43 protein-coding genes and 2 pseudogenes are annotated in these 57,671 nt (G+C 67.3%); 20 read left to right on the forward strand and 25 right to left on the reverse strand.

The genetic code is table 11. The features are described 5' to 3' along the window. The first annotated feature begins 435 nt into the window (after positions 1 to 435). A complete protein-coding gene (gene ppc / locus ACV959_RS03225; RefSeq protein WP_475739578.1) occupies positions 436 to 3,237 on the forward strand; it encodes a phosphoenolpyruvate carboxylase in 2,802 nt (933 codons plus the stop codon). 73 nt (positions 3,238 to 3,310) lie between these two features. Here the strand turns inward: ppc and ACV959_RS03230 are convergent, their stop codons facing one another. Next, positions 3,311 to 5,140, reverse strand: a complete 1,830-nt coding sequence (locus ACV959_RS03230; RefSeq protein WP_475738487.1) for a putative bifunctional diguanylate cyclase/phosphodiesterase — start codon at positions 5,138 to 5,140, stop codon at positions 3,311 to 3,313. Positions 5,141 to 5,374: 234 nt separating this feature from the next. Between ACV959_RS03230 and ACV959_RS03235 the strand changes: the two genes are divergently transcribed. Continuing rightward, a complete protein-coding gene (locus ACV959_RS03235; RefSeq protein ID WP_475738488.1) occupies positions 5,375 to 5,713 on the forward strand; it encodes a rhodanese-like domain-containing protein in 339 nt (112 codons plus the stop codon). Positions 5,714 to 5,725: 12 nt separating this feature from the next. On the opposite strand, the gene dgcA is transcribed toward ACV959_RS03235, so the two are convergent. Then, positions 5,726 to 6,709, reverse strand: coding sequence for an N-acetyl-D-Glu racemase DgcA (gene dgcA / locus ACV959_RS03240; protein WP_475738489.1), 984 nt, complete (start codon positions 6,707 to 6,709; stop codon positions 5,726 to 5,728). A gap of 122 nt (positions 6,710 to 6,831) precedes the next feature. Between dgcA and ACV959_RS03245 the strand changes: the two genes are divergently transcribed. From ACV959_RS03245 to ACV959_RS03260, 4 genes are all read left to right on the forward strand, one after another. Continuing rightward, positions 6,832 to 7,974, forward strand: coding sequence for an MlaE family ABC transporter permease (locus tag ACV959_RS03245; RefSeq protein ID WP_475738490.1), 1,143 nt, complete (start codon positions 6,832 to 6,834; stop codon positions 7,972 to 7,974). 8 nt (positions 7,975 to 7,982) lie between these two features. Beyond that, complete coding sequence (locus ACV959_RS03250) at positions 7,983 to 8,795, forward strand: ABC transporter ATP-binding protein (protein WP_475738491.1); 813 nt, start codon at positions 7,983 to 7,985, stop codon at positions 8,793 to 8,795. Positions 8,796 to 8,806: 11 nt separating this feature from the next. Next, a complete protein-coding gene (locus ACV959_RS03255; RefSeq protein ID WP_475738492.1) occupies positions 8,807 to 9,712 on the forward strand; it encodes an MlaD family protein in 906 nt (301 codons plus the stop codon). 83 nt (positions 9,713 to 9,795) lie between these two features. After that, positions 9,796 to 10,386, forward strand: coding sequence for an ABC-type transport auxiliary lipoprotein family protein (locus ACV959_RS03260; RefSeq protein ID WP_475738493.1), 591 nt, complete (start codon positions 9,796 to 9,798; stop codon positions 10,384 to 10,386). On the opposite strand, the gene ACV959_RS03265 is transcribed toward ACV959_RS03260, so the two are convergent. After that, positions 10,387 to 11,193 (reverse strand): methyltransferase domain-containing protein, encoded by an 807-nt coding sequence (locus ACV959_RS03265; RefSeq protein ID WP_475738494.1) that lies wholly within the window; start codon positions 11,191 to 11,193, stop codon positions 10,387 to 10,389. Positions 11,194 to 11,402: 209 nt separating this feature from the next. Here ACV959_RS03265 and ACV959_RS03270 point away from each other — a divergent pair, with 209 nt between their 5' ends. The 3 genes from ACV959_RS03270 (at position 11,403) to ACV959_RS03280 (ending at position 13,762) form a co-directional block, all read left to right on the forward strand. Next, positions 11,403 to 11,792 (forward strand): 2Fe-2S iron-sulfur cluster-binding protein, encoded by a 390-nt coding sequence (locus ACV959_RS03270; RefSeq protein WP_475738495.1) that lies wholly within the window; start codon positions 11,403 to 11,405, stop codon positions 11,790 to 11,792. Between the two features lie 240 nt (positions 11,793 to 12,032). Beyond that, positions 12,033 to 13,082, forward strand: coding sequence for an NAD(P)/FAD-dependent oxidoreductase (locus ACV959_RS03275; RefSeq protein ID WP_475738496.1), 1,050 nt, complete (start codon positions 12,033 to 12,035; stop codon positions 13,080 to 13,082). A 2-nt stretch (positions 13,083 to 13,084) separates the two neighbouring features. Further along, positions 13,085 to 13,762: a 4'-phosphopantetheinyl transferase family protein gene (locus tag ACV959_RS03280; RefSeq protein ID WP_475738497.1), complete on the forward strand. Its 678-nt coding sequence runs from the start codon at positions 13,085 to 13,087 to the stop codon at positions 13,760 to 13,762. Between the two features lie 108 nt (positions 13,763 to 13,870). On the opposite strand, the pseudogene ACV959_RS03285 reads toward ACV959_RS03280, so the two are convergent. From ACV959_RS03285 to ACV959_RS03330, 10 genes and pseudogenes are all read right to left on the reverse strand, one after another. Next, positions 13,871 to 14,686, reverse strand: a pseudogene (locus ACV959_RS03285) (transposase); the annotation flags it as partial. A 433-nt stretch (positions 14,687 to 15,119) separates the two neighbouring features. Continuing rightward, positions 15,120 to 15,839, reverse strand: a complete 720-nt coding sequence (fliP, locus tag ACV959_RS03290) for a flagellar type III secretion system pore protein FliP (RefSeq protein WP_475738498.1) — start codon at positions 15,837 to 15,839, stop codon at positions 15,120 to 15,122. Continuing rightward, a complete protein-coding gene (locus ACV959_RS03295; protein WP_475738499.1) occupies positions 15,836 to 16,372 on the reverse strand; it encodes a flagellar basal body-associated FliL family protein in 537 nt (178 codons plus the stop codon). The genes fliP and ACV959_RS03295 overlap by 4 nt, the downstream gene beginning before the upstream one ends. Before the next feature lie 12 nt (positions 16,373 to 16,384). Next, positions 16,385 to 17,113, reverse strand: a complete 729-nt coding sequence (locus ACV959_RS03300) for a flagellar basal body L-ring protein FlgH (protein ID WP_475738500.1) — start codon at positions 17,111 to 17,113, stop codon at positions 16,385 to 16,387. Continuing rightward, positions 17,110 to 17,646 (reverse strand): MotE family protein, encoded by a 537-nt coding sequence (locus ACV959_RS03305; protein ID WP_475738501.1) that lies wholly within the window; start codon positions 17,644 to 17,646, stop codon positions 17,110 to 17,112. Before ACV959_RS03305 ends, ACV959_RS03300 begins: the two co-directional genes overlap by 4 nt. A 43-nt stretch (positions 17,647 to 17,689) precedes the next feature. Continuing rightward, positions 17,690 to 19,024 (reverse strand): FliI/YscN family ATPase, encoded by a 1,335-nt coding sequence (locus ACV959_RS03310; RefSeq protein ID WP_475738502.1) that lies wholly within the window; start codon positions 19,022 to 19,024, stop codon positions 17,690 to 17,692. Positions 19,025 to 19,028: 4 nt separating this feature from the next. Then, the gene (flgF, locus tag ACV959_RS03315; protein WP_475738503.1) at positions 19,029 to 19,754 is read right to left on the reverse strand and encodes a flagellar basal-body rod protein FlgF; all 726 of its coding nucleotides are present in this window, start codon (positions 19,752 to 19,754) and stop codon (positions 19,029 to 19,031) included. A gap of 70 nt (positions 19,755 to 19,824) precedes the next feature. Beyond that, positions 19,825 to 20,700 carry an SDR family oxidoreductase gene (locus tag ACV959_RS03320; protein ID WP_475738504.1) on the reverse strand — a complete coding sequence of 292 codons (876 nt, stop codon included), beginning with the start codon at positions 20,698 to 20,700 and terminating at the stop codon, positions 19,825 to 19,827. Between the two features lie 66 nt (positions 20,701 to 20,766). Beyond that, the gene (locus ACV959_RS03325) at positions 20,767 to 23,523 is read right to left on the reverse strand and encodes a heavy metal translocating P-type ATPase (protein WP_475738505.1); all 2,757 of its coding nucleotides are present in this window, start codon (positions 23,521 to 23,523) and stop codon (positions 20,767 to 20,769) included. A gap of 22 nt (positions 23,524 to 23,545) precedes the next feature. Next, complete coding sequence (locus tag ACV959_RS03330) at positions 23,546 to 24,028, reverse strand: methyltransferase family protein (protein ID WP_475738506.1); 483 nt, start codon at positions 24,026 to 24,028, stop codon at positions 23,546 to 23,548. Between the two features lie 144 nt (positions 24,029 to 24,172). Here ACV959_RS03330 and ACV959_RS03335 point away from each other — a divergent pair, with 144 nt between their 5' ends. Genes ACV959_RS03335 through ACV959_RS03345 form a run of 3 tightly spaced genes read left to right on the forward strand, consistent with a single transcriptional unit; the run spans position 24,173 to position 27,199 of the window. Further along, positions 24,173 to 25,306 carry an 8-amino-7-oxononanoate synthase gene (locus ACV959_RS03335; RefSeq protein WP_475738507.1) on the forward strand — a complete coding sequence of 378 codons (1,134 nt, stop codon included), beginning with the start codon at positions 24,173 to 24,175 and terminating at the stop codon, positions 25,304 to 25,306. Next, positions 25,303 to 25,929 carry a dethiobiotin synthase gene (gene bioD, locus ACV959_RS03340; RefSeq protein WP_475738508.1) on the forward strand — a complete coding sequence of 209 codons (627 nt, stop codon included), beginning with the start codon at positions 25,303 to 25,305 and terminating at the stop codon, positions 25,927 to 25,929. The genes ACV959_RS03335 and bioD overlap by 4 nt, the downstream gene beginning before the upstream one ends. A gap of 1 nt (position 25,930) precedes the next feature. Next, positions 25,931 to 27,199 carry an adenosylmethionine--8-amino-7-oxononanoate transaminase gene (locus ACV959_RS03345; RefSeq protein WP_475738509.1) on the forward strand — a complete coding sequence of 423 codons (1,269 nt, stop codon included), beginning with the start codon at positions 25,931 to 25,933 and terminating at the stop codon, positions 27,197 to 27,199. Here the strand turns inward: ACV959_RS03345 and ACV959_RS03350 are convergent. The 3 genes from ACV959_RS03350 to ACV959_RS03360 all read right to left on the reverse strand — a co-directional run bounded on the left by ACV959_RS03350 (position 27,181) and on the right by ACV959_RS03360 (position 30,740). Further along, entirely contained in the window at positions 27,181 to 28,944 is a 1,764-nt protein-coding gene (locus tag ACV959_RS03350) for an AMP-binding protein (RefSeq protein ID WP_475738510.1), read from the reverse strand. The genes ACV959_RS03345 and ACV959_RS03350 overlap by 19 nt on opposite strands. A gap of 141 nt (positions 28,945 to 29,085) precedes the next feature. Then, positions 29,086 to 30,102, reverse strand: a complete 1,017-nt coding sequence (locus ACV959_RS03355; RefSeq protein ID WP_475738511.1) for a nickel/cobalt transporter — start codon at positions 30,100 to 30,102, stop codon at positions 29,086 to 29,088. Further along, positions 30,099 to 30,740 (reverse strand): DUF1007 family protein, encoded by a 642-nt coding sequence (locus tag ACV959_RS03360; protein WP_475738512.1) that lies wholly within the window; start codon positions 30,738 to 30,740, stop codon positions 30,099 to 30,101. The genes ACV959_RS03355 and ACV959_RS03360 overlap by 4 nt, the downstream gene beginning before the upstream one ends. A 302-nt stretch (positions 30,741 to 31,042) precedes the next feature. On the opposite strand from ACV959_RS03360, the gene ACV959_RS03365 reads away from it, so the two are divergent. From ACV959_RS03365 to ACV959_RS03390, 6 genes are all read left to right on the forward strand, one after another. Then, complete coding sequence (locus ACV959_RS03365) at positions 31,043 to 34,558, forward strand: indolepyruvate ferredoxin oxidoreductase family protein (RefSeq protein WP_475738513.1); 3,516 nt, start codon at positions 31,043 to 31,045, stop codon at positions 34,556 to 34,558. Between the two features lie 12 nt (positions 34,559 to 34,570). Continuing rightward, positions 34,571 to 35,422, forward strand: a complete 852-nt coding sequence (locus tag ACV959_RS03370) for a cobalt-precorrin-6A reductase (protein WP_475738514.1) — start codon at positions 34,571 to 34,573, stop codon at positions 35,420 to 35,422. Further along, entirely contained in the window at positions 35,419 to 36,876 is a 1,458-nt protein-coding gene (locus ACV959_RS03375; protein WP_475738515.1) for a cobyric acid synthase, read from the forward strand. The genes ACV959_RS03370 and ACV959_RS03375 overlap by 4 nt, the downstream gene beginning before the upstream one ends. Beyond that, the gene (gene cobD / locus ACV959_RS03380; RefSeq protein ID WP_475738516.1) at positions 36,873 to 37,880 is read left to right on the forward strand and encodes a threonine-phosphate decarboxylase CobD; all 1,008 of its coding nucleotides are present in this window, start codon (positions 36,873 to 36,875) and stop codon (positions 37,878 to 37,880) included. Before ACV959_RS03375 ends, cobD begins: the two co-directional genes overlap by 4 nt. Beyond that, positions 37,880 to 38,608, forward strand: coding sequence for a 5,6-dimethylbenzimidazole synthase (gene bluB, locus ACV959_RS03385; RefSeq protein WP_475738517.1), 729 nt, complete (start codon positions 37,880 to 37,882; stop codon positions 38,606 to 38,608). Before cobD ends, bluB begins: the two co-directional genes overlap by 1 nt. A gap of 141 nt (positions 38,609 to 38,749) precedes the next feature. Continuing rightward, positions 38,750 to 39,040: a hypothetical protein gene (locus ACV959_RS03390; RefSeq protein WP_475738518.1), complete on the forward strand. Its 291-nt coding sequence runs from the start codon at positions 38,750 to 38,752 to the stop codon at positions 39,038 to 39,040. A 32-nt stretch (positions 39,041 to 39,072) separates the two neighbouring features. Here ACV959_RS03390 and ACV959_RS03395 read toward each other — a convergent pair whose 3' ends face one another. The 8 genes from ACV959_RS03395 to ACV959_RS03430 form a co-directional block, all read right to left on the reverse strand. After that, positions 39,073 to 42,180 carry an efflux RND transporter permease subunit gene (locus ACV959_RS03395; RefSeq protein WP_475738519.1) on the reverse strand — a complete coding sequence of 1,036 codons (3,108 nt, stop codon included), beginning with the start codon at positions 42,178 to 42,180 and terminating at the stop codon, positions 39,073 to 39,075. Beyond that, positions 42,177 to 45,314: an efflux RND transporter permease subunit gene (locus ACV959_RS03400; RefSeq protein WP_475738520.1), complete on the reverse strand. Its 3,138-nt coding sequence runs from the start codon at positions 45,312 to 45,314 to the stop codon at positions 42,177 to 42,179. The genes ACV959_RS03395 and ACV959_RS03400 overlap by 4 nt, the downstream gene beginning before the upstream one ends. Positions 45,315 to 45,325: 11 nt before the next feature. After that, the gene (locus ACV959_RS03405) at positions 45,326 to 46,579 is read right to left on the reverse strand and encodes an efflux RND transporter periplasmic adaptor subunit (protein WP_475738521.1); all 1,254 of its coding nucleotides are present in this window, start codon (positions 46,577 to 46,579) and stop codon (positions 45,326 to 45,328) included. Continuing rightward, positions 46,576 to 48,318 carry an efflux transporter outer membrane subunit gene (locus ACV959_RS03410; protein ID WP_475738522.1) on the reverse strand — a complete coding sequence of 581 codons (1,743 nt, stop codon included), beginning with the start codon at positions 48,316 to 48,318 and terminating at the stop codon, positions 46,576 to 46,578. Before ACV959_RS03410 ends, ACV959_RS03405 begins: the two co-directional genes overlap by 4 nt. A gap of 34 nt (positions 48,319 to 48,352) precedes the next feature. After that, positions 48,353 to 48,958 (reverse strand): DUF2147 domain-containing protein, encoded by a 606-nt coding sequence (locus ACV959_RS03415; protein WP_475738523.1) that lies wholly within the window; start codon positions 48,956 to 48,958, stop codon positions 48,353 to 48,355. A 76-nt stretch (positions 48,959 to 49,034) separates the two neighbouring features. Continuing rightward, positions 49,035 to 51,635: an MMPL family transporter gene (locus ACV959_RS03420; RefSeq protein WP_475738524.1), complete on the reverse strand. Its 2,601-nt coding sequence runs from the start codon at positions 51,633 to 51,635 to the stop codon at positions 49,035 to 49,037. A gap of 140 nt (positions 51,636 to 51,775) precedes the next feature. After that, positions 51,776 to 52,951: an acetyltransferase domain-containing protein gene (locus ACV959_RS03425; protein WP_475738525.1), complete on the reverse strand. Its 1,176-nt coding sequence runs from the start codon at positions 52,949 to 52,951 to the stop codon at positions 51,776 to 51,778. Continuing rightward, positions 52,948 to 53,679: a cytochrome c biogenesis CcdA family protein gene (locus ACV959_RS03430; RefSeq protein ID WP_475738527.1), complete on the reverse strand. Its 732-nt coding sequence runs from the start codon at positions 53,677 to 53,679 to the stop codon at positions 52,948 to 52,950. The genes ACV959_RS03425 and ACV959_RS03430 overlap by 4 nt, the downstream gene beginning before the upstream one ends. 557 nt (positions 53,680 to 54,236) lie before the next feature. Here ACV959_RS03430 and ACV959_RS03435 point away from each other — a divergent pair. Together ACV959_RS03435 and ACV959_RS03440 are read left to right on the forward strand one after the other, a co-directional pair. After that, on the forward strand, positions 54,237 to 54,836 hold the full coding sequence (locus ACV959_RS03435) for a PilZ domain-containing protein (RefSeq protein ID WP_475738528.1): 600 nt from the start codon (positions 54,237 to 54,239) through the stop codon (positions 54,834 to 54,836). Positions 54,837 to 55,069: 233 nt separating this feature from the next. Beyond that, a complete protein-coding gene (locus tag ACV959_RS03440) occupies positions 55,070 to 56,371 on the forward strand; it encodes a FecR domain-containing protein (protein ID WP_475738529.1) in 1,302 nt (433 codons plus the stop codon). Positions 56,372 to 56,404: 33 nt separating this feature from the next. On the opposite strand, the pseudogene ACV959_RS03445 reads toward ACV959_RS03440, so the two are convergent. Next, positions 56,405 to 57,647 (reverse strand): annotated as a pseudogene (locus ACV959_RS03445) (NAD(P)/FAD-dependent oxidoreductase). Positions 57,648 to 57,671 lie beyond the last annotated feature (24 nt).

The following is a 57,671-nucleotide window of genomic DNA, read 5'->3' on the forward strand; positions in this document are numbered from 1 at the left end:
GGGGAATATTCCATGCGAGAGATCGTTTTCCGCAACCGACTCTTTCCCGTCGCGCCGGAGGGCGACCTCGACATCGACAACGGGGCGCCCGGTTCGGCCGCCGCCGGGCGGCTGCGCGCCGCGGTCGCGGCGGCGGGCGTCCCCCTGCGGCGACGTCTTTCAGGAGGATTACGGCTGGGGCTTCTGGCTCGACAATCTCTATTCGATATGGGTCGCCGGCGCCTGCGCCGAGCCGCTGGCCGAGAGCGCGACGCGACCGAATGGCGCGTTTTCGTCTCCCGCGAGCGGTCGGTCTTCTCCTCCTTGCAATGGTTGAGGCGCGCGGAGGCCGCACGGCGCGGTTCTTGTATCGACGCGCACGTCGTAAAGCGCTCGCAAGCCTGCTATAGCTCGCGCGTCGCCCGGGGCGGGACGTTTCGTTTTCAAGGGTTCATCATGCAGGTCGAGGCACAGACGAAGGAAGCGGCGGGCGCGGTTTCGGCTCCGGCGGAGGCCGAGACGCGGGCCGACGCGTCGCTGATCGAGGACATCCGCCTGCTGGGCCGCCTGCTCGGCGACGCGGTCCGCGAACACGAGGGCGCCGAAGCCTTTGAGCGCATCGAGACGATCCGCCGTCTCTCCGTCGCCGCGAGCCTCGCCAAGGACGCCGACGCCGCCGCGAAGCTCGACGCCCTCCTGCGCTCGCTCTCGGCCAAGGAGGCGACGACGGTCATCCGCGCCTTCAGCTATTTCTCGCATCTCGCCAATATCGCCGAGGATCTGCATCCGCTCCAGCAGCGCGCCCGCGCCCAGGCGGCCGGCGGCGCGACGGAGGAGCCCAGTCTCGCCCGCTCCTTCGCGCATCTGCGCAAGGCGGCGGTCGGACCCGGCAAGATCGCGGCGGCGTTGTCGCGCGGCTGGATTTCGCCGGTCCTCACCGCGCATCCGACCGAGGTGCGCCGCAAGAGCCTGCTCGATACGGAGCGCGCCATCTTCAATCTTCTGGCCGCGCGCGAACACCTCAAGAGCAAGACGGATCGCGCGCACAACGAGATGCAGCTGCGCGCCCGCGTCCTGCAATTATGGCAGACCGAACTGCTGCGCGAATCGCGCCTCACCGTGCGCGACGAGATCGAGAATTCGCTTTCCTACTACCGCTCGACCTTTCTGCGCGAAATCCCGAAGCTTTACGCCGAGATCGAGGCCAGGCTCGAGGGGTTGCGCGTGCCGCCCTTCCTGCGGATGGGCGCCTGGGTCGGCGGCGACCGCGACGGCAACCCCAACGTCACGGCCGAATCGCTCGCGACCGCCATGCGGATGCAATGCGAAACCGCGCTGCGCTACTATCTCGTCGAGGTGCACGAACTCGGCGCCGAGCTGTCCATTTCGCGTCGCTACGCCGGCGCCACCCGCGCGCTGGAGGAGCTCGCGGCGCGCTCGGGCGACGACAATCCCCATCGCGACAACGAGCCCTATCGCCGCGCGCTGATCGGCGTCTATTCCCGCCTCGCCGGCACGCTGGAAAAACTCACCGGCGGACAGGCCGTCCGCCACGCCGTCGCGCCGGGCGAGCCCTACGCCAATTCCTGGGCGCTGCTCGCCGATCTCGTCACCATCGACGAAAGCCTGCGCGTCCATCACAGCGAAGTGATCGCCACGCAGCGTCTCGAGCCGCTCATCCGGGCGGTCGAGGTCTTCGGCTTCCATCTCGCGACGCTCGATCTGCGCCAGAGCTCCGACCGCCACGAGGAGACGATCGCGGAGCTTCTCGCCGCCGCGCGCGTGACGGAGGACTATGCGGCGCTGTCGGAGCTCGAAAAACAGCAGTTGCTGATGCGGCTCCTCTCCGATCCGCGCCCCGTGCGCCTGCCGGAGAGGCTCTACAGCGACCGCACGATGAGCGAACTCGCCATCTTCGAGCGCGCCGTCGACATGCGCAAACGCTACGGCGACGAGGCGATCCGCCACTACATCGTCAGCCACACCGAGACGGTGAGCGATCTTCTGGAAGTGCTGCTGCTTCAGAAGGAATGCGGCCTGATGCGCGGCACGCTTGATCCGCGCGACGCGGAAGCCGTCGCCGCCGACCTCATCATCGTCCCGCTCTTCGAGACGATCGGCGACCTGCGCAACGCCGCGCCGATCATGCGCGCGTTCTATGCGCTGCCGGGTGTCCAGCGGCTGGCGGTCAATTCCGGCGCCCAGCAAGACATCATGCTCGGCTATTCGGACTCGAACAAGGACGGCGGCATTCTGACGAGCATCTGGGAGCTTTACCGCGCCTCGACCGCGCTCGCGGAGTTTTTCGCCTCCATGCCCAGCATCACGATGCGGCTCTTTCACGGCCGCGGCGGCACGGTGGGGCGCGGCGGCGGTCCGAGCTATGACGCCATTCTCGCGCAGCCGCCCGGCACGGTGAACGGGCAGATTCGCCTCACCGAGCAGGGCGAGGTGATCGCGGCGAAATATTCCAATCCGCAGATCGGCCATGTGAACCTGGAGCTGCTCGTCGCCGCGACGCTGGAGGCGACGCTGCTCTCTCAGCACAAGGCGCCGCCGCCGGAGTTTCTGGAGGTCGCCGAGGAGCTGTCGCAGGCCGGCATGGCCGCCTATCGCGGCCTCGTCTACGAGACGGACGGTTTCGTGGATTTTTTCTTCGCGTCGACCCCGATTTCGGAGATCGCCTCGCTTAACATCGGCTCGCGTCCGGCGTCGCGCAAACCCTCGCGCAAGATCGAGGATCTGCGGGCGATCCCGTGGAGCTTCTCCTGGGCGCAGGCGCGCGTCGCGCTGCCCGGCTGGTTCGGCTTCGGCTCCGCCATCGCGGGATTTCTGGAGACGGATCAGAAAGCCCGGCTGGAACTCCTGCGCCGCATGGCGCAGGAATGGCCGTTCTTCCGCGCGCTGCTCTCCAACATCGACATGATCCTGTCGAAGACGGACCTCGCCATCGCCCGCACTTACGCCGGCCTTGTAGAGGACCGCGCGCTCGCGGAGCGGATTTTCGTGATCATCGAGGCGGAGCACGCCCGCGCGACCGACGCGCTGGAAAAGATTCTGGGCTCCAAGGAGCGGCTCGCCGACAATCCGGCGCTCGCGCGCTCCATCAAGCACCGCTTCCCCTATATCGCGCCGCTCAACTATCTTCAGGCGGAGCTCATTCGTCGCCATCGCGCTGGCATGACCGATCCCGAAATCCGTGAGGGCATTCTGATGTCGATCAACGGCGTGTCGGCCGGCCTTCGCAACACGGGCTGACCCGGCTTCGCGGCTGTGCAAACGAGAAAGGCGCGCCGCGGCGGGCGCGCCTTTTTTCTGTCGTCCCTGGCGTTCACATGAAGGAGCCGCCGATCGCGAGCTTTTCCCGCTCCCGCTCCCCCGCCGGGCGCGCCTCTGCGAAGCCGTAGAGCGAGCCCTGGAAATATTCAACTCCCCAGTCGCGCAGAATGCGCGCGGTGGCTTCGTCCTCCACCCATTCCGCGACGACGTCGAGCGACAGGTGGCGTGCGAGGTCGATCAGCGTGCGCACGAAAAAGCGGTCGTCGGCCGAAATCGCGATGTTCTTGATGAAGGCGCCGTCGATCTTGACCAGGTCGAAGGCAAGATCGCGCAGATTGCGGAAGGAGGTGTGGCCCGCGCCGAAATCGTCCATGGCGACCTTGACGCCCAGACGCTTGCACGACGCTATGATGTTCCGCGTCGTCTCGAAATCCTCGATCAATGAGGTTTCGGTGATCTCGACGATGAGCCGGTCGGCGATGGCGGGATTGGCGGCGACCGCATGGGCGAGGCGATCCGGCCATTCCGGATCCATGAGCGAGTCCATCGCGCAATTGACGGAAACGCGCAGGGCGGGATCAGCGGCGAGCCTTTCCAGAGCGAGCTCCATGACGCGCTGGTCCAGCAGCCGCACGAGGCCGGCCTTTTCCGCCACGGGCAGCAGCGTCGCGGGCGAGGCGAAGGAGCCGTCCGGCAGACGCATGCGCAGCAGCGCCTCGTGGAAGGCGGGCGCGCCCGTCGCGGCGCGCACCACCGGCTGGAAGGCGAGATCCACGCGCCGCTCGTTCAGCGCCGAGACGATGCTGTCGGCGACCTGCAGGGCGCGCAGCCGCGCGTCCTCGCGGGCGAGCGACGAGGTGTAGGCGACGAAGCGCCGGCCGTTGCCCTGGCGCGCGAGATCGAGCGCCTCCTCGGCGTGCTGGAACAGCACCTGCGGGACGCGGCCCTCGCGCGGCCCGATGACGCCGCCGATGCGGATGGTGGCCGGAATGGGGCCCGCGGACGTATCGAAAGGCGCGCTCTTGACGAGATCGAGCAGGCGATTGGCGACGGAGAGAGTCTGTTCCGTGTCGCAGTTGTCGAGCACCAGCGCAAATTTGTTGCCGGCGTGGCGGGCGACGACGTCGCAGGTGCGCACATTGCCGCGCAGACGCCGCGCGAGCCCTGCGAGCACCTCGTCGCCGGCGTCGTATCCATAGGTGCGGTTGAGCGCGAAAAGGCTTTCCAGCGCGACGAGCAGCACGGCGAAGGACTTGCGGCTGCGCTCGCTCTGCTGGAGGAAGCGGTTGACGTGCTCGGCGAGCTGGGCGCGGTTCAGCACGCCCGTCAGCGGGTCGATCTGGGAGCCGAGCGCGAGCTTGCGCTCCATCTCGTGGCGTTCGGTGACGACGCGCAGCACGCCATGGGCGCGCGCCGGCCGTCCGTCCGGGCCGGCGAACCAGCGGCCGGTGTCCTCGACCCACACGAGCGGCGCCGGACCCAGTTCGCGCGGTTGCGACAGCGCGTAGACGACCTGATAGGGCGCGCCCGCCCCTTCGTCCCGCCGGTCCGACTGCATGACGGCTTCGTAACGCGACGACCCGCTTTCCGGGGCGATCCGTTCGGCGAAGGCGAGGCCGACGCCGAGGTCGGCGCTGGCGATGGCGCCCAGCGCCTCGGCCAGATTGGGCCCCCAGGTCAGCCGATCGGTCGCGATGTCCCATTCGTAGACGACTTCGCCGATGGACGAGAGAATCTGACGCGCGTCAGGGCCGGCCGTCTCAGCTTCCCGCGCCGGCGCAGGGGCGGGCGGCGCGATCGAGATCGGCTGCTTCAGGATCGAGGGACGAACGGTCGCAACGGGCGCTTCGACGCCGCGGTTTGCGATGTGGCGCAATTGCATACGAACGGAACCTTCGGCGCTGATCTTCGGACCGGGCCAATGTCGCCCCCAAATGTAAATGCGGCGTTGCGCAATTTCCCAAGGGGAGGCAGAGTCCGGCGAAGATTGCGCCGGCGACGCGGCGCCGTTGCAAATTTCCGCCATTGAAATCAAAGTCCTGCGGTCGCGCTGGACGCCGCCGGGCCAGGCGTGTGAAGAACCGGGTGGAAGAAGAAAATTGTGGAGACAAAGCTAATGAACGCCTCCTCGCCCTTCAACGACATCTCTCTCGACGCGCTGAAGGCGGGTCTCGCCGACGGCTCCATACTGCTCGTCGACGTCCGTGAGGCGGAGGAATACGCCGCCGGCCATATCGCAGGCGCGCAGTTCAACCCCCTCTCCCGCTTCGATCCGTCCAGTCTTCCGGTCGCAGCGGCGGGGCAGAAGGTCGTGATCTACTGCCGCTCGGGGCGCCGCTCGGTCACGGCGATGGAGCAGGCGCGGCTCGCTGGCCGGCGCGACGCGGACACGCATTTCGGCGGCGGCATCCTCGCCTGGCTCGACGCCGGCGAGCCGGTCGTCGCGGGCATGTGAACGGAACCGGGGTCAGCCCCAGAGCGCCGGGGGCGGCGGCGTCATGGTCGAGCCCTCGTAGACGAGGCCGGGCTCGCGGTCGCGGGCGAGAAGAAGCGGCCCGTCGAGATCGACGAAATCCGCCATCTGGCCGATCAGCGCCGCCGGCGCCATGGCGAGCGAGGTGCCGACCATGCAGCCCGCCATGATCAGAAAGCCCATCTTGCGGGCGGCCATCGCCATGGCCAGCGCCTCGGTGAGGCCGCCGGTCTTGTCGAGCTTGATGTTCACTGCGTCGTAGCGGCCTCGCAGCGCGTCAAGAGAAGCGGTTTCATGCGCGCTTTCGTCCGCGCAGATCGGGATCGGCCGCGCGATCCGCGCGAGCAGGGCGTCCTTGCCGGCGGGCAGGGGCTGCTCGACGAGGGCGACGCCGAAGCGCGCGCAGGCGTCGAGCCGGGCCTCGAGCGTGTCTTCCCGCCAGGCTTCGTTGGCGTCGACAATCAGCCTCGCATGCGGCGCCCCCTCGCGCACGGCGGCGAGGCGGGCGTCGTCGCCCTCGCCCGCGAGCTTTATTTTCAGCAGCGGCCGATCGGCGGCCTTCATTGCTGCGGCGCGCATCTCCTCCGGCGCGCCCACGGAGAGCGTGTAGGCGGTGAGGAGCGGCGAGAGGCGGGGAAAGCCTGCGGCGGCGTAGGCGCGCTTGCCGCTGCGCTTCGCCTCGAGATCCCACATCGCGCAATCGACGGCGTTGCGCGCCGCGCCCGCCGGGAGGAGACGTTGCAGCGCATGGCGGTCGGCGCCGGCCTCGATGGCGGCGCGCGCGCTTTCGATCGATGCGACCACGCTCTCGACGCTCTCGCCGTAGCGCGCATAGGGCACGCATTCGCCACGGCCGACGGCCGCGCCGTCGCGCAGCGTCGCGACGACGACGCGCGCTTCGGTCTTGGCGCCGCGCGAGATCACGAAACGGCCCGCGATGGGAAAAGATTCGACGGCGAGGATCAGTTCGATGTTCAAATTTTCCGCTCCCTCGGCCTGCCGCCAGGCTTGCGCCATGCGCCAGCGCGCTTGTCGACCGCATGTCACGAAGTTAAGAGGTTTTGCAAGCCTCAGCCGAATCGGGGCAGCAGCGAGACCGCATGGCCGCAGACGCCGTCCGAAATCCCCCAGATATTTCGCCCAGCGAAGGCGGCGCGCGTCTGACGCTCGCCGGCGATTGGACGCTCGCGGCGGCGCGCCTGCTTGAGGCCGAGGCCGAAAGGATCGTCGATCTCGGCAAGGCCGTGAATTTCGTCACGCTCGATTTCTCTGGCGTGTCGCGTCTCGACACCGCAGGCGCCTGGCTCATCAACAGATCGCGGCACGCGCTCGCCTCAGCGGGCGTCGGCGTGGCGATAGAGGACGCGCGGCCGGAGCACGACATTTTGCTGGAGGAAGCGTCCTGGCGCGTCTTCGAGGCGCCGGCGCGTCCGCGCGTCTTTCCCATCGTCGAGCTTCTCGCCGATCTCGGGGCGTCGGTCGCGCAGGCGCTGACGGAATTCTATCGCGGCGTTTCCTTTCTGGGCGAATTCATCGCGGCGATGGGCTATGTCGCCGCGCATCCCCGCCATTTCCGCGCGACGTCGCTCATCGTGCACATGGAGCTGATCGGCCTGCGCAGCGCGCCGATCATCATCCTCATCAACATTCTGGTCGGCGGCATCGTCGCCCAGCAGGGTATTTTCCAGTTGCTGAAGTTCGGCGCCTCCAGCTACACGGTCAGCCTGATCGGCATTCTGGTGCTGCGCGAGCTCGGCGTGCTGCTCACCTCCATCATGATCGCCGGCCGCTCGGGTTCGGCGATCACCGCCGAGATCGGCTCGATGAAGATGCGGGAGGAGATCGACGCGCTGCGCGTCATGGGCCTTTCGGTCATCGAGGTTCTGATCGCGCCGCGCGTGCTTGCGCTCGTCCTGTCGCTGCCGATGCTCACCTTCATCGCCGACATAGCGGCGCTGTTCGGCGGCATGGTGGTCTCATGGGGGTATGGCGGCATCAGCCCGGCTGCGTTTCTGTCCCTGCTCAAGGAGGCGATCGCGCTTCACACTTTCCTCGTCGGAATCATCAAGGCGCCCTTCATGGCGCTAGTCATTGGACTCATCGCGGCGATGGATGGCCTCGCGACCAAGGGATCCGCCGAGTCGCTGGGCCGTCAGGTGACTTCTTCGGTCGTGAAGTCGATCTTCATGGTGATCGTGCTCGACGGCCTGTTCGCGATCTTCTTCGCCTCGATCGATTATTGAGCGCGCCGATGACTTCGCAGGAGAAAAACGCTTCGCGAGCGCCCGGGCCCGAGGAGGAGGTCATCATCCGCGTGCGCGATCTCGTGGTCGGCTTCGGCGAAAAGCTCGTGATGAACGGGCTCGACCTCGACGTTTATCGCGGCGAGGTGCTGGGTTTCGTCGGCGGTTCGGGCCAGGGCAAGTCGGTATTGATGCGCGCGATCCTCGGCCTCGTGCCGACGCGCGCGGGAGCGATCCGAGTCTTCGGACAGGATCGCGACGCGCTGCCGCCGGCGGAGCGTCGGGCGCTGGAGCAGCGCTGGGGCGTGCTGTTCCAGAACGGCGCGCTGTTTTCCGGCCTCACGGTCAAGCAGAACATCCAGATGCCGATGCGCGAGACGCGCGACCTGTCGCAGCGGCTGATGGACGAACTCGCCATGCTCAAGATCCATCTTGTCGGCCTCAAGCCCGACGCGGCGGACAAATTTCCGTCGGAATTGTCCGGCGGCATGGTGAAGCGCGCGGCGCTCGCGCGCGCGCTGGCGCTCGATCCGGAACTGGTGTTTCTGGACGAGCCGACCTCGGGCCTCGACCCGATCGGCGCGGCCGAATTCGACGATCTGATCGCAACCTTGCAGGAAACCCTGGGGCTGACCGTGTTCATGGTGACCCATGATCTCGACAGCCTTTATTCGATTTGCGACCGGATCGCGGCGCTGGCGGACGGCAAGGTCATCGCGGAGGGGCCGCTCGAGACGCTGCTCGCCTCCGACCACCCGTGGCTCAGAGCCTATTTTCATGGCGTTCGCGGCGGCAGACTCGTCGCCACGCTTCCCGAATAAGAGGACGAAGCATGGAAACCCGCGCCAATTACGCGCTGATCGGCGCTTTCACGCTGGCGGTCGTGTTCGCGGCCTTTGGCTTCGTCTACTGGTTCTCCGGCCCGAGCCAGAGCGGCCGGCAGGACGTGTATCAGATCGTCTTTTCGGGTTCGGTGTCCGGCCTCACGCGCGGATCTTCTGTCCTCTTCAACGGCGTGAAGGTCGGCGAGGTGACGCATCTCGCGATTTCCGAACGGGATCCGAGCAAGGTCGACGTCGAGGTCAAAATTGACGCGCGCACGCCGGTCAAGACGGATACGCGCGCGCGGCTCGAAACGCGCGGCTTCACCGGCGTCGCCGACGTTCTTCTGGTCGGGGGCACGCCGCGCGCGCCCAAGCTCGTCGCCGAGGCGGGCCAGCGCTATCCCCGGATCGAGGCGGAGCGGTCGGAAATCCAGAATCTTCTCGGCAATGTGCAAAATCTCTCGACCAAGGCGGCGGAAGTGCTCGTGAAGCTCGACAGGCTGCTCGACGAGAATAAGGATACGATCGGCGGCACGCTGAAGAACGCCGAGGCCTTCACCAAGACGCTCGCCGACAATTCCCAGCAGATTTCGGTCTTCATCAAGGATTCCTCGGAGGTCGCCCATTCCCTGAAGCCCGTGGCGCAGCGGCTCGACAAGCTGCTCGCCGCCGGCGAGAGGACGATCAAGGCCATCGATCCCAAGCAGCTCAAGACCATCACGGGCAATATCGCCGGCGCCTCGACCAATCTGAAGAACTTTTCCGCCGCCGGATTGCGGCAGTACGAACAGCTCGCCATCGACGCCCGCAAGGCGGTCGACACGCTGGAACAGGCGATCAAGTCGATCGAGCGCGATCCGTCGCAATTCATCTGGGGCCCGTCCCAGACCACGCCCGAATATTCGGGCCGCTGAGGCTCTTTGTGACGTTGCGCCGATCGGTTAGAAGGGCGAAGCGGCGCCGGCGAGGCGCGAGATAGAGAAAATGGCGGCGGGGCATGGGGGTTGAGAGCGACGGCGCGCGATGGGGAGTGACGCGCGCGCTATGCGTCGTCGGTCTCGCGTCCTGTCTCCATGGCTGCGCGGCGCCGGCGCGCCAGACCTTCGACTTGTCCCTGCCCTCGGCTCCCGCGAGCGTCGTGGCCGGCGGGGCGGCGTTGGCCGTGAGGGAGCCGACCGCCGTCGCGCCGACGAATTCGGATCGGGTGACGGTGCGCGGCGCCGACGGCGGCGTCTATGTGCTGCCGGACGTCCAGTGGTCCGAGGAGCTGCCCGGCCTTCTTCGCAACCGGATAATCGGCGCCCTGCAGGGCGCGGGCGTCTCCGCGGCGCGGATCAGCGCGGGGGCCAATCGCGCGCTTGCGACCGACATCCGGCGATTCGAGATCGATGTGGCGCGCGACGTCGCCGTCGTCGAGATCGCCGCGCGACTCGTCGACGAGGCGTCCGGCGCGACCCGCGCCGCCCAAATTTTCGCCGCCGAGGCCCCGGCGCCCGACCATACGGGCGCGCCGGCGGTCCATGCGCTGACCGAGGCCGCCGCGCAGGCGCTGTCGCGTCTCGCGGCCTGGGCGCGCGATCGGGGCTGATCAGGCGGCGACGATTCCCCATCTCTCGACGATCGTCAGGCAGGCGAGAAACGTCCCCGCCGCCGAGGCCTGAACGGCCGCGGCCCGCCAGGCGTCCGCCTCCGATTCGGTCAGAACGCCGTCCGCGACGCAGTTGCGGGCGAGGCGCGGCAGGTCGAAGACGACGTCGGCGTCCCCGAGACGCGTCAGCGCGAGCGCATGGGCGGTGGCGCCGAGCGCGGTCAGGCCGCTGTCGGCGAAAAGCGCGCCGATCTCGCGCCCGATATGCGGCCGGGCGATCGATTGCAGCCATTTCGCCGCCATGCGGCCGCTCACGTCGTTTTCGCCGTTGAAAAGAAAGAACGTCCCCCAATCCGGCTCGGCGGCGACGACCCGCCCGCCGGGCCGGGTCACGCGAACCATTTCGCGGATCGGCTCCGCGGGGTCCGCCATGTGCTGGAGCGACCGGTCGATCCGCGCGCCCTCGAACGAATTGTCAGCAAAAGGCAGACGCGCCGCGTCTCCGGCGGCGAATTCGGCGTTGGCGAGGGACGCCGCCCTTGCGCGCGCGAGGCCGAGAAAGCGGCGGCTCCGGTCCACGCCGACGAAGCGCGCGCCCGGGTGGGCTCTCGCCATTTCGACGACGTCGAAGCCAACGCCGCAGCCGACGTCGAGAATTCTCGCGGCGGGACGGATGTTCAGCGATTTCCAGCTATGGGATTTGTAGGCCCGGAAAAAGTCCAGGCCGTTCATGAAATCGAGGCAATGGACGAGGTCCGGCTGCAAGGGGCCGTCGGCGTCGCGGAAAGCCACGGCGATGTCGTTCATGGGGCGGGCGCTCTTCCTGGCCGGGGCCTGCGACTGTGGCGCCAGCGTCGGCGCCCCTCAACCGAAAACGCGATCCGCCGGCTCAGCAAGGGGGCTAGCGCGGCAAACGGGCCGGTGCTAATCGAGCGCGGCAGATTCCGGAAGGGGCAGGCAGCCGCGAACCGCCGCATCTCTTGCTGGCGGCCGGCGCGAGGGAAGAGACAGGCGTCATGGTGAAAATCAGCTTCGACGAAAGAGCCACCCGCTACGGCGCCGAACCGGGCGGCGGCGCGCCCACGAAAGTTAAGATCACCTTCGTCGACTCGCAGGGCCAGGCCCGCACCGTCGAGGGCGAGGTCGGCTCCACCGTCATGGAGACCGCGCGGCGCAACGACATCCCCGAAATCGCGGCCGAATGCGGCGGCGCCTGCGCCTGCGCCACCTGCCACGTCTATGTCGACGAAAAATGGACGGAAAAGACCGGCAAGCCGTCCCAGATGGAAGAGGATATGCTCGACTTCGCCTTCGACGTGAGGCCGAATTCGCGCCTGTGCTGCCAGATCACGGTGCGCCCGGAACTCGACGGGCTGGTAGTGACGACTCCCGCCCAGCAGGGCTGACCCGGCCTCCGCGAGACCGCGGCGGCGTCGCGCCGCAGCGGTTTGGCGTTGCATCTTTCGAGGAATGCGATAGACGAACCCGGGCGGCGGCGGATGGCTCATCCGCCGGCGGTTGGCCGCGTTCGATCTCCTCCCCCGATCCGCCTGGCCGCTCCCGATCGCATCGCGAGGGGAATGCCGCCCTATCGCCGCCGGAACGGGCGGATTGCGCCGCCAGCGAGACAGTTAAGGATTAGGGATATGAACCAGCTCAACGAAGCCGCGATCGAAACCGATGTCGTCATCGTCGGCGCCGGCCCCGCTGGCCTTTTCGCGGTGTTCGAACTGGGCCTTCTCGACATCAAATGCCATGTCATCGACATTCTGCCGCGCGCGGGCGGCCAGTGCTCGGAGCTTTATCCCGAGAAGCCGATCTACGACATTCCGGGCCTCCCCATCGTCACCGGCCAGGAACTGACGGATAATCTGCTCAAGCAGATCGAACCCTTCGGCCCGACCTTCCATTTCAACGAGATGGTCGAGACGCTGACCTCGCTCGGCACGGCCGAGAAGCCTTCTTTCCGCCTCACCACCGACGCCGGCAAGGTCTTCCACGCCAAGGTCGTCGTCATCGCGGCCGGCGGCGGTTCGTTCCAGCCCAAGAAGCCGCCGATCCCGTCGATTGAGCAATATGAGGGTAAGTCGGTCTTTTACGCCGTGCGCCGCATGGAGGATTTCCGCGACAAGGACGTCGTCATCGTCGGCGGCGGCGATTCGGCCCTGGACTGGACGCTGAACCTCCAGCCCATCGCGAAAAGCCTGACGCTCGTCCATCGCCGCGACGCCTTCCGCGCCGCGCCGCATTCGGTTTCGGCCATGCAGGAGCTGGTGAAGGAGGGCAAGATCTCCTTCCGGCTGGGCCAGATCACGGCGGTGCAGGGGGCCGACGGCCAGCTTGCGAGCGTCACGCTCAAGGGCAACGACGGCGCCGAGGAACAGTTGCCCTGCCACCGCATGATGCCCTTCTTCGGGCTCACCATGAAGCTCGGCCCGGTGGCCGAATGGGGCCTCCAGCTTCACGAAAATCTCATCCCGGTCGACACCGAGAAATTCGAGACGAGCCACCCCGGCATTTTCGCCGTGGGCGACATCAACTCTTATCCGGGAAAGTTGAAGCTCATCCTGTCGGGCTTCCATGAGGGCGCCCTCGCAGCGCAGAAGGCGCATCGCTACATCTTTCCGGAGAAGAAGCTCCTGTTCCAGTACACGACGTCGTCGACCAATCTGCAAAAGAAGCTCGGCGTCTCCTGAGCGTGGAGGTCGCGGTCCGGGCGCTGGACGTTTCGGGCGTTGCGCCCGAAGAATGGCTGGCGCTCGCCGCCTTTCTGGACGAGAAGGAGCGCGCGCGCGCCGCGCGCTTTTATTTCGAGGACGACCGGCGCTCCTATGTCGCCGCCCACGCCCTGCTGCGCGCGGCGCTCTCCAAGCGCGCGGACCGGCCGCCGCAGGACTGGCGCTTCGCGGCCGCGGCTCGGGGCAAACCTTATCTCCTCGATCCACCCTGCGATCTGCGCTTCAGCCTGACGCATACGCGCGGCATGGCGGCCGTGGCGATCGCGGAAGGCGTTGAGGTCGGCGTCGACGTCGAATCGGCGGATCGCCGCGCCGACAGCATGAAACTCGCCGAACGTTTCTTCGCGCCCGAGGAGGTCGCGCTGCTGCGGACACTCGACGGCGCTGCGCGCCGCGAGGCGTTTTTCGCGATCTGGACGCTGAAGGAGGCGGTCGTTAAGGCGACCGGGCAGGGACTTGCGCGGGCGCTGGACGGTTTCGTCGTCGCGCTCGATCCGACGCGCGTGACGATGCGCGACGGCGCGCCGCAGGACTGGAGCGCCGCGCATTGGCGGCGCGGATCGTTTCATTTCGCGGTCGCGGCGCGGGCGGATATCGCGGTCGATTTCCGCCAGACGGCGGCGGGGCTCCTGTTATAGCGGCGCAATCCATTCGACCATGGACTTCGTCACGCAACTGCGCGCGGAGGGTCGACGCCGTGATGAGTTTGGCGTGCGCCAGCAGCGCCGCTCCGCCTGGGCGGAGCCTCAGGCGGCGGCGATCCTGCGCCAGAAGACCAGCCGCTTGAAATTATAGACGAGGGTGGCCATCCCGATTTTGACCCTGGCGCGCGCGACGCCGATCGTTCGGATGAAAAGGCCCATCCTTTCCTTCTGCCCGGAAAAGACATGCTCGACGCGCGAGCGCACGGTCGATTTCATGGCGTTCGCCCGACGGACGGCGTCGGGCATGGGGCGCCCCTTCGGCTTCTTGCGATGAATGCGGCCGATGAAGCCGAAACCGCGGTCGATCGCGATATGGTTCTGATAGCCGAAGGTCGGGATGGCGACGTCGACCGGGGGCTTCGTTCCATCGGGCCGCGCCTTGGCCTTGCTGAACGTCACGGTCCAACGCGCGTCGCGATCTTTCCGCCGCAGTTTCGCGGGCGTCGTAGCCCAACCCTCGGGAATGCGCCCCTCCTTGATCGCCTTCTTTTCGTCCTCGGTGTTGCGCTGTTTGGGCGCGGCGACCAGCGTCGCGTCGACGATCTGGCCCGACATGGCGATATCGCCCGAGGCGCGCAGCGCCGCGTCGAAACGGGCAAAGAGCGGCTCGATCGCGCCAGCCATTGTGAGCTTCTCGCGGAACAGCCAGATGGTGCGGGCGTCGGGAACCCGGTCGGCGAGCGACAGGCCGAGGAAGCGCATGAAGGACATGCGGTCGTTGATGAGAAACTCGGCGCGCTCGTCGGAGAGATTGTCCATCGCCTGGATGACGAGGATCTTGAACATCATCACCGGATCGAAGGGCGGCCTGCCGCGGAACAGCGGAAATGCGAGGCGGCAGTCCCGGATCATCGGTTTATCCCCGGTCAAGCTTGCCGCCTTCGGCCCGACCAATTTGTCGCAGTCAGACGGGGCGCCTGCAGCCAAAGCTTTCCACTCTCTGATCCGCGCTTCGCTCCGGATGTTTCCGGCCAAGCACAGGAGCTTGGCGAGTTAAATCTTGGCCCATGTGCGAGTCTCCCGACCGAAGGGCGTGTTTCGCCTTCCCGCAACCGCGGACCGGCGCTCCCGCTAGCGCATTAGCGATCAGGCGAAGGGCGCCAAGAAAACCCTTCGACGAAGCTCGCTCGCGGAGAGCTGACGGGCTCAGACCAAACCGCGGAGCATTCCGCGTTGACGCCTCGTCACGCCGGCATGGAGTCATGAGAGCGACTGGAATGATCTCACCAAAACAAATAGCTGAACCGCAACTTGAGCCGCCAGATTCCGTTGTCTTTCCCGCAACGCGCTCCTAACCATAGGACCGGATGAGGCTTCCAACGAGGAGATTCCAGCCGTCGATCAGCACGAAGAAAAGCACTTTGGCCGGAAGGGAAATCGTGGACGGCGGCAGCATCATCATGCCCATGGACATGGTCAGCACGCCGACGATCAGATCGATGGCGACAAAGGGAACGACGATCAGAAATCCGATTTCAAAGCCGCGGCGCAGCTCGGAAATCATGAAGGCCGGAATGAGCGCGTCGAGCGAGGGTTTGTCTTTGTCGCCGCCGCTCGCGCGCAGATCCTGAAACAGGCGCAGGTCCTTGTCGCGGACATGCGCCAGCATGAACTCGCGGAACGGCTCCGAGATCTTCTCCAACGCCGCGGCTTCGTCGATCCGGTTTTCGAGGAGCGGCTTCACTCCGGATCGCCAGGCCGACTCGGCGGCCGGGTTCATCACGTAGAACGTCATGAAAAGCGAGAGGCTCACGAGCACCAGATTTGCGGGCGTGCTCTGAAGCCCCAGACCCGACCGCAGGAAAGAAAGCGCGATGGCGAAGCGCGTGAAGCTCGTGGCCATCACCAGCAATCCCGGCGCGATCGAAAGGATGGTGATCGCTCCCAGCAGCTGGATCATTCGGGCGCTGGCGGCGCCCGCGCCGGGCGGCAGCAATGCGTTGAGATCCAGCGTATCGCCGAAGGCCGGGGCGGATGTCAGCAGGAGCAAAAAGAAGACCGCGAGCCTCATTGGATCACCAGCGTTTCAATGATGAAGTCGCGCAAGCCTTTTTCGAACCGGGTAGAGGCGCGCCCTGCGAGTTCTTCCTGGAGCCGCCGAAGCCCGTCGGGTCCCTCGACAGCATTCAACTCAAGCGTCTGGAGGAAGGCGGTGATGTCGGACATCAGAGCCGCCGTCATCGCGTCGATATGGGGAACGTCCTTCGGGTCATAAACAATGGCCGCTTGAAGACGAATCCAGCTCGTCGCCGGGCGCGCGAGATTGGTGACGACCGGCGGAAGCTCCTTCACCGCGAACTTTGCATTGGAGGGCTTCGGTTTCGCCGGGGGCGGCGCGCCATGACGCCCCTCCACGCCTGGCGCGTGCGCCTGCGACTGCGCTGCGGCGGGAGCCTCGCCTTCGCTCGGCGGCGGCGCAAGAACCGCATAGCCGAAAAATCCGCCGCCGCCAGCGGCGAGAACCGTCGCCATCGCCACGGCTGCGACGGACCCGCCGACTTTCCCGGGCGTCGCGGGATCTTTGCTGCGAGCTTGCGCTGACATGCGCGCGACTCCTCAGAATGGAACAAAAGTGTCATAGAGCTGCTGGCCCCAGGCCGGCTGCTGAACTTCAGTCAGGCGCCCGCGTCCGCCGTAGGAGACGCGCGCCTCCGCGATCTTGTCGTAGGAGATCGAATTGTCCTTGTTGATGTCGCGCGGACGCGCAATGCCGGCGATGGTGAGGACGCGTAGCTCCTGATTCACGCGAATTTCCTGCGAGCCGTGCAAAACCAGATTTCCGTTCGGGAGCACCGCCGTCACGGCGGCGGCCAGCGTGAGCCGCATCTGTTCGGAGCGATTGATCGTTCCCTGACCCTGCGTCTCCGTTTTCGAATCGATGTCGTTTTGAAATGCGCCGGTCTGTTTGGTCTGGGTTCCGCTGGCGCCGCCGAGTTGCGGGATGAGGTCGAGGAGGAAGGTCCATTTCGATCTGATCTTCGAGTCGCGGGAGCGATCCGTCGAATTGCCGAGGATCGCGCGATCATCCATCGAAATGACCACAGTGACGACGTCGCCGACGCTCATCGCGCGAACGTCGCGAAAAAGATTCACGCGATTGTCGTCGAGATGCATTCCGGGCCCCAGCGAATTCGTGGAGAGCGCCCCGACGGGCAGTTGGTCGTCGTAAAAATTCAGCCCGCTGCCGACGGGCGTCATATGAGGCTCGCGGGTGAAATCCCGCGGGTCGGTCGCGCAGCCCGCGAGCAGAAGCGCCGACGCGCAGGAAAGCGATAGACGCGTCATGGTTTCTTTCCGCTGATCGCGGCGCGTATCTGGGAGATTTTCCTGATGAGCGCCGCCCCGCGCCCGGGCTCCATCTCCCCGAGGATGGCGCTGGAAATTTTCGGCTTGAGCTGCAACATCAGGGCGGCTGCGGCGTCGTCCTCAAGCTCCGCGAGTTGCGCCGCCGCAGCGTCCGGCTTCATTCGCGCATAAAGCGCGACGAGCGCCTCGTTGCTTTTTTTCTCGAAAGCGTCGAGGCGATCGAGCGCGGCGCGCAGTTCGCCCTGTTTGGACTGAAGCTCGGCGACGCGGGCGGAAAGTTGCGTCTCGAGTTCGACGAGCTGCTTTTGCTTGCGTTCCAGGCGGATCGCTTCGACGGAGGCCGCGACATCCGCGCAATATCGGTCGATTTCCTTTGCGCTGGAGCCGCCTTCCCGCCTGTCGCGCGTTTGCGCGCGAGACGCCTCCGCGCCGACGTCGAGCGCGGCGATGAAAACGAAAGTCCATGCGGCGGCGGCGCGCAGGGCGGATCGTTGAAGGCGTTCGACATTCATCACGCGTCGATCATTGACCGGGCAAGCTTGCGCGTGCCTCGCGTCAATCGAGCAGCCCCGCCACCGCGGCCGAAAGCTCCGCGATCGCGTTCACGCTCGGCGCGCCGCCAGGCGACTGTTTGAGCGCATCGTAGAGCCTCGGCGCGGCCTGTACGGCGCGGTCTAGCGCCGCGTCGGCGCCGGGTTGATAGCCGCCAAGCAGGCGCAGGTCGCGAGTGTCCTCGTATCGCGCGACGAGGGCGCGCATTTTCGCGACCGCCTCGCGTTCGTCCGCGCGCCAGACGCGATCCGCGAGGCGCGAGATGGATTTGAGAATATTGATCGCCGGATAGCGTCCCTGTTCCGCGATCTCGCGTTCCAGCACGATGTGGCCGTCCAATGTGCCGCGAATGCAGTCGGCGATCGGATCGTTGTGATTGTCCGCGTCGACGAGCACGGAAAAAATCGCCGTGACGCTTCCGCCGCCCTCCATGCCGGGGCCCGCGCGTTCAAGCAGACGCGGCAGATCGGCGAAGACGCTGGGCGCAAAGCCGTTCGCGGCCGGCGGCTCTCCGGCGGCGAGCGCGATCTCGCGCAGCGCATGGGCGTAGCGCGTGACCGAATCCATGATCAGAAGCACCGATTCCCCGCGCTCGCGGAAATATTCGGCGATCGAGGTCGCGGTGAGCGGCGCCAGCCGGCGCATCATCGGGCTTTCGTCGCCCGTCGCCACGACGACGACGGCCCTCGTCGCATCTCCCCCGAGAACCTCGTCGAGAAAATCGCGCACCTCGCGTCCCCGTTCGCCCACGAGGCAGATCACGACGGCGTCGAAGGCCGAGGAGCGGCTCATCATGGCAAGCAGGGTCGACTTGCCGACGCCGGAGCCCGCGAAGACGCCGATCCTTTGGCCGCGGCAAAGCGGCGTGAAGGCGTCGATGGCGCGCACGCCGGTCGGCGCCGCTTGCGTAACCCGCGCGCGCGACATGGGCTTGGGCGGCGGCGCGTCGAGGCGTCGCCGCGCGTCGCCGCGCGTGAGCGCGCCGCGCCCGTCGATCGGCCGCGCCAGCGCGTCGAGCGCGCGGCCCTTCCAGCTCCCGTGCGGGGAAATCTCGATCGGACCCGTGAGCGTCACCCGCGCGCCGAGTCCGACGCCCGCGTTGCTTTCGAAGGATTTGACCAGCGCGCCGCTTCTGTCGAGGCGGATCGCCTGGCCATGGAAGGCCCGTCCTTCGCCCTCGAGCAGCACGCAATCGTCGAGACGCAGGAAGGGGTTCAGCCCGTCCACGCGAAAATGCGAGGGCGTGACCTCCGTCACATGACCGCCGACGCGCAGCCAGCTTCTGTCATGCGCGAAACTCTCGACGGCGTCGCGCAGCCGCGTGAGCGCGTCCGCCATCGCGCTAGGCCCCTCCGCCCAGCGTGCGCACGGCGTTGCGCTGCGCGGCGTCCATCATGTCATAGGCGGCCGTGGCGCTCTCAAAGGTGCGATGCGCCAGGATGAGCTTCGTGATCTCGCCGACCGGATCGACGTTCGCGCTCTCGAGATGTCCCTGCGCGACGCCGTTTCTCGTGAAATTGACCACCGCCGTCGCGGGGATCGAGGGAATGACGCTGCTGTTCTCCCCGCGCCGCAGGGTCGCCGCCTCGTCGATTTCGAAGAGCCCGAGCGCGCCGACCTGCCGATCGCCCTGATTGATCATGCCGTCGCGGAAAATCATGGGCGGACCGAGGGTCGGATCAAGCACGATGGGCGCATTTCCTGCGTCCAGCACAGGGAAGCCGAGGATGGTCTGGACCTCTCCCGTTTCCAGCATCTTCATGCGGCCGTCGCGGGTGTAGGCCACGCCCTGCGGGGTTTGTATGGCGAGCCAGGCGTCGCCGATGACCGCGACGTCAAAGGGATTGTCGGTTTTGGTCAGCCCGCCCGAGGCGCGGGAAATGAAGTCCGTCCCGGCCGAGGCGTAGGCGGTCGGCGTGGCGGACGCCTTGGAGAGGACCGCGTCGAAACTCACGCCGGTCGAGCGATAGCCGATCGTCGACGCGTTTGCGACGTTTTCCGCGATGGTCGTCAGCCGCTTGTCCAGCGCGACCTGCGAGGAGAGCGAAACATAGAAAGCCGATTGCATGGCGACCCGCTGATTGCACGCGGGCGCAGAATCACCGCGCAAGCTTGCGCGAGCCTGCGTTTGTCGCGGACTATTTCCCCGCGTGGAAGGCCGATTTGCGCACGTTGGCGCTGATCGGCTCGTCCAGGAAAAAATCGAGCACGGCCTCCTGCGACGGGTCGACCGAATAGGACGTGACGTCGCGGACGCCTTCCTCCGCCAGCACGCGCACGTCGATGAAGAAATTGCCCGTGCAGGCGCGCGCCGGGCGCGTAAGGATCGCATGCGCCGCGTCGGCGACGATCTCCGGCTTGCGCGAGCGCCGGATGATTTCGTCCCCGCCCAGAAGATTGCCGACCGCCGCCGTCGCGATGGCCGTCTCGGGCCAAAGCGAATTCGCCGCGACGCCCTCGCGCGCGAGATGTTTGGCGAGGCCCAGCGTCACGAGGCTCATTCCATATTTCGCCATGGTGTAGGCGAGGTTCGGCGCGAACCATTTCGGGTTCATGTCGAGCGGGGGCGAGAGGGTGAGTATGTGCGGATTTTCCGATTTGCGCAGGAAGGGCAGGCAGGTCCGGGCGCAAAGATAGGTTCCGCGCGCGTTGATCTGATGCATCAGATCGAAGCGTTTCATCTCCAGAAGGTCAATGCCGCGCAGATCGATGGCGCTGGCGTTGTTGACGAGAATGTCGATCCCGCCGAAGGTTTCCACGGTCTTTTTCACGGCGGCCTCGACCTGATCGTCGAAGCGGATGTCGCAGGCGAGCGCGAGCGCCTTGCCGCCCGCCGCCTCGATCTCGGCCGCCGCCGTATAGATCGTGCCCGGGATCTTCGGATTCTCGGCGACGCTTTTCGCCGCAATGGCGACATTCGCCCCGTCGCGCCCCGCGCGCTTCGCGATGGCGAGGCCGACGCCGCGGCTCGCGCCGGTGATGAAAAGCGTCTTGCCGTGAAGCGAGCGGGTCATTCGCGCATTCCTGTTGAAACCTCAGGGCGTCGCGCGGCGCCGGCGACGCCGCGCGATTCTCTTGCGTCAGGCCGCGATCTGCGCCGGATAGCCCGCTTCGGTGATCGCCCTGGCGAGCGCCGCCGGGTCTTTCGGGGTCGGCGACACCTCGACCTTTCCGGTCGCGAGATCCACCTTCACATCAGCGCCGGGCTCGACGGCCTGCACCGCCTTGGTGACGTGCTTCACGCACATGTTGCAGGTCATGTCCTTCACGTTGAACGTCGTCATCGTCTTCTCCTGGTTGTCCTGTTCGATCGGGGCCGGCGCCGTTTCGGGCGCGGGCGCGACGGTCTGTGTCCCGGCGGGGATCGGCGTCTCCGCGACAACCGGCGGCTGGAAGCGGCGCAGGCGCAGCGCATTGGTGAGAACGAATACGCTCGACAGCGCCATCGCGCCGGCCCCGAGCATCGGCGAAAGTTGCGCGCCGTTGACGGGGTAGAGCGCGCCGGCGGCGACTGGCACGAGCAGCGCATTGTAGCCGAAGGCCCAGAACAGATTCTGCTTGATGTTGCGCATGGTGGCGCGCGACAGCGCCAGCGCCGCCGGCACTTTGGCGAGATCGCCCGACATCAGCACCACGTCCGCCGCCTCGATCGCAATGTCCGTGCCCGTGCCGATGGCGATGCCCGCGTCCGCGGCCGCGAGCGCAGGCGCGTCGTTCACGCCGTCGCCGACGAAGGCGACTTTGTCCGTTTCCCGCAGCCGCTCCAGCGTCGCGACCTTGCCGTCCGGCATCACGCCCGCGACGACCTTGTCGATGCCGAGACGGCGGGCGATGGCGTTCGCCGTGCGGGCGTCGTCGCCGGTGATCATGGCGGTCTTCACGCCCATGGCGTGCAGCGCGTCGATGGCGGGTTTCGTCGTCGGCTTCAATTCGTCGGCGACGCAGAGAATGGCGCGCACCTTGCCGTCGACGGCGACATAGAAAGGCGTCTTGCCGTCGGCGGCGAGCGTCGCGGCGCTCGCGTCGAAGACCGTCGCGTCGAAGCCCAGCGACGCCATGTAGCGCGCGGCGCCGACGGCGAGCTTGCGGCCCTCGACGACGCCGGCGACGCCCATGCCGGACACGGACTCGAAGTTTTCCGCCGGCGCGACTGCGAGGCCCCGATCCCTGGCGGCGGCGGCGATGGCGGCGGCGACCGGATGCTCGGATTGCGCCTCGACGCTCGCGGCGAGCCGCAGCGCCTCGTCGCCGCTCTCGCCCGGCGCCGGGACGAGATCGGTGAGGCGCGGCTTGCCGAAAGTGAGCGTGCCGGTCTTGTCGAAGGCGATCAGCGTCACGTCCTGCAGGGTTTGCAGCGCCTCGCCCTTGCGAAACAGCACGCCGAGCTCCGCCGCGCGGCCAGTGCCGGTCATGATGGCGGCAGGCGTGGCGAGCCCCATGGCGCAAGGGCAGGCGATGATGAGCACGGCCACGGCGGCGACCAGCGCGTGGGTCAGGCGCGGCTCCGGCCCGACGAGCATCCAGATGACGAAGGTGACGGCGGCGATGGCGAAGATCGCCGGCACGAAGACCGCCGTGACCTGATCGACCATCGCCTGAATGGGAAGCTTCGTCCCCTGCGCCTGCTCCACCATGCGGATGATGCCCGCGAGCGTCGTATCGGCGCCGACCCGCGTCGCGCGGAAGGAGAAGGCGCCCGAGCCGTTGACGGTCGCGCCGGTCACGACGGCGCCGGGGGCTTTGCCGACGGGGTCAGGCTCTCCCGTCACCATGGATTCGTCGACATAGGACTGGCCTGCGGTCACGACGCCATCCGTCGGAATGCGCTCGCCGGGACGCACCAGCACGATGTCGCCGACCTTCACCTCGTCGATGTCGACGTCGACGGTTTCGCCATTGCGCTCGATCCGCGCGGTCCGGGGCTGCAATTTCGCGAGCGCGCGGATCGCTTCAGAAGTGCGGCCTTTGGCCCGCGCCTCGAGGAATCGCCCGAAGAGGATCAGCGTGACGATGACGACGGCGGGTTCGTAATACACATGGACCGCGCCCGCCGGCAGCACGTGAGGCAGAAAGGTCGCGACGACCGAATAGAGATAGGCGCTGAGCGTGCCCACCGCGACGAGCGCGTTCATGTCCGGCTGGCGGCGCAGCAGGGAGGGAACGCCCTTGAGGAAGAACGCCAGGCCGGGGCCGAAGAGCGCCACGGTGGCGAAGAAGAAAGAAATCTCCCGAATTCTCGCTTCGCCGATCGTTCCCATCGCCCAGTGATGGAAGGCGGGAATCATGTGCCCGCCCATTTCCAGCACGAAGACGGGCAGGGTGAGAACGGCCGACACGATGAGACGGAAGCGCAGGGCGCGCATCTCTTCCTCGCGCCGCGCGCGTTCGCGGTCAGTCGCGCCCGCGTCGCTCTCGACGAGGCGGGGCTCGTAACCCGCCTCGGAGACGGCGCGGCGCAGCCGGTCGGCGAGGCCGGGGCCGGAGAGGGCGCGCACGCTTGCGCGCTCGGTCGCGAGATTGACGCTCGCCTCCAGCACCCCCGGCACGGCCTTCAGCGCCTTTTCGACATGCGCCACGCAGGAGGCGCAGGTCATGCCGCCCACGCCGAGTTCGATGGTGTCGACGACCGGCTCGTAGCCCGCGTCGGCGACGGCCTTCGCCAGCGCGGCCGGGTCGGCGCCCGGCGCGAGCGCGACGTCGGCGCGCTCGGTTGCGAGATTGACGCTCGCGGCGGTCACGCCCGGCGTCGCCTTCAGCGCCTTTTCGACATGGGAGACGCACGAGGCGCAGGTCATGCCGCGGACGTTGAAGTCGAGTTCTTGCGTTCCGGCGGTCATGGTCGGTTCCTCTGTCTGGAAACTAGAGCCAGCGGCGCGTGCGCGCCATATAGGCCCTGTAGTCGTCGCCGAATTTGCGCAGAAGATGCCGCTCTTCCGGTTCGATGGAAAGCTTTTGCAGCCCGACGGCGAGAAGCGGCGCGAGGAGAATCGTGAAGGGCGAGCCGATCAGAAGCCCGACGCCGAGGACGACCGCGACATGCGACACATAGATCGGATTGCGCGACCAGCGAAACGGCCCCTCGGTCGCGAGCGCCGAGGCCGCGCGATGCGGCATGATCGTGGTCCCGCGGCGCTGGAAAATCAGCGCGCACCACAGATCGTTTGCGAGCGCGAGCGCGACGAGGACGCCGCCGGCCGCCGTCGCGCCGGGAAAGGCAAGGGCGCCGCGCAATGCGCCGCCGCTTGCATGGTCCAGCGCGATTCCCGCGAGAATCGCCGCCGCGATCAGGATCGGCGGCCAGGGCGCGCGGGCGGGCGGAGATTCTGCGTCTTCGGGGGGCATGGGAAGGACTCCGGACCCCTTCAACATTGCGACCCGCACCCTAATTTTCAACCCTGCCGCCAGGCCCGCGCATCCTTGACCCGTTCCCGGCCTGCCTTTACCAAACCCGCGATTTGACGGAGGGACGACCCCGCGTGCGCGCAGATGCTTGACTGGTTCCGGGCCGATCTCGAAGGCCTCGCCGCGCGCGACCGGCTGCGCGCGCTCGCGCCGAGAGCGGGGCTCGATTTCGCCTCTAACGACTATCTCGCGCTCGCTGAGTCGGCGGAACTCGCGTCGGCCGCTGCGGCGGCGCTGGCGCGCGGCGTTCCTGTCGGCGCCGGCGGCTCGCGACTCTTGCGCGGCAACCATTCGGAGCATGAGGCGCTGGAGGAGGAGGCGGCGCGGTTCTTCCGCGCGGAAAGCGCGCTGTTCTTTGGCGCCGGATTCTCGGCAAACGAGGCGTTGCTCGCGACGCTCCCGCAGCGCGGCGACATGATTTTCCACGACGCGCTCATTCACGCGAGCGCGCACGACGGCATGCGGCTCTCCCGCGCGCCGCGCGCCGCCTTTCCGCACAATGACGCGAGCGCGCTGGACGAGGCCATCCGGCGTTGGCGGGCGGAGGGCGGAACCGGCCGCGCCTGGATCGCCGTCGAAAGCCTCTATAGCATGGACGGCGACGCGGCGCCGCTCTCCGATCTGATGCGCGTCGCCGAGCGCCGCGAGGCTTTCCTGCTCGTAGACGAGGCCCATGCGACGGGCGTCTACGGGCCGGGCGGGCGCGGCCTCGCCGCGTCTTTCGAAGGACGCGAGAACGTCGTCACGATCCACACCTGCGGCAAGGCGCTGGGCGTCAGCGGCGCGCTGGTTTGCCTCGCGTCGCCCCTGCGCGATTTTCTCGTCAATCGCGCCCGCAATTTCATCTTCGCCACCGCACCCTCGCCGCTCGTCGCCGCCTGCGTGCGCGCCGCCCTGAAGGTCGTCGAAGCGGCAGACGACCGCCGCGCCGCGCTCGCCGCGCGCGTCGATCTCGCGGGGCGCGACTTGCGGCGCTTCTGCGGCGTCGCGCCGTCCGGTTCGCACATCCAGCCCATCATCGTCGGCGCCGATGCGCGCGCCCTGTCGCTCGCGGCGCGCATGCGTGCGCGGGGCTACGACATTCGTGCGATCCGCCCGCCGACCGTGCCGGAGGGAAGCGCGCGTCTGCGTCTGTCGCTCACCCTGCATGCGAGCGAGGCGCAGGTCGCGCAGATGGTCGCCGATCTTGTGGAGGAACTCGGAAAGGCTGGGCCGTGAAGCGTATATTCGTCATCGCCGGAACCGACACGGGCGTCGGAAAGACCATCATGTCCGCCGCGCTCGTCGGCGCGCTCGGCGCGCATTACTGGAAGCCGGTGCAGTCGGGGCTGGAGGAGGAAACGGATTCGCAAACCGTCGCTCGCCTCACGGGCGCCGCGCCCGGGCGCATCCTGCCCGAGGCGTGGCGGCTGAAGCTTCCGGCCTCGCCCCATATCTCGGCGCGGGCGGAGGGCGTCGAGATCGACCCCGCGCGTCTCTCGCCGCCCGGGGTCGACGGTCCCCTCGTCATCGAAACCGCGGGCGGCGTCATGGTTCCGCTCGCCGACGACACGCTGACGATCGACGTGCTCGCGCGCTGGCGTTTGCCCGTCGTCCTGGTCGCCCGCACGGCGCTCGGCACGATCAACCACAGCCTGCTGACGATCGAGGCGTTGCGCGCCCGCGACATTCCGATCCACGGCGTCGCCTTCGTCGGCGACGAGGAGGCCGCGCCGCAGGAAACCATCGCGCGCATGGGCGCCGTGAAGCCGCTCGGCCGCCTGCCGCGACTCGATCCGCTGAACCGGGAGACGCTGCGCGCGGCCTTCGACGCGGCCTTCTCGCGCGAGGATTTCGCCTGAAATGAGCCTCGTCACTGATTCGCCCGTCTGGCGGCCCTTCACCCAGCACGCGCTCCAGCCCGGCGCCTTCAAGATCGCGCACGCCGAAGGCGCCTGGCTCACGGCGGAGGACGGAACGCGCTTTCTCGACGCCATCTCCTCCTGGTGGGTCATCACCCATGGCCACCGCCGGCCGGAAATCATGGCCGCGATCCGCGCGCAGACCGAGCGGCTCGATCAAATCATCTTCGCGGGCTTCACGCATGAACCGGCGGAAGCGCTCGCGCGTCGCCTCGTCGAGATCACGCCGCTGGGGCTTGATTACGTTTTCTATTCCGACAGCGGCTCCACCGCCGTCGAGGTCGCGATCAAGATGGCGCTGGGCTACTGGCGCAATTGCGGCGAGCCGCGCGCGCGCGTCGTCGCGCTGGAGCACAGCTATCACGGCGATACGGTCGGAACCATGTCGGCCGGCGCGCGCTCCGTCTTCAACGCGCCTTACGAGCCGCTGCTCTTCGACGTCGCGCGCGTTCCCTTTCCGGAGCAGGGCAGGGAGCAGGAAACGCTCGACGCGCTCGAGGCCTTATGCCGCGCGGGCGCGGCCGCCTTTCTCGTCGAGCCGCTCATTCTCGGCGCTGGCGGCATGTTGACCTATGGCGCGCAGACGCTCGCCGAGATGAAGCGCATTTGCGAGGCGCATCGTACGCTCTTCATCGCTGACGAGGTGATGACCTGCTTCGGCCGCACGGGGACGCTCTTCGCCTGCGAGCAGGCCGGCGTCGTTCCAGATATCGCCTGCTACTCCAAGGGACTCACCGGCGGCGCCGTGCCGCTTGCCGTCACCATGTGCCGGCGCGAGATTTTCGACGCCCATTACGCGCCGGATCGCGCGCGCGCCTTTTTTCATTCCAGTTCCTATGCCGCCAATCCCATCTCCTGCGCAGCGGCGCTCGCCAATCTCGACGTTTGGGAGAAGACGGATGCGCGCGCGCGTCTCGCTCGCCTCTGCGCGCTCCAGGCCGAACGCGCTGCGCGTTTCGAGAATGACGCGCGTTTTTCCGGCGTGCGGCGGCTCGGCACGATCACGGCGTTCGATCTGAAGGCGCCGCAGAACGGCTATCTCGCCGCCATCGGGCTCGATCTAATCCGCTTCTTCAATGCGCGCGGCCTGCTGCTGCGGCCGCTCGGCGCCACGATCTATGTTCTGCCGCCCTATTGCGTGACGGGAGAGGATCTCGATCTCGTCTACGAGGCGATCGACGCAGCGGCGGATCAGTTCTGCTCGCGCTGAATCTCCGTCTTCACGCTCATGCCGCGCCCCTCGTCGGCGACGACCTTCTCCCGCGCCATGAACTCCTCCTTGAGCGCACGGCGCAGGATTTTGCCGACATTGGTTTTCGGCAGGCTGTCGCGGAATTCGTAGAATCTCGGCACCTTGTAGCCGGTGAGCCTTTCATGGGCGAAGGCGCGCAACTCCTCGCGCGTGAGGCTCGGATCGCGCGCGACGACGAAAGCCATGGGCGCTTCGCCGGAATGTTCATACGGCACTCCGATGACGGCGATTTCCTTCACCTTCGGGTGTTCGACGAGCGCGGCCTCGACCTCGTTGGGATAGACGTTGAAGCCAGAGACGAGGATCATGTCCTTCAGCCGGTCGACGATTTTCACCATGCCGTCGGGCTGCATAATCGCGATGTCGCCGGTGCGGAAATAGCCGTCGGCGGTCATCACTTTCGCCGTCTCGTCCGGACGTCGCCAGTAGCCCGGCATCACCTGCGGTCCGCGCACGCAAAGTTCGCCGCGTTCGCCCAGCGGCGCGGGTGAGCCGTCCTCGCGGCGGATCGAGATTTCGGTCGAGGGCTGCGGATAGCCGATGCCGCCGGTGAATTCGGCGATGTCGGGACGGTTCGTCGTCACGATCGGCGAGGTTTCGGAAAGGCCGTAGCCCTCCACGATCGGCTTGCCGGTCAGCGCCTTCCATTCATGGGCGACGACCTCCTGGGTCGACATGCCCCCCGAAATATTCATGGCGAGACCGGAGAAATCGACTTTCCGGATGTCGGGATGGTCGGCGAGCGCCGCGTAGAGCGTGTTGACGCCGGAAAAAAGCGTGAAACGCGACTTGCGCAGCGTCGCGACGAGGCCGTTCAGGTCGCGCGGATTGGCGATGAGCAGGCAGCAGCCGCCGGTCTTGATGAGGAGAATGCAGCAGGCCGTCAGCGCGAAGATGTGATAGAGCGGCAGCGCCGTCACCATCGTATGCGGACCGCGCGGCTCCAGATACCATTTCAGCCACGACCATGACTGCTCGACATTTGCCGCGACATTGCGGTGAAGCAACACAGCGCCCTTGGCGACGCCGGTCGTGCCGCCTGTATATTGCAGAAAGGCCACGTCGTCGCGCGCGACCGCGACCGGCTTCAGCGTCTCCTGCGCGCCTGCCCGCAGCGCCTGCGAGAAGGGCGTCGCGCCCGGCAGTTCATAGGCCGGGACCATTTTCTTCACATAGCGGGAGACGACGTTGACGAGGAACCCCTTGAGACCCATGAGGTCGCCGGGCTTCACGACGATCGCACGCTCGAGCTTCATCCTTGGCCATGCGGCCTCTACCGTATGGGCGAAATTCTCGAACACGAAAATGAAGCGCGCGCCGGCGTCGTTGATCTGATGCTCGAGTTCGCCGGGCGTGTAGAGCGGATTGACGTTCACGACCACGCCGCCGGCGATCAGCACGCCGAAGATGATTGCGGGATAGGCGAGGACGTTGGGCGACATGATCGCGACACGGTCGCCTTTTTCGAGGCCGCGCGATTGCAGCCATGCCGCGAGGGCGTCGGCGGCGCGGCCCAGCTCGCGATAGGTCATCCGCGCGCCGAAGCTCTCCATGGCGGGACGGTCGGCGAAGGCCGCGACGCTGTCGCGGAAGATGTCGACGAGGGTGGAATAGTCGCCGATCTCGGCCGGAACGCCCGGCGGATAGGAGGCGAGCCAGGGCCGCGCCGCATAGGGGTCCGCCTGTTGCTCCTGGCCCGTCATGTCAGCCTCCCAATTGCGCGCCGGGTTGCGTCCCGGTCTGCGCGTGCGAATCGCTCCGACTGAAAAGATAGCGCGTCCGTCGCGGATGTGATGCGACGCGCGCGGGATGATTATTTTTGCGTTGCCGCGAGGGGCTTCGGGTCACGCCGCGCCGCGCGACAGCCCGAAGCCGGCGAGAAGCGCAAGGCCGAAGAAAAGGACGAGAACCGCCGCGGCGAGTTCGGCGCCGCGCGCGAGGAGGGCCGCGCGTCGCGCGCCGCGCCCGCCGAAGCGCAGCGCCAGAGTCTTGGCGTAGACCGCGGTCGCCGCGAGGGCGCCGGTCGTGATCGCGGTTCCCGCCGACATCGCCAGCACGGCCCCCGCGCCAGCCGCGAAATTGTCCTGCGACAGGGTGAAGACGAGAACGAGGATCGCCCCGGAACAGGGCCGGAGGCCGGCGGCTACGACGGTCGCCAGCGCGTCGCCCCAACGGAAGCCGGGGCCGGAGAGCGTCGCGGGGTCGGGCGCATGGGCGTGGCCGCAGCCGGGGCCGTGCACATGGGCGGGATCGTCGACGGCTTCGCAAACGAAGCGTCCGGCGCCGCCGCCGGCGGGCGCGAGGGCGATGTCGGGCTCGCGCAACGCGGCGAGGAGGCCCCGCCCCTTCGTCCAGACGAGCCGCGCGCCGAGCGCCGCGATGGCGAGATAACTCGCGACCTCGACCGCACGGGCGGCGTCGGTCATCTGTCCCGCCGTGGCGTGGAAGACCAGCGCCGCGGAACCGACGAGCGCGATCGCGACCAGACCCTGAAGCAGGGCGGCCAGCGCCGCGAGCAGGAGTCCCCGGCGCAGCTGAACCTCGTTCGCCACCATGTAGGAGGCGAGCACCGCCTTGCCGTGGCCTGGCCCGGCGGCGTGGAAGGCGCCATAGGCGAAGCTCGCCCCTGCAAGCGCGAAAAAGGCGTGCGGGCCGGTCCTCAGCGCCCGGGCGGCGGCCTGAAGCTCCGCATGGAACTTGCTCTGCCAGGCGAGGATCAGTCCAGCGAGCCCCTGGGCCGCGCCCGCGGCCTCCTGTCCGCCGACCGCGAAGGGATGGCGCTGGGCGAGCGCCGGCTCGACGGCGAGAAGAGCGACGGCGGCGGCCGCCGCCGCGACGAAGCCCGGTCTCGTCAATTTCACGGGCAGGCCACGATCGCGCGCGTCGCGAGCTTCACGCCGAAGTCGGCGCCGGGCGACATGTTCTGGAAAAAGGCCTCGCTGAGCTTCTGGTTGTCCGCGGCGGCGAGCGGCGCGGGGTCGACGAGGCTCACCGAGCAACCCGACGGCGCGTCGGCGAGCTTCACGGGCTCCTTCTTCTCCAGCCCGAAGGAGACGAAATAGGTCGGGTCGTAAACCTGGAAGGAAAAGGGCTTTTTGGCCGCGACCGGCGTCTCCAGCGGCAGGAAGAAATGGAGCGTGACGATCTTTTTCTCGTTGGCGTCGAGATAAAGGTCCTCGGCGGGCCTGAACGCCGCCTTGGCGCCGCCCTGCTTGGCAAAGGTGAAATAGTCGAATTCGGCGAGGGATTCGGCGTTGGTCTTGGCCAGCGGCGCCAAATCTTCCCGGGTCGGCGGCTTTCCGTCCTTGCCCAGGCCCTGGACGGCGAAGGCCGAATACATTTCGTCGAACTCCCAGGCGTGGCGGACGCCGAGAATCTTCCCGTCCTTGCCGAACACGACTTCGCTGCGGACGGCCACCCAGACGTGGGGGTGGGCGCTCGCCGCGGCGCTCCCTGCGAGCGCGAAGAGCGCCGCCATAAAGATGGATCGGAGGTTCATTTCTCTCCCGGTTAGGGTGCGAAATCGGCGAAAACGGGGCGCGCGATCCGCTGGAGTCGTCCCTGTGCATCATATCATATGGGTTCTTGAAAACGTCATCCGCTCTGTCATAGAGTGCATTTATATGAGGTCGCGCATGTGGGATGCGTCGCGCGGCTCGGCCGCCGGATCGAGACGGAAGCGGCGGCTCGATCCTGGCGTCGGGACCTCTAAGTAGGTCATCAGGTCCTCGTTCCTTGTCGTATTTGCGTTCTGGCGCACGAACCACGCGCGCATCGCCGTTTCGCGCAGGGAGTTCATGAATGGCGGAAAACGTCGCCGGCGACCTGAAACCCGGCTCCGCCTTCGGTGAGGCAAGCCTCTCGGACCGTTTCGACCTTTCCCGCGACCGCGTGCTGATGACCGGCACCCAGGCGATCGTGCGCCTGCTGCTGATGCAGAAAGAGCGCGACCGGCGGGCAGGCCTCAGAACGGCGGGCTTCATCACCGGCTATCGCGGCTCGCCGCTCGGCGGCGTCGATGCGCAGATGCACAAGGCGAAGGCCCTTTTCGACGCCAACGACATCCTCTTCATGCCTGGCCTCAACGAGGATCTCGCCGCCACCGCCGTCTGGGGCGCGCAGCAGGCCGAGATGCGGGGCGAAGGCAAATATGACGGCGTCTTCTCGATCTGGTACGGCAAGGGACCGGGCGTCGACCGCAGCGGCGACGCGCTGCGCCACGTCAATCTCGCCGGCACCTCCCGCTACGGCGGGGCGCTCGCGCTCATGGGCGACGACCATACCGCCGAGTCCTCCACCACCGCGCATCAGTCCGACTATCATTTCGTCGACGTGATGATGCCGATCCTCTCGCCCGCCGGCGTGCAGGAAATTCTGGACTACGGCCTCTACGGCTTCGCCATGTCGCGTTTCGCCGGCGTCTGGGTCGGGCTGAAGCTGCTCAAGGACACGGTGGAGTCCACCGCCTCGATCGACGGTTCGCTCGATCGCGTGCAGCCGATCATTCCCGCCGATTTCGTCATGCCGCCGGGCGGGCTCAACATTCGCCCCGCCGATCCGGTGCTGGCGCAGGAGGAGCGGCTGCAGGAGAGCAAGCGCGACGCGATGCTCGCCTTCATTCGCGCCAACCGGCTCAACCGCATCATCACGTCCGGCGGCGCCGATCCCAAGATCGGGATCGTCACCGTCGGCAAGTCCTATCTCGACGTGCGGCAGGCGCTCGAGGATCTCGGGATCGACGAGGTTCGGGCCAACGACCTCGGCCTGCGCCTCTACAAGATCGCCGCGCCCTGGCCGCTCGAGCCCAAGGGCGTTCATGAGTTCGCGCGCGGCCTCGATCTCGTCATGGTCGTGGAGGAGAAGCGCTCGCTCATCGAGGTGCAACTGCGCGAGGAGCTTTACGGCGCCGCCAATCAGCCAGTCTGCGTCGGCAAGAAGGACGAGCGCGGCGACTGGCTCTTCCCCGTGAAGGGCGCGCTCGACGCCAACGACATCGCCATCGCGATCGGCCGCCGCCTGCTCAAATATCACGCCTCCGACGAGCTGGAGGCGCGGGTGCGGCGGCTGGAGCGCCTGCAGGACCGCCGCCGGACGATGACCGACGTGACGGTGCGCGTGCCGCATTTCTGCGCCGGCTGCCCGCATTCGACCTCGACCCATGTGCCGGAGGGCGCTCGCGCCTATACGGGCATTGGCTGCCATTACATGGCGCAATGGATGGGCCGCGCCACCGAGGGCTATACGCATATGGGCGGGGAGGGCGCGACCTGGATCGGCGAGGCGCCTTTCTCGACCCGCAAGCACATGTTCCAGAATCTGGGCGACGGCACCTACAACCACTCGGGATCGCTCGCCATCCGCTTCGCCGTCGCGACGAACACCAACATCACCTTCAAGATTCTCTACAACGGCGTCGTCGCCATGACCGGCGGCCAGAAGCACGAAGGCGAATTGACCGTCGAGGCGATCGTGCGCCAGGTCGCGGCGGAGGGCGTCAAGAAGATCGCGCTGGTCTCCGACGAGCCGGGCAAATATCCGCCGACCATCGCCTGGCCGCCGGGCGTCACGATCCATCACCGCAACGTCATCAACGAGGTGCAGAGCGAATTGTCGCAGACGGCGGGCGTCACCGTCCTCATCTACGACCAGACCTGCGCGACCGAGAAGCGCCGCCTGCGCAAGCGCGGCCTCTTTCCCGATCCCGACGCGCGCGTCATCATCAACGAACTCGTCTGCGAGGGCTGCGGCGACTGCGGAACGGCGTCGAACTGCGTGGCCGTGCAGCCGGTCGAGACGGAATTCGGGCGCAAGCGCCGCATCGACCAGTCTGCCTGCAACAAGGATTTCTCCTGCCTCGAAGGCTTCTGCCCGAGCTTCGTGACCGTGCATGGCGCGAAGATGAAGAAGGCGCCGCTGCCGACCAAGGAGGACGCGAGCGGCCAGCCGGCGCTTCCCGAGCCGAAGATCGCCGAGATCGGCAAGACGCCCTACGGAATCCTCATCGCGGGCCTTGGCGGCACGGGCGTCGTCACTGTCTCCGCCATACTGGGCATGGCCGCGCATCTCGAAGGCAAGGGGGTCGGCGTCATCGACATGGCCGGCCTCGCGCAGAAAGGCGGCGCCGTCTATTGCCATGTGAAGATCGGCCGCACGCCCGCCGAGGTCCACGCCATCCGCATCGCCGCGGGCGAGGCCAATCTCATGCTCGGCTGCGATCTCGTCGTCGCGGGCGCCAAGCAGGTGCTCGCCGCCGTGGAGCAGGGCAGGACGCATGTGCTCGTCAACAGCGCCGAGGTCTTCCCCGGCGACATCGAGCGAAATCCCGACTTCGTGCTGCCCGCCGAGGAAATCAAGCAGGCGATCCGTCGCGCTGGGGGACCGGAGTCGATCTTCATCGACACGACCGCGCTCGCGCAGGCGCTGCTCGGCGATTCCATCGCCGCGAATATCTTCATTTTGGGCTACGCCTGGCAGAAGGGCTATGTCCCGCTCTCCGAGGCCGCGATCCTGCGGGCGATCGAGCTGAACGGCGAATCCGTGCCGATGAATCACTCGGCCTTTCTCTGGGGACGGCGCGCCGCGCACGACATGAAGAGCGTCGAGGCGGTGGTGGAGTCGCTGCGCCGGCCGACCGAGGCGCGCCAGCGCTCGAAGACGCTCAAGGAAATCATCGAGCGCCGCGCCGCCTATCTGGTCGATTATCAGAACGAGGCCTATGCCGCGCATTATCGCGCCCGCGTCGACGCCGTCGCGAAGCTCGAGAAGGCGCGCGGGCCGGGCTCGACCGAGCTGACCGAGGCGGTCGCGCGCTATCTCTTCAAACTGATGGCTTTCAAGGACGAGTTCGAGGTTTCGCGCCTCTATACGAGCGACGCCTTCCAGCGCCAGCTTTCCGAGACCTTTGAGGGCGATCTCAAGCTCGAACTGCATCTCGCGCCGCCGATCCCCTTCCTTCAGCGCAAGACCGATTTCGGGGGCTCGCGCAAGATCGCCTTCGGCCCGTGGATGTTCACGGTCATGAAGCTGCTCGCGAAGCTCAAATGGATTCGCGGCCGCTGGTTCGACGTCACCCGCTTCAACAACGACCGCGTCGTGGAGCGCAGGCTGCTGGCCGATTATGAGGCGCTGATCGACGAGATTCTCGCCTCGCTCACCCCCGAGAATCACGCCGCCGCCGTCGGGCTGGCGCGGTTGCCGGAAAAGATTCGCGGCTTCGGCCATGTCAAGGCCCGTCACATCGCGGCCGCCGAGGTCGAGCGCGAGCGCCTTTACGCCGAGTTCCGCAGCCCGGCCTCGGTGAAGCTCGCGGCCGAGTGAGGCGCGCCCGTCTTGCGTGAGGAGTTCAAGGAGACGGCTTCGCCGTCGTTGCGCGGCGCGGAAGGCGGGGACGCGCGCCAGGATCGGCGAGCGGGCGCTGAGCCGGTGCGCGCCGCGCGCCATGGCGACAGGAAGCGCGTCCTTCTCCTCGCCGGCACGAGCGAGGCCCGCGCGCTCGCCGCGCGCCTCGCGGCGGATCCGCGCTATGACGCCATCGCCTCGCTCGCGGGTCGCACCAGCGCGCCGGCGGCGCTGGCGGCGCCGACGCGGGTGGGCGGCTTCGGCGGCGTCGAGGGGTTGAAGCGCTATCTCATCGAGGCGGGCGTCGAGTGCGTCGTCGACGCGACGCATCCCTTCGCCGCGCGGATGTCGGCCAATGCGCAAGCCGCCTGCGCGGCGCTGGGCCTGCCGCTGATCGCCTATGCGCGCGCGCCGTGGCGCGCCGCGGCGGGCGACAATTGGATCGAGGCCGCCGACAACGCCGCCGCCGTCCGCGCGCTGGGAGAGACGCCGCGCCGCGTTTTCCTCACGATCGGCCGGCAGGCCGTCGCCGATTTCCGCGCCGCGCCCTGGCATGATTATCTCCTGCGCGTGATCGAGCCGCCGGACGCGCGCGACCTCCCGCCGAATTGCGAGACGATCTGCGCGCGCGGGCCGTTCGCGCGGGAGGACGAAATCGCCCTCCTGCGCGAAAAGCGCATCGAGCTCGTCGTCAGCAAGAACAGCGGCGGCGCGCTCACCTACGCCAAGATCGAGGCGGCGCGCGAACTGGGACTGCCGGTCGTGATGATCGCGCCGCCCGCGCGCGACGGCGCGCGCGTCGCGCATGATCTCGACGCCGTCATGGCCTTGCTCGCGTCATGAGCCGCAAGCTGATGATCCAGGGCACGGGCTCCGACGTCGGCAAATCGCTCGTCGTCGCGGGCCTCGCGCGCGCCTTCGCCAATCGCGGCCTGCGCGTCGCGCCGTTCAAGCCGCAAAACATGTCGAACAACGCCGCGGTGACGGCGGACGGCGGCGAGATCGGCCGCGCCCAGGCGTTGCAGGCGCGCGCGGCGAGGCTCGCGCCCGGCGTCGACATGAACCCGGTGCTGCTAAAGCCGCAGGGCGCCAACGGATCTCAGGTGATCGTGCGCGGCGCCATCGCGGGGCAGGCGAAGGCGCGCGACTATCAGGACTGGAAGCCGCGCCTCAAGCCCGCCGTGATGGAAAGCTTTGCGCGGCTTGAAGCGCGGAGCGACCTCGTCATTATCGAAGGCGCCGGCAGCGCGGCGGAGATCAATCTGCGCGCCAACGACATCGCCAATATGGGGTTCGCGCGCGAGGCCAATGCGCCGGTCGTGCTCGTCGGAGATATTGATCGCGGCGGAGTCATCGCGCAGCTCGTCGGCTGCAAGACGGTGCTCGACGCAGAAGACGCCGCGATGATCGAGGGCTTCATCGTCAACAAATTCCGCGGCGACGCCTCGCTGTTCGAGAGCGGCATGCGCTACATCGCCGAGCGCACCGGCTGGCGCGCGCTGGGCCTCGTGCCCTATTTCGAGGCCGCGTCGCGCCTGCCGGCGGAAGACGCTTTCGGCCTTCGCGCGCAACGGAGTTCGGCAAGCGAGGGCGTCGTCGTCGCGGTTCCGCTCCTGCCGCATATCGCCAATTTTGACGACCTCGACCCGCTGAAGGCGGAAGCCGGCGTCGACGTTGTTTTCGTCGCGCCCGGCGATCCGTTGCCCGCGGCCGCGCAACTCGTCGTTCTCCCGGGCTCCAAGGCCACCATCGCCGATCTCGCGGCCCTGCGCGCCAATGGCTGGGACATCGACCTTCTCGCCCATGTGCGGCGCGGCGGGCGCGTGTTCGGCGTTTGCGGCGGCTATCAGATGCTCGGCCGCGACATTCGCGATCCGCTCGGCGTGGAAAGCGACGTCTCCGAGGCGAGCGGCCTCGGCCTGCTCGACGTCGCGACGACGCTGACCGGCGCGAAGACGCTCACGCGCGTCGCGGGCCGCGCGGGAGTGTTCGACGCGCCCTTTCATGGCTATGAAATGCATGTCGGCGAAACCTCGGGCCCGGATTGCGCGCGCGCGGTCCTGCATTTCGAGGACGGCCGCGACGACGGCGCCGTGTCGCGCGACGGGCGCGTCATGGGCGCCTATGTGCACGGGCTATTCGCGGATGACGCCCTGCGCTCGGCGTTTCTGCGCATGATCGGCGCGCCGGCCTCTTCCCTGCGTTTCGAGGAAACGATCGACGAAACGCTCGACGCGCTCGCCGTCCATTGCGAAAGGCATATCGATCTCGATGCGCTGTGGGAGATCGCGCGATGACCGCGATCGCTCTTGCGCCGGTCGCGCACGGCGGCCGACTGGACGCCGCGCGCCGCCTTTATCCCGACGCCCCGCGCCCATGGGTCGATCTCTCCACGGGGATCAATCCGCACCCCTATCCCCTGCCGCCGCTCGCGCCGGAGGCGTGGGCGCGGCTGCCCGACGAGGACGCCTTCGCCGCCCTCGAGGCTTCGGCGCGCGCCGCCTATCGCGTTCCGTCGGAGGCGGCGGTCGTCGCCGGCGCAGGCGCGCAGGCCTTCATCCAGACGTTGCCGCGCGTCTTTCCCGCGCGCCGGGTCGCTGTGCTGGGTTTTTCATACGCGGAGCATGCGGCCTGCTGGTCCGCCGCCGGGGCGAAGGTCGAAACGGTCGAGAGCCTCGAGGCGCTCGCGCGCGCGGAGGTCGCGGTGATCGTCAATCCCAATAACCCGGACGGCCGCATGTCGACGCAGGGCGACATTGCGCGCATCGCGGCGGAGATGGCGCGAAAGGGCGGGCTTCTCGTTGTCGACGAGTCTTTCGCGGATTTCACGCCCGCCCACAGCGCCGTCGCCCATGCGGCGACGGAGAGCGTGATCGTCCTGCGCTCCTTCGGCAAGGCCTATGGACTCGCCGGCCTGCGTCTCGGCTTCGCCCTGTGCGCGCCCGCGCGCGCGGCGCGGCTCGGCGCCGCCCTCGGACCATGGGCGGTCTCTGGTCCCGCCCTCGCCGTCGGCGCGCGCGCGCTCGCGGACTCCCGTTGGCTGCACGCCGTCGCCGCCGCCTGCGCCACGGAGGCGGCGCGTCTCGATTCCACGCTGGAGCGCGCCGGCTTCACCCTCCTCGGCGGAACCGCGCTCTTCCGTCTCGCGCGGCACGATCGGGCGCCCGAGTGGTTCGACCGCCTGTGCCGCGGCGGGGTGCTGGCGCGGGCCTTTCCCGAAAGGCCGGACTGGCTGCGTTTCGGCCTGCCGGGCGGCGAGGCGGCCTGGGCGCGGCTCATGGCCGCGCTGGAGATCGGCTGATGAGCGCGGACCCTCCTTTCGAGCCGTGGCGAAACGTCGCGGACGAGCTGGCGCCGGCCGGTCCGTTCAGCGAGGCGGAGCGCGCCGCGGTGTATCGCGCCATTTATTCGCGCCGTGACGTTCGCAACGAGTTTCTGGACGAGGAGGTGCCCCGCGACGTGATCATGCGCCTGCTCGACGCCGCCCATCACGCGCCCTCCGTGGGTCTGATGCAGCCATGGAATTTCATCGTGATTCGCGATTGTTCGGTGCGCCACGCGGTTCACGCGGCCTTTCTGCGCGCGGCGCAGGAGGAGGAGCGGATCATCGACCCCGAGCGCCGCGCCCATTACCGCAACCTGAAGCTCGAAGGCATTCTGAAGTCGCCGCTCAACATCTGCGTCACCTGCGACCGGAGCCGCCAGGGCGCGACCGGGCTCGGCCGCACTCAACAGCCCAATACGGATCTGCTGAGCGCCGCCTGCGCGGTGCAGAACCTCTGGCTCGCGGCGCGCGCAGAGGGCGTGGGGGTTGGCTGGGTGAGCATCCTGCGGGAGGGCGATCTGCGGGAAATTCTCGATATTCCTGAAGGAATCGCCGTCGTCGCCTATCTCTGCGTCGGCTACGTCGATCGCGCCTATCGCCGGCCCGAACTCGAGGTGAAGCGCTGGGCGTCGCGCCTGCCGTTGCGCGACCTCGTCTACGAGGATCGGTGGGGGCGCGCCCCGTCCTCCACAAACCCGCCTTAAATTTTCGTGAGCATGATCGATACGATCGCTCGTCCGGCCCGAAACCGGCTCTTAAGCCTCGCAGAGGAACGGAGTTGAGCCGGACGCGGAGTCGTTCGATAGTCGACACTGCTCTATGTGAGGAGCGCGGAGACCGGGACCATGGCGACGGCGAATTTCGAGCAATACTTCGACAAGGCCTTTTCGCTCGCCAACAACACGATCTTGACCGTGACGGAGGTGCCGGAGCGCGAGGAAGAGCTGCTGAAGCTGCTCGAAAGCGCCATGCTGCGCGGCTTCGACAATCACGCGCGCCTCACCGAGATCCATCTGCCGATGGAGCGCTTCCCCTTCATGGACTCCAAGTTCTGGCACGTGCCGATCGAGGATTGCGGCAAGGCGCAGGTGCTGCGTTTCTTCTTCGAACATCCGGACGACGCTGAGCCGCATTGAACGTCGCCCAATCGCGCCCTGCGGCCGCCGCGTCAGGCCGCCGGCGCGCCGGCGCGCCCCGCCGATAATTCCGTCGCCGCCTTCTTGCGGCGCAATTTGCTCATCAGCAAATAGATCACCGGCGTCGTATAAAGCGTCAGCGCCTGGCTGAGGAGCAGGCCGCCGATGATTGTAATGCCGAGCGGTCGGCGCAGCTCCGCGCCAATGCCCGTCGCGAAAGCCAGCGGCAGCGCGCCGAACATCGCCGCGAGCGTCGTCATCACGATTGGCCGGAACCGCTCCCGCGCCGCCTCCAGCGCGGCGTCGTGAATGGAAAGCCCCAGCTCGCGTTCGCCCTGTAGGGCGAAATCGACGAGCATGATGCCGTTCTTCTTCACGATGCCGATGAGCAGCAGGATGCCGATAAAGGCGATCACGGTGAATTCGGCTCCGAAGAGCTCGAGAGACAGAAGCGCGCCGAGACCCGCCGAGGGCAGGGTCGAAATGATCGTGATGGGGTGAACGAGGCTTTCGTAGAGAATGCCGAGGATGATGTAGACGGCGAGAAGAGCCGCCAGAATGAGCGTCGCCATGCCCGCCGCGACTTTCTTGAAGTCCGCCGCGTCCCCGGCGAAGCCGGCGCGCAGGCCGGAGGGCGGGTTCATCTCGGCGATGGCGGTTTCGATGGCGGTGGTCGCGGCGTCGAGAGTCGAGCCCGGCGCGACATTGTACGAGATGGTGACGGCCGGCAGCACGCCCTGGTGATTGACGACGAGCGGCATGGACCCGCGCTCGATATGGGCGAGCGCCGTCAGCGGAACCTGCAGGCCGTTGTCGTTGGAGACGTAAACGCCGGCAAGATCGCGAATGTCCTGCTGGCGCGACGGCGGCGTCTCGAAGATCACGCGATACTGGTTGCGCTGTGTGTAGATGATCGTGTCCTGCCGCTGGCCGAAGGCGCTGTTGAGCGCGGCGTTGATCGAGGCGATTGGCACGTTCATGCGCGAGGCGGCGTTGCGGTCGATGACGACCGAGGCGCGCAGGCCGCCCTGCTCTTTGTCGGAGGTCACGTCGACGAGCTCCGGCAGTTGCTTGAGCCGCGCGACCACCTTGCCGCGCCATTCCTCCAGCTCGTCGATCGAGGCGTCCGACAGGGTGAACTGATATTGCGCCTTGCTGCGCCGCCCGCCGCTGCGCAGATCCTGCGACGGCACCATGAACACGCTGATGCCCGGAATCTTGGCGAACTCCTTGCGCAGCCTTGCGATCACCTCCACGCTCGTCGCCTTGCGCTCGCCGGCGGGCTTGAGGGACACGAAGAGGCGCCCCTGGTTTCCGGAGGCTGTGAGATTGCCGGCGCCGATGAAGGAGCCGACGTTGGCGACGTCCGGATCGTTCATCAGAACATCGTTGACCGCCCGTTGCAGGCGCGACATCTCGGCGAAGGAAACATCGGGCGCGGCTTCCGCAGTGCCGTTGATGAGGCCGATGTCGTCCTGCGGCAGATTGCCCTTCGGGATGGTGCGATAGAGCTGCACGGTCCACACGACCGTGACGAGGATCACGACGAGCGTGATCCAGGGATGATCGACGACGGGCCGCAGGGAGCGCGCGTAAAAGGATACGATCCGGTCGAGCGCGCCCTCGATGACGCGGTCGAGGCGCGTCTTCTCCTCTCTCGGTTTCGGCATCGGCAGCCAGGCGCAGATCATCGGCGTGACGGTCAGCGACACGATCGTCGAGATGACGATGGCGAAAGCGAGCGTTAAGGAAAATTCGCGCAGAAGGCGCCCCATCACGCCCTCCATGAACAGGAGGGGGATGAAGACCGCGATGAGCGACAGGCTGATCGAAACGACCGTGAAGCCGATCTGCTTCGAGCCGAGGAGGGCGGCGTCGATCCGGCTCATGCCGCGCTCGATGTTGCTCTCGATGTTTTCGATCATCACGATGGCGTCGTCGACGACGAAGCCGACGGATATCGTGAGCGCCATCAGCGAAAGATTGTCGATGGAGAAACCCGCGAGCCACATGGCCGCGCAGGCGCCGACGAGCGACAGCGGCACCGTTACGCCGGCGGCGATCACCGGCGTCGCGCGCCGCAGAAAGACGAAGACGACCATCATCACGAGACCGACGGAAATCGCCAGCGTGAACTGGATGTCGTGGACGCTGGCGCGGATCGTCTGCGTGCGGTCCGCGAGAATGTCGATCTTGATTCCGGTCGGAATCCATTGCTGCATCTGCGGCAGCAGCGCCTTGATCTGATCGACCGTCTCGATGACGTTGGCGTTGGCCTGTTTCGTCACGATCACCAGCACGGCGGGCTTGCCGTTGAACCAGCCCGCGGACATGCGGTTGCGCACGCCCTGCTCCACCGTCGCCACGTCGCCGAGCTTCACGATCGCGCCGTTGCGCGCGGCAATGACGATGTCGCGATAGTCCTGGGGCGTCGAGAGCTGATCGGTCGTCGCAAGCGTGATCTCCTGCGTCGGGCTCGCGAGCGAGCCCACGGCGGAATGGGCGTTGGCGCCGAAGAGCGCGCGCGCCACCTCGGCGACGCCGATGTTCATCGCCGCGAGCCGCGCCGAATCCACCTGCACGCGGATGGCGGGCTGTTCGGCCCCGGCGATGCGCGCCTCGGCGACGCCGGGAACCTGGGAAATGCGCTGGGCGATGACCGAGTCCGTGGCGTCGAAGATTGCGCTCGTCGGGAGAGTGTCCGATGTCATCGCCAGCACCAGCACCGGCATGCCCGACTGGCTCGCCTTGCGGAAGATCGGCGCCGCCGGGAGGTCGGACGGGAGATCGACGAGGGCGGCGTTGATCGCCGCCTGCACGTCGCGCGCGGCGGCGTCGAGATTTTTGTCGATGTCGAACTGGGCGATGATTTGCGTCGAGCCGAGCGAACTCGTCGAGGTCAGTTCGTTGAGGCCGGCGATGCCCGACAGGCGCCGTTCGAGCGGCGCCGCCACCGAGGCCGCCATTGTCTCCGGGTCCGCGCCGGGACGCGCGGCGCTGACGCTGATCACCGGAAAGTCGATCGCCGGCAGGCTCGCGACAGGCAGGGAGAAATAGGCGACCGCCCCGAGCAAAAACAGCGCCGCGGCGAGAAGCGTCGTCCCGACCGGCCGGCGGATGAAGGGGGCGGAAACGTTCATTCAGCGGCCTCGCGCCGGGGCGGGGCCGCTTCCTCCGGCGCGGGGGAGGCGGGCTCCGTCGGCGCTTCGAGGGGGCGGCGGAGGAAGCGCCGCCGCAGCCGGTCGACCTGGAGATAGATGACCGGAGTCGTATAGAGCGTCAGCGCCTGGCTGAGCAGCAGGCCGCCGATGATGGAAATTCCCAGCGGAATGCGCAATTCGCTGCCGTCGCCCCGCGCCATGGCGAGAGGCAGGGCGCCGAACAGCGCCGCGAGCGTCGTCATCATGATCGGCCGGAAGCGCAGATGCGCCGCCCGCACGATCGAGTCGCGCGGCGAGAGCCCCTCGACCCGTTCCGCCTCCAGCGCGAAGTCGATCATCATGATGGCGTTCTTTTTCACGATGCCCATCAGCAGCACGACGCCGATCAGCGCTACGATAGACAGGTCGATCCGGAAAATCATCAGCGCGAGCAGCGCGCCCACGCCCGCCGAGGGCAGGGTGGTGAGCACGGTGAAGGGATGGGCGAAGCTCTCGTAGAGCACGCCGAGGACGACATAGATGGCGATGATCGCCGCGAGGATCAGCCAGGGCTCGCTCGCCAGCGACTTGTTGAATTCGGCGGCGTCGGCGGAAAAGACGCCCACGATGGACGAGGGCATGCCGATCGCGGCCTGCGCGGCGGCGATCATCTTCACCGCGTCTCCGAGCGCCACGCCGTCCGCGAGATCGAAGCTGATGGTGGAGGCCGGGAACTGGTCCTGATGCGCGACGGAGAGCGGCGCCGAGACATGCTCGGTTGTCACGAAGGCCGCGAGCGGCGTCTGCGGCCCGCCGCCCACCGGCGCCACATAGAGCTTTTCGAGGGCGGCCGTGTCGCGCATATATTGCGGGGCCGCCTCCAGGATCACGCGATACTGGTTCGACTGGGTGTAGATCGTCGAAATCTGGCGCTGGCCGAAGGCGTCGTTGAGCACATTGTCCACGTCCTGCGCGGAAATGCCGAGCCGGCCCATCTTGTCCCGGTCGATGCGCATCAGCGCGCGCAGGCCGCCGTCCTGCGTCTCCGCCGCGACGTTCTGGAGGCCGGGCGCGCGGCGCAACTGGGCGAGCAGCCGGTTCGACCAAAGCAGCAGTTCCTCGCTGTTCGCCGAGGTGAGCGTGTATTGATATTGCGACCGGGACGGCCGGGTCGTGATCTGGATGTCCTGCACGGGCTCGATGAAAAGCGCCGCGCCCGCGACCCTTTCGCCCGCCGCCTTCAGACGCGCCGCGATCGCGTCGGCGCCGGCCGTGCGCACGTCGCGGCTGCGCAGCGTCACGGTGAGGCGGCCGACGTTGGTGGTGGCGTTGAGCGGGCCGACGCCGAGAAGGGACGTCACCCCGACGACTTCCGGATCTTTGCGGAAAACGTCGACCACTTTCGCCTGCAAGGCTTTCATGCGCTCGAAGGAGGCGTCGGGCGCCGCTTCCAGCACGACGCTCAGGACGCTCGTATCCTGCCGCGGCAGAAAGCCCTTGGGGATGACGACATAGAGCGCGACCGTGAGCGCCAGCGCCGCGCCGGTGAGAAAGAGCATGAATTTCTGCCGCTTCAGCGCCCAGTCGAGCGACTGGTAATAGGCGCGGTCGAGCCACAGCGACACGATCTCCCACGCCGTAGGCGTCCGCGCGGGGGCGCTGCGCAGCAGGATCGCGCAGAGCATCGGGGTGAGCGTCAGCGAGACGATCGCGGAAATCACCACGGCGATGGTGAGCGTCAGCGCGAATTCGCGGAACATGCGCCCGACGACGCCGGTCATGAACAGCAGCGGAATGAACACCGCGATGAGCGACACCGTGAGCGAGACGACCGTGAAGCCGATCTCCCGCGCGCCGTCGAGCGCCGCCTGGACCGGCTTCTTGCCGATCTCGATGTTGCGGACGATGTTTTCGATCATCACGATCGCGTCGTCGACGATGAAGCCGGTGCCGATGGTGAGCGCCATCAGCGACAGATTGTCGAGCGAGAAGCCAGCCGCCCACATCACGAAGAAAGTGGCGATGATGGAGAGCGGCAGGCTGACTCCTGCGATGAGCGTCGCGCGCCAGCTGCGCAGAAACATCAGAACCACCGCCACCACGAGGCCGGCCGCGATGACGAGCGTGAGTTCGACCTCGTGGATCGAGGCGCGGATCGTGTCGGTGCGGTCGTTGACGATGTCGAGCGCCATGCCGGCGGGCAGCGCGGCGCGCAGCTTCGGCAACGCCTGTTTCACGAGTTCGACGGTGGCGATGATGTTGGCGCCCGGCTGGCGCAGCACGTCGAGCACGACGGCTTGCTCGCCGTCGTGCCAGCCGCCGACGCGGGCGTTCTCCAGCCCTTCGACGACCCTGGCGACGTCGCGCAGCATCACCGGCGCATTGTTGCGCCAGGCGACGATGATCGTCTCGTATTGCTTCGCCTGAAGAATCTGGTCGTTGGCGTCGAGCGTGTAGGATTGCCGCTGGCCGTCGAGCGAACCCTTGGCGCCGGCGTTGTTCGCGCTCGCGACGGCCTGCCGGAGATCCTCCATGCCGATGCGGTTCGCCGCGAGGCGCGCGAGATCGGCCTCGATTCGAACGGCCGGCCGCACGCCGCCCGCCACCGAGACGCGGCCCACGCCCGAGATTTGGGAGAGCTGCGGCGCGATCAGCGTGTCGGCCAGATCGCTCAAATCGCGCAGCGTCGCCGTCTTCGAGCGCAACGTCAGCGTCAGCACCGGCGTGTCGGCGGGGTTCACCTTGGCGTAGACGGGCGGGTAGGGCAGGTCGCGCGGCAGCGTCGAGGCGGCGGCGTTGATCGCCGCCTGCACGTCCTGCGCGGCGGCGTCGATGTCGCGGTCGAGATCGAACTGGAGCGTGATCTGCGACAGCCCGAAGGAGCTTTGCGACGACATGCTCGTCAGAGACGGAATTTGCCCGAACTGGCGTTCGAGCGAGGCCGTCACGAGCGAGGCGATCGTGTCCGGATTGCCGCCCGGCAACTGGGTCGTGACCTGGATCGTCGGAAAATCGACCTGCGGCAGCGGGGAGATCGAGAGACGGGCGTAGCCCAGGAGGCCGAACAGAAGGACGGCGAAAGCCAGGAGCGAGGTCGCCACAGGCCGTTTGATGAAGGGCGCCGAAACATTCATGCCGCGTCAGGTCACCTTTTCGGAGCGTCCTCGCCTCGCGCGCCGCGCTCCCGCGGGCCGTCGCCGCGCTTGGGCTCCCGCGGTTCCGGCGGGCTCTCGTCCGCATTCGCGATGCGGACCCTGGCGCCGTCGGAGAGACGGGAGAAACCGCTGGTTATCACTGTCGTTCCCGCGTCGAGGCCCGACGTCACGACGACGATGCGTTCGTCCTGTCGTCCGGTCTTGACGGGCCGCATATGGGCGAGACCGTCGTCGCCGAGAACATAGACGAAGGCGCCGCTCGGGCCGCGCTGGACGGCGGGGCTCGGGGCGACGATGGCGTCCCGGATCGTATCCAGCATGAGCCGCACGTTCACGAACTGGCCGGGCCACAGGCCGAGATCGTCGTTGGCGAAAATGGCCCGCAGTCGAACCGTTCCCGTCAGCGGGTCGATCTGGTTGTCGATGACGGCCAGTTCGCCGCTCTCCAGCGTGGTCGCATTGTCGGAGCCGAGCGCGCGGACCTTTGCTGGGCCGTGCGACTGGGCCTTCTGCACCGCCGGCAACGCCTGCTGGGGAAGGGTGAACGACACATAGATAGGCCTGAGTTGCGTCACGACAACGATGCCCGTCTGGTCGGACGGATGCAGGATGTTTCCTACATCCACGAGCCGGATTCCCACGCGCCCGTCGATCGGCGAGCGGATCGTCGCATAGTCGAGCGTCGTTCTGGCGTTGTCGATCGCCGCCTGATCGGCGCGCACCTGCGCCTCGAGTTGCGTCACCAGCGCCTTCTGCGTCGCATATTGCTGGTGGGAGAGGAACTTGCCGGCCACGAGCTTCTCGTAGCGCGACAGATCGACGCGCGCATTGGCGAGATTGGCCTCGTCCTGCGCCTTTTTGGCGACGGCCTGGTCGTATTGCGCCTTGTAGAGCGCAGGGTCGATCTCGGCGAGAACGTCGCCCTTCTTGACATCCTGCCCCTCGTTGAAATGGAGGCGCAAAAGCTGGCCGTCGACCTGGGTGCGGATCGTGACCGTGTTGAGCGCCTGCACCGTGCCGACGGCGTCGATCGTCACCGGCACGTCGGCGACGCGCGCCGGCGCCGTCGTCACCGTCACGGCTTCGTCGCCGCGTCCCTTTCCACTCGGGTCGCCGCCGTCGCCCAGGGGCTTCGACGCCCCTGAAAAACCCGGGAGCACGCCGGCGCGATAGGCCGACCCGGCGGCCATGGCCAGCGCGAGGACGGCGAGCGCGACATAGACGCGCCGGTTGGCGCCGGTCATGGAAATATTCCCTTGTCCGCCTCATAGACGGCGTTGGCGTAAGCGATCTCGGCGTCTCTCGTCGTGGGGGACCATCCGCCGCCGAGCGCCTGATATAGGCTCGTCGCCGCCTGAAAGTAAGCCAGACGGGCGAGCGCGACCTGATCCTGCGCCTGAAACAGCGTCGTCTGGGTCGTGGAAAGGGTCACGATGTCGATCGTGCCCTCCTGAAGGCGCATCTCGGCGGCCGTCAGCGCGCGCTGGGCGGCTGCGGCCGCCGCCGCCTGAAGCTTGAGCTGCTTTTCCGTCTCCTTCACCGCGATGAGCGCGTTTTCCGTTTCGGAGAGCGCCGTGAGTATCTGTTTGCGATAAAGCGCCGCAAGCTCGGCGTAGCGGGCTTTCTGCTGCTCGTATTGTCCCTGCAGGTTGAAACCGTCGAAGATCGGCTGGGCGAGGCTTGTCGCCGCCTGCCAGGCGATCGCCTCTGGGCGGATGAGATTGCGCAACAGCGCCGTCTGCACGCCGTACTGGCCCGTGAGCGTGATCGAGGGAAAGAAGGCGGCGCGCGCCTGAAGGACCGAAAATTCCTGCGACGCAAGACGCGCTTCCGCCTCCGCCACGTCGGGGCGGCGCAGGAGCACCTCGGAGGGGAGCCCCGGCGTGACGCGCGGAAAGGTCAGTTTGGTCAGCGAGCCGCCCTTGACATCGACGCTTTCCGGCGTCTGGCCGACGAGGACGGCGAGCTGGTTCTTCGTCTGGCGCAGGGTCTGTTCCAGCGGCGGAATGGCGGCGCGCGCCTGGGCCAGCACCGACTCCTGCTGTGCGGTGTCAAGGGCGCTCGCCGTGCCGGCCTCGAAGCGGGCCTGGATGGCGCGGTTGACGCGCTCCGCGATCGCGACGTTGTCATGCGCGATGCGCAGCCGGTCCTGCGCGGCGAGCGCCTGGAAATAGGCGTTGACGACTGCTGCGACGGTGGAAATTTCCACCGTGTCGCGATTGAACCGGCTGGCGTTGGCGAGAAGGCGCGCGGCGTAGGAGGCGTCCTCGTTCTTGCCCCAGAAGTCGATTTCGTAGCTCGCGTTCAGGCCGAGCTGAAAGAATCCGAAATGGCGGGCGCGGAAGCCCGTCGCGGCCGTCTGCGTTCCCACCGTCGCGGGGTTGATGTTGCCGCCGGCGCCGCCGACATTGAGCGTCGTGCCCGGCACGCGGTTGGTGCGGGCGACGTCCTGCATCGAGACGTTCGGCCACAGCGCGGCGCTCGCGACCCGCGCCTGCGCGTCGGCCTGCGAGATGCGGGCGACGGCGGCGGCGATGTCGAGATTGTCGCCCACCGCCTGTTCGACGAGCTTGGTCAGCTCTTTCGATCCGAACTTGGCGGCGAAGTCCGCCCCTTTCGGAACTGGCGACGATGAGGCGGCCGTGGCTTCCCGGAACTGCTGCGGCGGCGGGATCGCCAGGTCCGGCTTTTCCCATTCCAGGTCGCAGGCGGCGAGGCCGAGCGCGGCCGCTGCGAGCAACGCGGAGCGCCGGAAAAGGAAAAACAGGCGGTGCGTGGCGCCGGCGGTCGACAGAAGTGCAACTCCAATATTGACGCAGCGGCGAACGCGCCCGGAATCTGAACGCCCTGCGCGAAATTGGCTCGAAGGGGCGCCCGTTCCGGGCGACGGAGTCTCGCGCGGGCGGCAAGCCGGCGAGACATGTAATAATCGGCTGGCGAAACCGACGCCGCTCAAGCTCGCGCGCCGCAGGACGAGCGTCAAGTTACCTATCGTTAACGGGGGAGAATTCCCGCGATCATTGTTCTTCCCCGGCGGGCGCTTTCGGATGCGCGGCCGGCTTCGCCGCGGCGGGCTTCGGCTCGCCGGTCTTGGCCGGCTTTGCGGGCTTGGCCGTTTCGTGTCCCGCCGCCTTGGCGGCGTCGGCCCCTGCGGCCTTCGCGCCCTCATGCCCGTCGTGCGACTTGCCCTCGCCTTTCGCTTCCGCCTTGCCCTCCCCCTTGGGCTCCGCCGTGGCGGCGGGCTTCGTCGGGCCGGACACGCGGGTCCATGTTTCGCTCTGGCAAAGGAAGGCCACGAGACATCCCGTCAGCGTGAGCTGGTTCGTTGAATCGTAGGTGATTTTTCCGGTGTAGGTCTTGCCGTCTTCCGGATTGAAGAGATCGCCCTTCCAGCTGTTCGGGCCGGTCTTCGCCGCGCTGCGCAGCACCAGCGGCGGCGGGCGGCCGTCGAGCATGGGCAGCACGCCCTTGGCGCAAAGCTTGCCGGCGCAGTCGAAGAACTCCAGCTTGTCCGTCGGATGTCCCTCGCGAACCCATACGCCGTAGATGGTCTCCGCGGCGTCGGCGGCGAGCGGCGCGCCAAGGATCGTCGCGGCGGCGATGCTGATCAATAGTCTGTTCATGACGCCCGACCCCTGGTCCATGTTTGATTCCCGGCAAGCCCCTATCGCGTAGCGAAAGGCCGAACGCCCGCTTTCGTCAAGTCGCATTGGCGCCGCCCTCCGCGGGATGGCGCGGCGGTCCGAGGAACGCCGGCACGATGATGAAGGCCGCGAGCAGGGTGAAAAACAATGAAATCGTCAAAAATGCGCCCATGCTGGCCGTGCCCGGATGGCTCGACAGGAAGAGGCTCCCGAAAGCCGTTCCGGTAGTGAGCGAACTGAAGAAGATCGCGCGCGTGAGGCTCGAGGCCAGCATATCCACGATCCCCTTGCGCCAGGCGATGACGTAATAAATGTGGAAGGCGACGCCGACGCCGAACATCAGCGGCAGGGCGATGATGTTGGCGAAATTGAGCGACACGCCGAGGATTTCCGCCGCCTGCAGGCTCATGATTCCGGCGAGGACCAGCGGCCCGAGCGTGAGCGCGACGTCGATCGGATTGCGCAATGCAACGGCGAGGATCAGGAAGATCGCGACGAAGGCGTAGACTCCCGCCTCCAGAAAGGCGCGGGTCACGGTTTTGCCGGCCTCGGAGATGATGACGGGCGCTCCGCTGGCCTCCGGCGCAACGGCCAGCACGGCGTCGGCGAAGCGCATCATCACGTCGAGGTTGTTGCTGTCGCCTTTGGGCGTGATCTCGAGCCGCACCTGGCCCTTGGCGGAAATCCAGTCCGAACGGATGTCCTCCGGGATGGAATCGGGCGAGACGCGCTGCGCCTTCAAGGCGTCGCGCATCTGGCCGAGAAGCTTTTCGAAGCCCGTAAACGCGGCCGCGCGCGCCGCCTCGCGGACCGCCGGGGTCGCTTTGGCGAGGCCGTCGAGCGCGGCGGCGACGCGCGTGAGGGCTGGGGCGGGCTTCTTGCCGGCCGCGGCGCGCAGGGCCTTCGCGGCGCCGGCCAGCGCCTTGACCGTCTCCGCGTCGGTCGGGGCCGGTTTCTCCTTCGGGTAGAGCGCGGCGCGCAGGCCGTTCGACGCCCGCTCGATCAGCGCCAGTTTTTCGTCCTGGTCCGCAGGGATCAGCGAGTCGATCGAGTCCACATGGTCCACCTCCGGGAGGGCGAGCAGCTTCTGTTTCAGGTCGCGCGCCGCCGCGAGGGAGGGCGCAAGCGCCTCGATCTTGTTCGGCGCGGTCTTGGGGTCTTTGGAAAGATCGAGAAAGGTCGCGACGGATTCGACCGTTTGATCGCGCAAATTCATCGGATTGGAGTCGAAGCGCACCCGCAGCAGATAGGGCGTTCCGGCCCCGACCACGACGGCCGTCAGGAACAGCACGAGCTTGCGGTGACGCGCGATCCAGTGATCGACGGAGGCCAGCGAGGCGGTGGCGATCGGCACATGCTCGGCGGGCGGGTTGAGCAGCTTGATCGCCGCCGGCAGAAAGGTCAGCGTCGCGACATAGGCGATGATCATGCCGACGCCCGCGATGAGCCCCAGCTCCGCGACGCCCAGAAAAGATGTCGGCAGAAAGCAGAAAAAGCCGGCGAGGAGCGAGACGGCCGCCAGCGTGAGCGATCCGCCGATCCCCTGCGTGGCCTGGAGGAGGGCGCGTTCGAGGTCGCCATGGCCGTGGCGCTCCTCGCGGTAGCGCGTGGCGAACTGGATGCCGAAATCGACGCCGAGCCCAATGAACAGCGCGGCGAAGGCGACGGAGATGAGGTTGAACCGGCCGATGAGCAGGACGCCGGCGCCCGAGGTGAGCGCGAGGCCGGAGAGCAATGTCGCCAATACGGCGAGGATCAGTTTGGGCGAGCGCAGCGCCGCAAAAAGGATGAGCGAGACGATGACAAGCGTTCCCGCCGTGTTCAGCGCCATGTTCTCGGAGAGCGTGGCGAATTCCTCGTCGGCGAGCGGCACTTCGCCGGTCAGGCGGAAGACGAAGCCGTTTTCTTTTGTCAGGCCCAGCTCGGCCGCCGCATTGCGGACGACCGCGATGGCGTCGGCGCCGGGCTGCAGCGCCGTGAAGTCGATGACGGGGTCGATCAACACGATCCGGCGCTTGTCGAGCGGCGGTCCGGCCGGCGCGGCGTCGGTCTTGCCGCCCGACAGAAGTTTCTCCCAGTCGACCCGCGCGGCCCGCCCGGCGAGCGTCTCCTCGAAGGCGCGGGAGAATTCGTCGAGGCCGGCGAGATAGAGGGCGGTGGCGCGCTCGCCGCCCGCGGCGCGCTTCTGGTTCGCGACGAGGACGGTCGACAGCCCGCGCAAGGTCGGATCCTCCGCGAGCGGCGTCAGCACGTCGCGCTGGCCGAGCATCATGCCGATCGTGTGCTCGAGCTCGGGAAGGTCGAGGTAGAGCAGGCCGTTCTTCATGAAGAAGGACGGATCGTCCGGCCGCCAGGCGCGCCGGATCAGCGGCTTGTCCTTCAGGTCGGCGGCGAGGCGGGCGGCCGCATCGTTCGCAGCCTCGCCGGTTTTGGCGTCGATGACCGCGACGATGCTATTCTCGATCTGCGGAAAGGCGCGATAAAGCGCGATCTGGTTCTTTCGCCAGGCCATGTCGCGGGAGAAAAGATTTGTCGTGTCCGTGTCGATCGCAAAACGGTCGACGGTGAGGTAAACGCCGCCGCCGGTCATCGCCAGCGTGAGAAGAACCACCGTCCAGGGCCAACGAAGACAGAAGGCCACCAGTTTTTCCAGCATTACCCGACCCCGGACCCTAGGGCGGCGTTCCCTGAGCGAACCGGCCGCCGTTTATTGCCTTCTTCTATACCCGCGAGACGGCCGCGCACCAAGCCGCCCCCGGCGGCGGGGCGCGGTCATTGAAGGAGGAGAGTTAAGCGTCAAAGATAACTGAGCAGCCACAGGTCGGGCCGTCGCCGCTTCAGCCCCGCGAACCAACGGCAGACGGGAAAGAGCGCGGCCACGACCAGAATCCAGGCGGCGTAAGCGCCCGCGAGCCCGGCCCCGAAATCCGCGGGCGGATTTCCGGATCTGGCAAAAGCGCCAATGTCTTCAATCGTGTAGCCGCGCATCGCGGCCGCCGCCAGCGCCCCCGCCACGCCGAGGTAGAGATGCGCCACGTAGAAAAGCAGAGGGGTGCGGCCGAAGACGTCGAGGACGCTTCCGGCGTCCCCTCTGAGCCGCCCCATGACCGGCAGAGCCAGCGCCGCGCCGCCGAGCGTGACCGAAAGATAAAGGAGCGACGGGGGATATTTCGTCAGATTGAGAAAGGACAGAATGGCGAAGACGCCGTCGGGCTGCGCGGTCCAGGGTTTCGGGTCGCCGTAGAGATTGCCCGCCCGCAAGAGCGCGAACAGCGCCAGCGCGAAGAGCCCCGCCCGCCGCAGCAGGCCGTCGCGCGTTGCAGCCGGACGCCCGAATAGCGGCCCTAGCCCATAGCCGAGCGCCACGACGCCCATCCATGGCAGGGCCGGATAAAGCGCTTCTCCCGGCGCGCCGAAGGGCAGCGGTCCGCGTTCGTGCAACAGCCGCCAGAGCGGCGCCCAACCGCCAAGCGCCTCGGCGTGGACGTCATCGAGAAGGTTGTGCCCGGCGATCGTCGCGACGCCGAAAGCCAGGGCGAAGCGCGGCGGCGCCAGCGACAGCGGCGCGAGGACGAGAAGGCCGCTTCCGATCGCCCAGAGCGCGCCCAGTTCGATCTTGCCCGGCCCCCAGACCGGACTGATGACGACAATGTCGAGCAGGATGAGCCACAGGCCCCGCGTCGCAAGGAAAACGAACAGCGCGCGCCGATCGGCCAGCCGCAGGCCATGGAGATAGGCGCCGACCCCCGCGAGAACGGCGAAGGCTGGCGCGCAGAAATGGGTGACGAAGCGGGTGAAGAAGAGAAAGGGGTAGGTCCGGCCGAGATCCGTCGGGCTGAACCGCAAAGCGTCGGCGTCGAAGAAGTCGCGCATGTGGTCCAGCGCCATGACAATCATGACGAGACCGCGCAGCCGGTCGATCTCCGGCAGGCGCGCGTCGCCGCGACCCGTCTCGCCCCGCGCAGGGCTCATCCCAGCGTCGCGAGGCCGGGAAACATTTCCAGAAGCCAGAACGACATCTCCTGCACTCCGCCCGTCAGAAAGGCCACGCCGGTCAGGATGAGCAAAACGCCGACGACCTTCTCGACCTTGCCGAAATGCTTGCGGAAGCGCGCGACGAAGGCGAGGAAGCGGCCGAGCGCGAAGCCGGCGCCGATGAAAGGCAGGCCGAGGCCGAGCGAATAGGTCGCGAGCAGCGCCGCGCCGCGCGCCACGGTCTCCTGAGTCCCCGCGACGGCGAGAATCGCTGCGAGGATCGGGCCGATGCAGGGCGTCCAGCCGAAGGCGAAGGCGAGGCCCATCACATAGGAGCCGAAGAGGCCCATGGGCTTGGCGATCTCCGCGCGCTTCTCGCGATAGAGCAGCTCCACCTTGAGCAGGCCCACGAAGTGAAGGCCCATGAGGATGATGATCGCCCCGGCCGCCCAGGACAAAATATGGAGATTGGCGCGGATGACGGCGCCGAAGGCGCTCGCCGTGGCGCCGAGCGCGACGAAGACCGTCGTGAAACCGAGGACGAAAAGGACCGCCGAAAAAAGGATGTCCCGCCGCGCCCGCGAGCGCGTCTCCATCTCGAGATCCTCCATCGAGACGCCGGCGAGATAAGTCAGATAGGGCGGGACGAGCGGCAGCACGCAGGGAGAAAGAAAGGACAGCAGGCCCGCCGCCGCCGCCGCGGGAAAAGTGACATCGGCCGCCATGATGGTCCTCTTGGATTGGGCTGCGCGTTTCTGCCACAGGCGGAGCCAGCGAGCAAAGGCCGGACGTCGCGAGCGCGGAAGGCGCGAGAGCCGGAGCGAGGCTTTCTCTGCTTCATATAGTAATCTGGACTGCTTATTTTTTCCTTAATTGGCTCTTTATTCGTACACGATAAGAATTATTCTGTAAAAAGCAGGGGGAGGTTCGCAGGAGGAAACCTGAAATGATTCAGCATAGCCGTGCATCCACTTTCAAGGCCATGATTTATATTGCTGGAATTCTTGCCTTCTTTCTGATCGTCATGCATCAGCTTTCGCAGCTTTTCAGGTAAGTCGCGTATCTGCGTCACAAGAACCGCCCGTCGCCGCCGCGTTCGATTGCCTGAAGGCGCGAACCGGCGTTCCAGGAACCGCCGTGAATGACGCGCGGGGGCGCCGTTCGCGCCCCCGCGCGCAATGCGTCCGGGCAGGGAGAGCCGAAGGTCTCATTAACCGGGCGTGAGGGGGTCGTCCGTATTGTCGACCCCGGAATTCGCCAGCGGATGTCGCTCGATATGTCTATGACCGCAGAAATCAATACGGACGTTTCGCGGGAACGCATCCACAACGCCGTCCCGGTCGATCTCGAAGCGCGCTTCATGCTGCCCGGCGGAGAGGAGCATGCGTGCCGAATCGTCGAGGCGTCGACTGGAGAGCTGGTTTTTTCGACGTCGATCAAACCCCGCTATGGCGACAGGATCGTCGTCTATGTCTCGGAATTGGGCCGCTTCGAGGGCGATGTCGAGCGCAATATCGAGGGCGGTTTCGCGATCGGTCTGCGGCTGACCGAGAACAAGCACCGCAAACTTGCCGCGCAACTCGTCTGGTTCGCCAATCGCGACCGCTACGATCTTCCCGAAGCCCGCCGCCACCGGCGAATCGTGCCCAGAATGCAGTGGACGCGCGTGAAATTGCCCGACGGGAAGGAAAAAGTCGTCAGGATCAACGACGTGTCGCTTTCCGGCGTCAGCGTCGAATCGGCGGCCGCGATCGCCGTCGGCGACCGGGTCGCCTTCGGTCTCAAGACGGCGGTCGTCGGCCGCATTTTCGAGGGCGGATTCGTCGCCCAGTTCGAGGAACCCTTCGCGGACGGCGAATTGACCGAGGCCACAAGGCTTTGAGTCTTCGGCGCGGCCGTAACGCTGCGCGAAACCACTGTTGCCGAATGGCCACGTCGGAAGAGAATCCGGCGTCCCGCAGCCCGGATCCGTTGCGCCCATCGGACGCGCCTGCGATAGCTCTTCGCTAAGAGGCCGTTCGGCCTGCGTTTTTTGATTCGCATGACATTCTTGCGCGACAAGCTTTGGGGCGCCTGATGCGTAAAACGGCAATTGCGCTTTCAGCTTTGGGATCGATGAGTCTGCCCGCCGGCGCGGCGGAAACCATCGGCGCCGCCGCGTCGATCGAAAAGGACGTGCGGGGCGCCTCCGACGGGCGCGAGATGCGTCTCAAGACGGGCGACCCCGTCTATTTCGAGGAAGTGCTGACGACGGGCGCCGGCAGCCGCGGCAAGTTCACCTTCGTCGACCGCGCCAATCTGCAGATGGGGCCGTCCTCGCGCGTGAAGCTCGACAGCTTCGTTTATGCGGGCGCTTCGGGCGTCGGCTTCAACGTCGCCAAGGGCGCCTTTCGCTTCGTGACGGCGCCGGGCGATCACAAAGGCTACGAGGTCCGCACGCCGACGGCGACAATCGGCGTGCGCGGCACGACTTTCGCCGTTCGCGCCGTCGCGGGCCGCACCGACGCGGTCATTTACGAAGGGGCGATCGAGGTCTGCCCGACTGCGGGCGGCGCCTGCCGTACGCTCGACGCGCCCTGCACTTTCGTCACCGTGACGCCCAGCGGGATCACCGATCCCAAGACCGTCGGCAAGAAGGACTGGAGCTTCGACGCGACCTGCAAGGGCGCGCCGCCGCCGCCCGCCGGCCAGCGGGGCGAGGCGCCGCCCGCATCGCCGCCGGGCTCCCCGGCCGCGCCCCCCGAGCCCTTGCCGCCGCCGTCCTTCTCCTTCGGCGGGCCGAGCATCGGCTTCACGGGCGGCACAGCCATCGGCGACACGCATTTCGCGGATCCCGTGCCGATGAACGGCGCGGCCTTCATGGGCGGTCTGAAGCTCGGCTACGGCTTGATGGTCCTTCCCAATGTTTACGCGGGCGTCGAGACGGACGCGCAATACCGCACCGGGATCGCCGGCGGGACGAATGGAATCGGCGGCTACGCCTCCGGCTCGCGTGACGGCTACGTCGGCACGGTGCGCGGCAAGCTGGGCTACGTCTTCCTCGACCGCTTCATGGTCTATGGCACGGGCGGCTTCGCCTATGGCCATGTCGTCGCGCCGAAGAGCTGGTCCGGCCTCAACGTCATTGGCCCCGGTTACGGCGCCGGCGTCAGTCAGGGCAACGCGTTCCTGCCGGGCGTCGCCTTCGGCGGCGGCCTGCAGGTCGGCCTTTTCGCCGGCCTGTCGGTCAACGTGGAATATCTCTACATTCACTTTCAGCACAGCTATCCGACGTTCAACACCGCGACGGCCTCCGGCGCGTTCAATATGGGCGTCTGCAACATCAGCGCCATGCACGGCGTGCGCGTCGGCGTGAACTATGGCTTCTCGCTCGGCGATCTGTTCGCGAACGCCAATTATTCGTCTCCGCTGCGCTGAGGCGTTCCGTTCCGCCGCGCCGGCGCCGAACGTCTAGAAGCGGTCGGCGCGGTAAGGGTAGGGGTCGATGAAGGGCTGCTCGCCGGTCATCATTTCCGCGAGCAGCCGGCCCGTCACCGGGCCGAGCGTCAGCCCGTGATGAGCGTGGCCGAAGTCGAACCACAGGCCCTCGCGACGCGGCGCGCGGCCTATAACGGGCAGCATGTCCGGCAGGCAGGGGCGGGCGGCCCTTCCAGGGCGCGGCGTCGAGCGCCGCTCCCAGCGGAAAGAGGCGGCGCGCGATCGGCTCGCACATCTCGATCTGCACCGGCGTCGGCGGCGCGTCGCGCGGCGCGAATTCCGCCCCGCTGGTGAGACGAACGCCCTTGTCCATCGGCGCCAGCAGATAGCCGTTGTCGGCGTCGAGCACGGGGTGGGCGAGCGTCGCGCCCGGCTGCGGCGCGTAATGCATGTGGTAGCCGCGCTTGAAGCCGAGCGGCATCTTGTATCCGTAACGCCCGTAAACCAGGTCGGACCAGGGGCCGAGCGCGACGACAGCGTCGCGCGCCGCGACAGGTCCGTCCGCCGCCTCGACGCGCCAGCGTCCGTCGCCCGTTTCGGCGAGCGTAAGCGCGTCGCCTGACACGAAGCGGCCGCCGCGTGAGACGAACAGATCCGCATAGGCTTTCGCCAGCGCGCCGGGATCGCTGACAAAGGCCGTGTCGAGATAATGCACGCCGCCCGCGACCGCAGCGAGAGAGGGTTCGCGCGCCGCGACGCCGGCCGCGTCGAGAATGTCGATATGGAGCCCGAATTCCCTTAGTCTTTCGGCGTCGGCGACGCCGGCCGCGAGGCTGGCCGCGCTGCGGAAGAGCTTGAGCCAGCCGGTTCTGCGCAGGAGAGATCCCGCTCCGGCCTGCTGGATGAGGATTTCATGCTCGATCAGGCTCTGCTCGATGAGCGGACGCCGCGCCGCGATGTTCCGCCGCACGCGCTCCGGCGCGCTTTCCCGCCAGTAACGCAGCAGCCACGGTCCGACGGCGGGCATCGCGGACAGGCGATAATGCGCCTCCGGCAGCAGGTTCAGCGCATATTTGACGAGCCGCGCCGGATCGCGCGGAAAAAGATAGGGGAAGATCGACGAGCGCTCGATCAGTCCGGCGTTGCCGAAACTGGTCTCGAGGCCCGCGCCGCGCCGGTCGAGGAGAACGACGTCGCGTCCGCGCATTTGCAGATGCAGCGCCGCGCAGACGCCCACCATGCCGGCGCCGAGAACGATGACATCCGCGCGTTGCATCCGCGAACCTCCGAAGCTGACTGA

The organism is Methylocystis sp. Se48 (assembly GCF_056269425.1).

Coding starts and splice junctions, on each gene's coding strand:
- ACV959_RS03365 (WP_475738513.1), top strand. CDS start 31,043: ATGGCGGAAAACGTCGCCGGCGACCTGAAACCCGGCTCCGCCTTCGGT.
- ACV959_RS03420 (WP_475738524.1), bottom strand. CDS start 51,635: ATGCTGGAAAAACTGGTGGCCTTCTGTCTTCGTTGGCCCTGGACGGTG.
- ACV959_RS03300 (WP_475738500.1), bottom strand. CDS start 17,113: ATGACGCGTCTATCGCTTTCCTGCGCGTCGGCGCTTCTGCTCGCGGGC.
- ACV959_RS03260 (WP_475738493.1), top strand. CDS start 9,796: ATGGGGGTTGAGAGCGACGGCGCGCGATGGGGAGTGACGCGCGCGCTA.
- ACV959_RS03305 (WP_475738501.1), bottom strand. CDS start 17,646: ATGAATGTCGAACGCCTTCAACGATCCGCCCTGCGCGCCGCCGCCGCA.
- ACV959_RS03375 (WP_475738515.1), top strand. CDS start 35,419: ATGAGCCGCAAGCTGATGATCCAGGGCACGGGCTCCGACGTCGGCAAA.
- ACV959_RS03405 (WP_475738521.1), bottom strand. CDS start 46,579: ATGACCGGCGCCAACCGGCGCGTCTATGTCGCGCTCGCCGTCCTCGCG.
- ACV959_RS03295 (WP_475738499.1), bottom strand. CDS start 16,372: ATGTCAGCGCAAGCTCGCAGCAAAGATCCCGCGACGCCCGGGAAAGTC.
- ACV959_RS03325 (WP_475738505.1), bottom strand. CDS start 23,523: ATGACCGCCGGAACGCAAGAACTCGACTTCAACGTCCGCGGCATGACC.
- ACV959_RS03265 (WP_475738494.1), bottom strand. CDS start 11,193: ATGAACGACATCGCCGTGGCTTTCCGCGACGCCGACGGCCCCTTGCAG.
- ACV959_RS03350 (WP_475738510.1), bottom strand. CDS start 28,944: ATGACGGGCCAGGAGCAACAGGCGGACCCCTATGCGGCGCGGCCCTGG.
- fliP (WP_475738498.1), bottom strand. CDS start 15,839: ATGAGGCTCGCGGTCTTCTTTTTGCTCCTGCTGACATCCGCCCCGGCC.
- ACV959_RS03235 (WP_475738488.1), top strand. CDS start 5,375: ATGAACGCCTCCTCGCCCTTCAACGACATCTCTCTCGACGCGCTGAAG.
- flgF (WP_475738503.1), bottom strand. CDS start 19,754: ATGCAATCGGCTTTCTATGTTTCGCTCTCCTCGCAGGTCGCGCTGGAC.
- ACV959_RS03430 (WP_475738527.1), bottom strand. CDS start 53,679: ATGGCGGCCGATGTCACTTTTCCCGCGGCGGCGGCGGCGGGCCTGCTG.
- ACV959_RS03425 (WP_475738525.1), bottom strand. CDS start 52,951: ATGAGCCCTGCGCGGGGCGAGACGGGTCGCGGCGACGCGCGCCTGCCG.
- ACV959_RS03335 (WP_475738507.1), top strand. CDS start 24,173: ATGCTTGACTGGTTCCGGGCCGATCTCGAAGGCCTCGCCGCGCGCGAC.
- cobD (WP_475738516.1), top strand. CDS start 36,873: ATGACCGCGATCGCTCTTGCGCCGGTCGCGCACGGCGGCCGACTGGAC.
- ACV959_RS03230 (WP_475738487.1), bottom strand. CDS start 5,140: ATGCAATTGCGCCACATCGCAAACCGCGGCGTCGAAGCGCCCGTTGCG.
- ACV959_RS03390 (WP_475738518.1), top strand. CDS start 38,750: ATGGCGACGGCGAATTTCGAGCAATACTTCGACAAGGCCTTTTCGCTC.
- ACV959_RS03320 (WP_475738504.1), bottom strand. CDS start 20,700: ATGACCCGCTCGCTTCACGGCAAGACGCTTTTCATCACCGGCGCGAGC.
- ACV959_RS03255 (WP_475738492.1), top strand. CDS start 8,807: ATGGAAACCCGCGCCAATTACGCGCTGATCGGCGCTTTCACGCTGGCG.
- ACV959_RS03345 (WP_475738509.1), top strand. CDS start 25,931: ATGAGCCTCGTCACTGATTCGCCCGTCTGGCGGCCCTTCACCCAGCAC.
- ACV959_RS03395 (WP_475738519.1), bottom strand. CDS start 42,180: ATGAACGTTTCCGCCCCCTTCATCCGCCGGCCGGTCGGGACGACGCTT.
- ppc (WP_475739578.1), top strand. CDS start 436: ATGCAGGTCGAGGCACAGACGAAGGAAGCGGCGGGCGCGGTTTCGGCT.
- ACV959_RS03250 (WP_475738491.1), top strand. CDS start 7,983: ATGACTTCGCAGGAGAAAAACGCTTCGCGAGCGCCCGGGCCCGAGGAG.
- ACV959_RS03330 (WP_475738506.1), bottom strand. CDS start 24,028: ATGCCCCCCGAAGACGCAGAATCTCCGCCCGCCCGCGCGCCCTGGCCG.
- ACV959_RS03310 (WP_475738502.1), bottom strand. CDS start 19,024: ATGGCGGACGCGCTCACGCGGCTGCGCGACGCCGTCGAGAGTTTCGCG.
- ACV959_RS03275 (WP_475738496.1), top strand. CDS start 12,033: ATGAACCAGCTCAACGAAGCCGCGATCGAAACCGATGTCGTCATCGTC.
- ACV959_RS03400 (WP_475738520.1), bottom strand. CDS start 45,314: ATGAATGTTTCGGCGCCCTTCATCAAACGGCCTGTGGCGACCTCGCTC.
- ACV959_RS03435 (WP_475738528.1), top strand. CDS start 54,237: ATGACCGCAGAAATCAATACGGACGTTTCGCGGGAACGCATCCACAAC.
- ACV959_RS03360 (WP_475738512.1), bottom strand. CDS start 30,740: ATGAACCTCCGATCCATCTTTATGGCGGCGCTCTTCGCGCTCGCAGGG.
- ACV959_RS03270 (WP_475738495.1), top strand. CDS start 11,403: ATGGTGAAAATCAGCTTCGACGAAAGAGCCACCCGCTACGGCGCCGAA.
- bluB (WP_475738517.1), top strand. CDS start 37,880: ATGAGCGCGGACCCTCCTTTCGAGCCGTGGCGAAACGTCGCGGACGAG.
- ACV959_RS03440 (WP_475738529.1), top strand. CDS start 55,070: ATGAGTCTGCCCGCCGGCGCGGCGGAAACCATCGGCGCCGCCGCGTCG.
- ACV959_RS03245 (WP_475738490.1), top strand. CDS start 6,832: ATGGCCGCAGACGCCGTCCGAAATCCCCCAGATATTTCGCCCAGCGAA.
- ACV959_RS03415 (WP_475738523.1), bottom strand. CDS start 48,958: ATGAACAGACTATTGATCAGCATCGCCGCCGCGACGATCCTTGGCGCG.